The sequence below is a fragment of the Nostoc sp. ChiQUE02 genome (assembly GCF_034531305.2).
In the GTDB taxonomy this organism is placed as follows: Bacteria; Cyanobacteriota; Cyanobacteriia; order Cyanobacteriales; family Nostocaceae; genus Nostoc.
This window is the reverse complement of the sequence record NZ_JAVRBN020000032.1, coordinates 1-57,671: the sequence shown is the minus strand read 5'-3', so window position 1 is coordinate 57,671 and position 57,671 is coordinate 1. Positions and strand designations below refer to the sequence as shown.

Here is a 57,671-nt window from a genome sequence, read left to right as displayed (position 1 = left end):
AGTAGAACTGCAATCACCCATTGCTGGACAGCTAGAAACCTTGGCAGTCAAAGATGGGCAGTGCGTGAAAAAGGGAGAAATGCTGGCTGCTATTGAGCCGATTGAATTGGCTGAACAACTCAAACAACAACGAGCCAAACGCCAGCAACTGGTGGTGCAAGCCGCCAATACCGATTCCTTGCAGCAGCAACGGACTCAACTGGAAGCAGAAGCGATCAAAGCAAGTCGTGTTAGTTTGTTGCAGCGACTAGAAGATAGTAAAACCCTTTCTCCCACCCTGCGAGACCAAACTTTGCTGACAATTCAACAGCAGCGACGTAGCTTAGAGCAACGGTTCAAAGATTCACAGGCAATGATCCCGACACTCAAAGACCGTTGGCAGCGTCGGCAACAATTAGCTGCTGAAGGAGCGTTAGAGCAAGAATCATTAATTACAGCAGAACGTGAATATCGGCAAGAATTACAAAATATTGAGGAGTTGCGAGCTTCTTTACGGCAATTAGAAGTGAATGGGACTGAAGTCAAACAACGCTATTTGCAATCTCTGAATACAATTAACGACACGAAAACGCAATTGGAAGAGTTAGAAACTCGCAGCAAACGCCAAGAGATAGAAAATCTACAAGCCTCTAATGTCCGCAAAAATGACATTGCCGAAGTAGATCGTGCCATTGGTCAACTACAAAAACAAATTAGTGAGCGCAGTTTAATACGTAGTCCCCAAAATGGTTGCATTTTGGAAATGAGTGTCGTCCAGGGGCAAGTTGTCAATTCAGGAACTCGGTTGGGAACATTGCGAATTCAAGGGGAGGGCACACCAGAACTAGTTGGGATTACTTACTTTGATGTGAAAGATGGTAAGCAAATCAAACCAGGGATGAAAGTACAAATTACACCTGATACCGTCAAGCGGGAACGGTTTGGCGGTATTGTCGGCACTGTAAAAACAGTCTCTCCTTATCCTGTTAGCTCTACACGGGCAGCATCAACGATTGGCAACCCAGAACTGGCTGACCAACTGACAGACAAAACCGCCAAAGTCGAGGTGATGGCTGAACTCATACCAGAACTTGAGAATGTCAGTGGTTTCAAATGGTCTTCCTCAAAAGGGCCTAATACGCAGATTACACCGGGTACTCCTGTAAATACACGCGTGACAGTGGAGGAACGGACACCGATTTCCTTCTTGTTACCCTTTTTGCGGGAGTGGAGTGGAGTTCCGTAAAGAGGTAGGGGAGAAAAATTCATGATTTTCCCCTGTTCCCTGGGGAACTCTAAAAAATAAATTATCCAATTTCTGGACTACATTATGACTTTCGCTCCCCCCTGCTCCCAGCCCCCTGCTCCCCATTCCCTGTTCCCTGTTATCAAATAAAAATTCATGTTCAAACTGGGGTTAAAACAACAAACTAAACAACGAGTCAGAACGCCGACACTTTTGCAAATGGAAGAGGTCGAATGCGGTGCAGCGGCGTTGGGGATTATTTTGGGATACTATGGACGCTTTGTACCACTGGCAGAACTGCGGCAAGAATGTGGGGTATCTCGTGATGGCAGTCAACCTGCCAATATTGTCAAAGCTGCGAGAAACTATGGATTAAAGGCAAAAGCGTTTAAGAAAGAAACCGAGCAACTAGCTCAGATGCGGTTGCCTGCGATCGCCTTTTGGAATTTTAGCCACTTATTAGTGGTGGAAGGCATCGACAAAGACCAAGTTTATCTCAATGACCCAGCCACTGGCCCCCGAACTGTTTCCCGGCATGAGTTTGACGAGACATATATCGGAGTTGTCCTGGCAATGGAACCAGGAACAGACTTTAAAAAAGCTGGACGCAAGCCGAGTATTTTGCTTTCGCTGTTAACGAGACTCAAAACTTCTGTTGGAGCCGTTCTCTTGAGCGTTGTGCTGGGCTTTTTGTTGGTGATTCCGGGATTGGCAATACCTGTTTTTACTCAGGTATTCGTAGACCAAATTTTGGTAGAAGACCGGACGGACTGGTTACGTCCCTTGTTGTTGGGAATGCTAGTCACAACCCTCATCCAAGGATTTTTATTTTCCCAACAGCGACGCTTTTTGCGGCAGTTGCAAATTAAATTAGCTGCTAGTATGTCCAGCCGCTTTTTTTGGCATCTGCTCAAGTTACCTGTTGGTTTTTACACTCAGCGTTTTCCGGGGGAAATTGGCGGTCGGGTCAAGCTTAATGACAAAGTGGCTCAGGCAATTTCTGGCCAAATGGCAGAGACAATTATTAATGTCGCTATTACCATTATCTACGTGCTGGTGATGTTTGCCTATAACTGGTTACTAGCAGCGATCGCTCTCGTTTTGGCAATTGTGAATATTATAGTACTGCTGCGTGCCGGACGCTGGTTAGAAGAATGCTATATGCAGGTCGATAAGGACTGGGGCAAGACTGAAGGAGTTGCCATTGCCGGAATTCAAAGTATAGAAACCTTAAAAGCCTCCGCCTTAGAATCGGACTTTTTTGCACGCTGGGCTGGTTATTTTACCAAGACAGTAAATACTTATAGAGAGATGGCAGTGGTATTTGAAATGCTACAAGTACTGCCAGTGTTCCTCACGGCATTGACAACAACCCTAGTACTGGCAGTGGGCGGTTGGCAAGTGATGGCAGGGCAAATGACCATTGGGATGTTGGTAGCTTTTCAAGCGCTTCTGACCAGTTTTCAGACACCAATCAATCAATTGATGGGCTTTGGCACCACCTTACCCACCTTGGCAGGTAATATGATGCGGTTAGATGATGTGTTGGCAAATGCAACAGATTCCCAATTTGAGCAGCATCGTTTAGAAGTTGGGGGTAACAGTAAAAAACTGCAAAATTTAATTCCTACCTCTGATGCTGCCACGATTCGCTTATCAGGACACATTGAACTACGTAACATTGCCTTTGGTTATGCCAAAGTTACTAAACCGCTAATTGAAGACTTTAGCTGTGTTATTCAACCAGGGCAAAGAGTGGCACTGGTGGGGGGTAGTGGCTCCGGGAAATCAACGGTTGCCAAGTTAGTAGCTGGACTCTATGAACCTTGGTCGGGAGAGATTTTGTTTGATGGTAAATCAAGACTTGAGACTCCTCGCTCCGTTTTGGTTAACTCGATTGCTACCGTTGAGCAAGAGGTTTTCTTATTTTCTGGTAGCGTGCGGGATAACTTGACTCTGTGGGATACGACGGTTGCTGATTCGCAAATTCGCCGCGCCTGCATTGATGCCAGAATTCAAGATGTGATTATGGCTATACCAAGTGGCTATAACGGTGAACTGCTGGAAGGTGGTGTCAACTTGAGTGGCGGACAGCGCCAACGGTTGGAAATTGCGCGATCGCTTCTACACAATCCCTCAATTTTGATTTTAGATGAAGCAACAAGTGCTTTGGATGGGGAGACAGAACAGTTAATTTACAACAATCTGCGGCAGCGCGGTTGTACTTGCTTAATTGTCGCTCACCGTCTCAGTTCAATTCAGGATTGCGATGAAATTATTGTGCTGGAACGGGGGGTGGTAGTGCAACGAGGCACCCATGACGAATTAATGCAGATGGGTGGATTCTACGCCGAACTGGTTCATGATGAGGAGGCAGATGATGATCATAAATAACGGAATTGCCCCAAGCCTCACCAAACTGCTGTCCGAAGGTGAAGTATTACTGCTAGATGACCCGCAACAGGTTTGGGCAATACAATCAGGGTCAATAGCAATTTTTGCTAGTCATCTTCAAAATGGCAGTTTGCAAGGCTCTCGACAATACTTGTTTACCGCAGAGATGGGTGAGGTACTGTTTGGATTTCTAACGGATGTCTCTAGTTCAGGACACCTTGAACCCAATCCTTTCTATATTTTTGCAGTTCCAACTACAGATACCGCGCTGCTATGTTTTCAGCGTTCCCAATTTAATGGGGATATTTCCCCTATGACAAATTTCGGGTCTACTCACAGTCTCTTAACTACTTGGTTTGATCGGTTAAGTTCTGCTTTGAACAGTACAGGAATTCCTCTACCAGTACCAGAAATATCCGAGCAAACCCCAAGCCTTACTCAACTGACAATTTTAGATAACTTCCACGAGCAGTTTTTAGGTAGCTTGCAGGAACTAGAACAGCAGGCACAATTAGAAATGCTTGCACAGTTTCAAGCGCGGGAAAGCTTGAACCGGGAGGCAACAGCCGGAGCGATCGCTTCTTTTGTTTCTCTAGTTGAACCCAAAGAAGTCTCAACAACCTTTGTTGGCAACCCGTTGCTGGCGGCTGCTGGGGCGGTGGGACATGCAATGGGGATTCAAATTCAGCCGCCTGCTCAATCAGAAAATATCAAGCGGGTGAAGGAACCGTTAGAAGCAATCGCTCGTGCTTCTCGGATGCGAATTCGGCGGGTGGTGCTAACAGAACGCTGGTGGCGAGATGATTGTGCCCCATTGGTGGGGTATCTCCAAGCTGATAATACTCCTGTTGCTCTGTTGCTAAATGCCAAAAATCACTACGAAATTTATCACCCAATTACTCAAAAGCGCATTCGATTAGGAGAAAAGACTGCAAAGTTATTGTCTCCCACCGCCTATATGTTCTATCCGCCCTTTCCAGAGAAGAAGCTGGATTTACTGACATTGTTTCAGTATTCTCTGCGTGGTAGAGGGCAGGAATTGCGGAATATCATCTTCACGGGTATTGCTGGAACAATAGCTGGGATGGTAGTTCCCCAAGCTACGGGTATCCTCATTGATACTGCCGTTCCTGATGCAGATCGTGGTTTATTACTCCAACTCACTCTGGCTTTATTCGCTGCTAGTTTTGGCTCGGCTCTTTTTCGGCTCACTCAAGGGATCAACCTGGGACGATTTGAAATCTATTCCCTTTTGAACTTGCAAAGTGCAATGTGGGATCGGGTACTTAAGCTGAGACTGGCGTTTTTCCGTAATTATTCCTCTGGAGAAATGCTCTCTCGTGTCAATTCCATCACCCAAATTAGGGATAAGTTGGGTGCTGACAAGCTAGATGTTATTTCTAAAAGCTTTTTTTCTTTATTAAATTTAGGACTTTTATTTGTTTATAGTCCACCTTTAGCAGCCGTTGGGTTGGCAGTTGCAATTTTAACGTCTTTAGTCACAAGTATTGCTGGACACTTTAAACGCCAGCAAACTAGCCAATTGGAAGAATTAGAAGGCATCATCGGCGGACTTACAATTCAACTGATTAGTGGTATCTCCAAACTGCGGACAACAGCAGCCGAAGAACGAGCATTTGCATTTTGGGCGAAGCACTACCAGCAACAGCTGAAACTCATGCAGACCAATCAGTGGATTGAAGATAGCATTGCCACTTTTAATATTTTGCAATCCAACCTTACACCCATCCTCATTTTCTGGATGACGGCTAGTTTGTTGAGTCAGGGTAAAACTAGTGGCTTATCAACCGGTACGTTTCTGGCTTTTAATACTGCATTTGCTAGTTTTAACGTGGGTGTGACAACTCTTAGTAATACGCTGATTGACCTGTTGGAAATTGGCGTTTTGTGGAATTATGCCAAACCAATTGTAGACGAATTACCAGAGGTGGATTTAAATAAGGCAGATCCGGGGCGACTTTCTGGTTACGTCAAGTTAGATCGTATCACTTTCCGCTATCGGCAAGATGGGCCATTAAATTTGGATGACGTGACGATTGAGGCGAAACCAGGGGAGTTTATTGCTTTGGTGGGACCTTCTGGTAGTGGCAAATCCACCACCTTACGAATGCTCTTGGGTTTTGATGTCCCGGAACAGGGGACGGTGTATTTTGATGGGCAAGATTTATCTGGGTTGGATGTTTCGGCGGTGCGTCGTCAATTGGGAGTGGTACTGCAAAATGGGCGGATCAATAGCGATAGTGTGTTTGAGAATACCAGTGGTGGGGCGTTAATTAGTATGGAGGAAGCCTGGGAAGCAGCGCGGATGGCGGGTTTTGACCAAGATATTGAACAGATGCCAATGGGGATGCATACGGTGATTTCGGAAGGGGGTGCAAACCTATCGGGGGGACAACGCCAACGGTTACTAATTGCTAGGGCATTAGTGTTGAAGCCGCGAATTATTGTGTTTGATGAGGCAACTAGTGCCTTGGATAACCATACCCAGGCGATTGTGAGTGCAAGTTTGGAACGGATGAAAGTGACGCGAATTGCGATCGCTCACCGTCTCAGTACTATTCGCAATGCTGATCGCATCTATGTGCTTGAAGCTGGTCGGGTAGTGCAGCAAGGGAGGTTTGAAGAATTGGCTACTCAACAGGGGATGTTTGCTAAGTTGATGGCGAAGCAAAGCAAGCACAAGACCAAGACAGAGACTTGAGTTACCTTCAGTAGAAAGGGCAAGCTTTTGGTCTTCAACTTGTACCCAAATCTCAAGATAAGGAGGAAGCTTCATTTTATCAAACCCTTTCTATATAAGCTTTACGCCAAGTGTTTCTTCAGAGAGGGTTATCTCAAAAAATTCAGAAAGAGACTGCGATAAGCGTCTAAATAGTATAACTCCTATACCAAGGAAAACTAGTCATGCCACTGCCTTCTGAATTTACACATCAAACCCACCCCAATTTGTGTGCGTACTACGCAGCGAAGCATTTTCTTTACGGAAAGTTAAACCAAAAGGACTTTGAAGAAACCGCAACTAAATACTACATAAAAGAAGTACCAGGCATCGAAAAATCATATGCCGAGCAGCTAGTCCAAGATGGAAACGATCCAGCGATTTTTGCAGACGTATTACAGGGAGTGAGAGGGACAAGTACGGAACAACTAAAACCAGACCCTGGTAAAACATATAGTCGCATTCTCCTGTCCCTCAGGAATAGAGATCACTTCATTACGGTGCTGAAGGATGACAAGGGAAGATGGTGGAACTACGACAGTCTACTGGATGCCCCCCAAGAAATTAGCAATATAGACCAGTTCCTAAAAGACAATCCAGCGTCTCAATATTATGTAGTGTAGGAAGAATTAAAACTTAATAACATCTTTAGCGCAGATTGCAAATAGAACTGCGCGGGGGTACAAGCAGGTATATTCTAGCAAAATAAACAAACCTAAAGCTAGAACATTCCTGCTTGTCACAGTGGCAGCGATCGCCTGGTCAAAAATTATGTTTCAAACTCGATTTTCAGCAATATTTCAAGTCCTATTGCTTATTGACAGACGCTATTTGACCTTAACCTCTCACAAATGATTTCGGCTCGACTGGCAACACATAGCCTTCACAATGCAAGTCGGCGGACTGAAAGCCCAACTGTTCTAAACCTTGATAATGCTGCACGCAAGTTTCCACATTCAGTAATCCTACAGTGGGTTTCATATAGTCAAATCGAGTTGAGAGGAGACTGGACAGAACGCACCCCATTATATGTTGGGGATTGGTTGGCACATATTCTTTCCATAAAGCTTCATTCAGGTTATTTTTTATCCATTCGGGCAGATGGATGAGTGTTTCTATCGGGTGAGGTGCTAGAAGAACTCCTCCTTCGGTAAAGAGAATATCTTTCTGTTTCTCAAAGCGCTTAATTGCCTGTTCTGGGGAGAAGCAGTGTGGGCCAGAATCATCGACAATTAAAGTACCAGGTTTCACACGTTCGATGTCGAGGATGTCTGGTACGTTGGTAGCGCCAATTATTAAGGTAGCATCGTATATTTCCGGCGGAAGTTCTGATGTTGATGTTGCTATTTGGATGGAACCTCGAAAACCTAAATCACTGATAAGTTCGCGTTGAATATTTTGAATTGATTCCAGTTTACTGTAAACATCGCATAGGATAATATTCGATGGATGCGGCAAGCATTTTAACATCAAGCGCAGGGTATTAAGACCAATGGAACCTAAACCGATGAATGCTACTTTCTCCTGCTCTAGGGAACGGTTGCTAAAGAGTAAAATTTTCTTAATCGTCAGAACAACAGCAGAGCAGGTTGTAGCGTGTCCTGTAGTAATTGTCGGTAAGTCGGTACGTCCCTCAACAGCTTTGACGATGGTATGACCGTAATCCGTTGCAGAGGGAATCAAACCTGTTAAGGAAACAGTTTTAGCACCGAGTCGCCCTGCCATTTCTAAAGCTTCAACAGTCATTTGTACAAGTTTTTGTGGGTCATTGTATAGTTCATCCTCGAATATAGGGAGGCTTAAGACCGCTATTCGACCCCATTTAGTTTCCATCACAGCATCCCACATCGGCAGGTTGTCAAACCAATTTTGAAGGATTTCATTGCGAGTTAAGCTAGTTCCTTTTAGTAGAGAGAGAGGAAGATAACCCAGAGCGGCTGAGTCAACTGGTGCTATTTTTCCTACAGCAAACAAGGATAATAAGGAGCGCTGTTCTAGTCTGAAAAATGGAGATTGGTCTGTAATTTTGGTTAAAGATGCGGTCATAGTTTCTTCAACTTTCGGCTGGGGTTTTTGTTGATTGAAAGATGGTTCTGGGGCGGACAACTGATTGAGTGCTTCGGCTAATTCAGCTATAGTAGGGTTTTGAAATAAAAGCTTAACTGAAACTTTAACGTTCATCTCTACTGAAAGCTTGGATATTAGTTTCACAGCTTGCAGTGAATGTCCCCCCAGTTCAAAGAAATTATCATTGATGCTCACCCTTTTTAATCCCAGGACTTCTGCCCAAATTGCGGCTAGCATTTCCTCAATAGGGGTGCGAGGTGCGACAGCATAATCGTCCCGTTCCTTATAGGAGCTATCTGGTGTGGGTAAAGCGCGACGGTCTATTTTACCGTTGGGAGTTAGGGGTAGCGCTTTCATCAGCACAAAAGCACTCGGTATCATATAGTCGGGCAGCTTTTGTTTCAGGTAGTCGCGCAGGGAACCGCTCAGTGTGCGCTGCAAAGTTTTCCACAAACCTTGAGTTTCCAACTGATAAGCCACACTTTGTTCAATGAGAAGCTGTTCGTTAGGTGTAAGCTGGAATTTAATTCCCGCCTGTGGGGGACGCGACCAAGCAATTGTTCCTGAAAGCCAACGCGGTTCACTCTCGAATGGCAGTTGCAGGCGCAGGCGGACGTGCCTACTTTCATCAATAGCTGGCATTCTTACCAGACCAACACCGCCAAGGGAAATATCCTCCGTATGGAGGTTCACGGTATTACCGTCTAGCTCTACTTGGCATTCACTGTGATAAGGGACGCGCTCTGGAATGAGGTTAGAGACGACATAAGCCACGAGGCTCTGGTTGTCAGGATTGTCTTCTCGGCAAATAACTACAACTTCTCGCACGTCAGGGTGTTGGGCTAATGCTGCCTCAATTTCGCCTAATTCGATGCGGAAGCCCCGCACTTTAACCTGGTTATCGATGCGACCGAGAAATTCTATGTTGCCGTCTGGTAAATAACGAGCTAAGTCGCCAGTTTTATAAAGACGCTCGGAAGAAGCAGGGGGTAAAGGAGAAGATCCTCCCCTCTGCTCCCCGCCCCCTGCCCCTCTGCCTCTTCTAAAGGGATTAGAAATAAATCTTTGTGCCGTTAATTCTGTCCGGTTGAGATAGCCACGTGCCACGCCTACCCCTCCAATATAAAGTTCGCCGCCAACTCCAATTGGTACGGGTTGTAACTGGCTATTTAAAATATAAATTTGCGTGTTAGCAAATGGTCTGCCAATCGGTAAGTAATTTACGTTTTCTAAAAGATTTCGCTTTTCAAAATAGCAGGAATCAATTGTGGCTTCAGTGACACCAAACGAATTAATCAGTCTGGTTTGAAAACCAGCAATATGTTTGAGTTTGTTATATTCTGTCGCCGACCAACTATCAGACCCACAAACTAGCAAGCGCATAAATTCAAGGCGTTGCCCACTTTCTTCTAGGTACTGAAGCAAGTTTCGTAGAACTGCTGGCACAAATTCCGCACAGTCAATTTTTTGCTGCTGCATCAGTTGATAAAGCATGGAAGCATCTAGCAGCAACTCGCCAGGGCACAGCACCAACTTGCCGCCGGAACACAAAGCGCGAACCATGTCCCCGGTAAAGACATCGAAGGAGAAGCTTGCCATTTGCAGGTAGGAACTTACAAAGGAGCGCAGTTGATAAGCTTCTGACCAGGCAAAATAGACATTGACAAGGCTGCGGTGTTCAATTGTTACTCCCTTGGACTGGCCAGTGGAGCCGGAAGTATAAATTACATAGGCTAAATTGTTGGGTATGACTTGCAGCGTTGGATTTTCTTGGTTTTGGTGTGTAATTATTTCCCATTCACTGTCTAAGCAGATGACACGCGCAGTGTGTGGGGTCAGCTTCTCGACCAGCTTCGACTGAGTGAGCAGCACTGGTACAGAGGAGTCTTCTAACATGAAAGCGATGCGCTCAGTTGGATAAGCGGGGTCGAGGGGAACGTAAGCACCACCCGCTTTAAGAATACCTAACAGTCCTACTATCATCTCAAGAGAACGCTCTATGCAGATACCAACTAGTGTTTCTGGTTTTATCCCTAACGTAAGCAAATGGTGTGCTAATTTGTTAGCTCTGGCATTTAGTTCTCGGTAGGTTAGCTGCTGGTTTTTAAAGATGACTGCTACTGCGTCTGGTGTTTGTTCAACAGTCGCTTCAAATAATTGATGAATACATATATTCTGAGGATAGTCTTGTTGAGTTTGATTCCACTCCACTAATAATTTGTATTGCTCAGTAGCACTTAAAATTGGTAAGTCTGATAGCCTTTGTTCTGGATTAGCTACAATACCTGCTAACAGCGTTTGCCAATGCTCTATCATTCGCGCAATGGTCGTTGCATCAAATAGGTCTGTACTATATTCAAATGCTCCTGTTAAACCCTGCTCGGTTTTCTGCAAAGATAAGCTTAAATCAAACTTAGCGGTATGATTGGCTCCAGCCTGAGATATGTTAATTGTTAAATCTTTGAGGAGAACAGTAGCCGTTGACTCATACTCCAGAGCAAAATCTATTTGAGACAATGGTGTGTAGCTTAAATTACGCTCTGGGTGGAGTGCTTCTACTAGTTTCTCAAAAGGCAAGTTTTGATGCTCGTAGGCGGATAGCACTACAACTCTTACTTGTTTTAATAATTGCAGAAAGGTAGGGTTGTCTGATAAATCAGTGCGTAGCACTAAATTATTCACAAAAAAACCAATCATTTCTTGGATTTGAGAGTGCTGACGGTTAGCAACTGGAGTACCAACAACAATATCTGACTGATTGGTATAGCGATAGAGCAATATTTTAAAAGCCGTGAGAAGCAATATAAAGACCGTGACTCCCTGCTGCTGACTCAAACTCACGAGTGCTTCACTAATGTCTTGCTCAATGGTAAAAACTTGGGTTGCTCCCTGAAAGGATTGTACAGCAGGTCGGGGGCGATCGCTTGGCAATTCTAACAATGCTGGCATGAGAGCTAGTTTTTGCTGCCAGTAAGCTAATTGAGACTCTAGAACTTCTCCCTGTAACCACTGCCTTTGCCACACTGCAAAGTCTACATACTGAAGGGGGATTTCAGGCAGAGTTGGCGCACGATCCTCTACTATTGCCGAGTAAACTGTGGTTAACTCCTTCAGAAAAATATTGACAGACCAACCATCAAAAATAATGTGGTGAATTGTTAGTAATAGAACATTTTTTGTTGGGGTAAGCTGGACTAGCTGTGTCCGCAGTAAAGGTTCTTGAGCGAGATTAAATACATATATTGCTGCCCGATCTGCTAATTTCTGATACTCAATCTCCCGTTCGCTGGCTGGCAGAGTCCGCAAATCTATGACTGACAAAGTAAAATCTCTAGTGGCTGCGATTGCCCCAAGGGGTTCTCCATCTACGGTAATAAAATTAGTGCGTAAGCTTTCATGGCGATCGATCAGTAATTGCAGGCTCGACTCTAAGGCGGTGATATTGAGTTTACCAATAAAATGTAAGCCAAAAGGCATATTATAAAATGTGCTGTTCGGCTGTAGTTGGTTTAGAAACCAAAGTCGCTGTTGAGCAAAGGAAAGAGGAAAGGTGTTGTTTTCTGTTCTGGATATAGGAGCGATCGCTGTGGTATTCGTTTGAATATTAGCTTGGTGCAAAAAGGAGATAATTTCAGCTTTGCGTCCACTAATTTCTGACTTCAGATCGGAGGTGAGAGTGCCTTCAGGAGCGTTGCAACGCAGGCGATCGCCTTCAATAAATAGGTTAATATCCAGCCTGCGGAGGTAATTAACAAACTCAATTGTATTCATTAAAATTCTACCTCTTCTCGCTCATCAGCTTTGATGGAGCTAGTTTCTAGACTTTTGTTTGCCCAAGAAATTGCTTCAATATAGTTAGCAAGACTGGCTACAGTCGGAGCTTCAAATAACTTAGATAAAGGCAAATCAACCCCGCAGCTATCATTCACTTGTGAGAGCAGTTGAGTTGCAAGTATTGAGTGTCCACCTAATTCAAAAAAATTATCATTTATACCCAGTTGTGCTATTCCCAAAACTTTTGCCCAAATGGATGCAAGCAATTCCTCTGTAGGAGTCTGAGGAGCTACAAAATCTGATTTTTGAATCAAACTATTGATATCTGGTGCTGGCAATGATTTGCGGTCTACTTTACCATTGGGTGTTAATGGCAGTGTGGAGAGCATTACAAAAGCACTGGGCATCATGTAATCGGGCAGTTGCGTTTTGAGGAAACGGCGCAACTCGCTGGTGGTGGGAGCTTCAGACTGGGTAGGGACAATGTAGGCAGCCAGGTATTTGCGATCTGGAATATCTTCTCGCGCCACCACTACAGTTTCTTGTACTGTGGGGTGCTGCGCGATCGCAGCTTCAATTTCTCCTAGTTCGATGCGGAAGCCGCGAATCTTCACTTGGTTGTCTATCCGACCGAGGAACTCGATGTTGCCATCACTTAGGTAGCGAACCCGATCGCCAGTCTTATACAGGCGATCACCCAGTTCATTACTATAAGGATTGGGAATAAACTTCTCCTGGGTCAATTCGGGACGGTTGAGATAGCCGCGTGCTAATCCCGCACCACCAATATGCAATTCTCCCGGTACACCAATCGGTACAGGTTGTAAATTTTGGTCTAGCAAATAGATTTGCGTATTAGAAATTGCCCGACCAATGGGGATAGTTGTGGCTGTAGTTGGTAAGTCCTCTACCAAGTACCAAGAAGAAAAAGTGGTATTTTCTGTCGGCCCATAAACATGCAAAAGTTGTTGTGGAGCGCCTTTGTCTAGGACTTGTTGTACCCATTTGGGGTCAACAGCTTCACCACCAAATAGGAGACATCTTAAAGAACTAAATGCTTGTGGGACAAAACTAGCTAACTGATTGAATAAAGCTGTGGTTAAAAATAAGACGCTGATCTGGTGGTAATGTATATTGAAAGCAAATTCTGATGGCGAAAGCAATACAGATTTAGTGATGATGACTAGCTTGGCTCCGGAAAGCAATGCTCCCCAAATTTCAAAGGTCGCAGCATCAAAAGCAATATTTGCAGCTTGAGCAACGCGATCGCTAGGTGTTAACTGTATGTAGTTGGTGTTTTTGACTAGTCGATTTACAGCCTGATGAGTGATGACGACTCCCTTGGGTGTTCCTGTAGAACCGGAGGTGTAAATTACATAAGATAGGTTTTCAGAACTTACTGTGCTGTTAAAATTATTCTGATTTTCGAGGGATATACTTTGCCAGTGAGTGTCTAAGCAGACGACACGCGCCTGATTTGGAATCAGAGACTCTACTAATTTCTCTTGAGTCAACAGCACTTTTAGCTGAGTGTCTGCGAGCATGAAGCTTAAGCGTTCTTGGGGATAATCTGGGTCAAGTGGCACATAAGCCCCACCCGCTTTGAGAATTCCCAATAATCCTACTACCATTTCGAGCGATCGCTCTACACTAATACCCACCAATACCTCTGGCCCTACGCCCAGTGTTTGCAAGTAATGGGCGAGTTGGTTAGCTCTGGCATTCAGTTGTTGATAGGTCAGCTGTTCCCCTTCAAAAACTAGTGCTATGGCATTGGGCGATCGCTCTACCTGCTCCTCAAATAACTGATGGATACATTTATCAAAGGCGTATTCTTTTGTGGTGTTATTCCACTTTACTAATAGCTGGTAGCGCTCTGGCTCTGTTAACAGGGGCAATTCTGAAATCCGCTGTTGAGGGTTAGCAACAATTCCTGCCAGCATTGTCTTGAAATGTTCTATCATTCGTGAGATAGTGGCAGCCTCATACAAATCTGTGTTGTACTCGAAGCGACCGACAATCCCCTCTGGTCTAAAGTCTAGTTCAAGGGTGAGATCGAACTTCGCCGTATCGGTTTGGACATCCAGATAACTCTTAGTCCAATCTGAGTTCAAAGATGGCATTGGAGTTTCCTGAACTAATGCCACTTGAAACAAGGGATTCTGGCTGAAGTTTCGCTCTAGTTGAAGTGTTTGTACCAGTTTCTGGTAGGGTAAATCTTCATGAGTATAAGCTCCTAGAGTTACTTCCCGCACCCGCCTTAGTAGCTGTCGAAAACTAGGGTTGCCTGATAGATTGGTACGCAACGCTAAGGTGTTGAGGAAATATCCAATCAGCCCTTCTATCTCTGGTCTGTTACGCCTCGCGCTAACAGTCCCCACAACCAGGTCTTCGGAGCCGGAGTAGCGATAGAGCAAAGTTTTGAAAGCTGCTAGTAGCGTCATGTAGAGCGTCACCCCCTCGTGCTGCGAGAGAACCTCAAGCGCCTCAGTGAGGTCTTTGGATAGCGCCAGACATTGCCATGCACCCCGGAAAGTCCCAACAGCGGGGCGCGGATGATCGTAAGGTAGTTGTAGTACAGGTAAATCGGCAAGCTGCTGCTTCCAGTAATTAAGCTGGTTTTCCAAAATCTCTTGTGTCAGCCACTGCCGTTGCCAAACAGCAAAGTCAGCGTATTGTATAGGGAGTAGAGCAAGTGGGGAGGGTTTTCCTTTCAAGTAAGCTTCATAGAGTGCCGTAAGTTCTGGAAGGAATACGCTGTGTATAGAAAAATCGTCAATAATAATGTGGTGAAAAGTCAGGAATAACCTGTAGTCAACATCTGCTAGCTGCATCAACGTAGCACGCAGAAGTGGCCCCGTTGTTAGGTCAAACGGCTGTTTAGCATCTATTGTGGCTAACCGCAAAGCTTCGGCTTCCCACTGCTCTTCTTGTGGAAATTCCCTCAGATCCACTACGGCTAAGTTAAAAGTGTGGGGTGGATCTATAACCTGAACTGGCTGTCCATCCACCGTAAGGAAGCGCGTTCTCAAGCTTTCGTGACGCTTGATAATTTCGTTGAGTGCTTTTTCTAAGACATCTACGTTAATCGCACCCTTCAAGCGAATGGTGCAAGGTTCGTTATAGACAGACTCTTCTGGAGTGAGTTGGTGGAGAAACCATAATTGCTCTTGGGAAAAGCTAAGAGGAATAGTTTGGCTTCTCGAAATTGATTGTAAGGGCAACGCGATTGGACGCACCTGATGCTTCCGAGCCTCCTCAACAATATGAGCCAAACCTGCTACCGTAGGAAATTCCAATAGCTGACTGAAAGGCAATTCTACTTCCAGGCTCACGCGCATCCGAGCGATGATTTGGGCGGCTAATAGGGACTGTCCCCCTAATTCAAAGAAATTGTTGTGAATGCCTACAAGCTCAACTCTCAGAATATTAGCCCAGATACTAGCTAACATCTCCTCAATAGGAGTGCGCGGGGCGACAAAGTTGGGTAAATCTGCTGGGCGTATTTCAGGTACTGGCAGGGCGCGACGATCTACCTTACCATTCGGACTCAGTGGCAGTGCTTCTAGTACCACAAAGCTGGATGGTATCATGTAGTCGGGAAGTTGTTGCTGGAGAAACTGGCGCAGCGAGCTGATGGACTTCGACTGCGACTCTTGAGATGAGTAAAGTACTACATAGGCGACTAACCGATTGTCACCAGCTACATCTTCCCGCGCAATAACCGCAACTTGCTTCATGGATGGATGCTGGCTCAACTTCTCTTCAATTTCCCCCAACTCAATGCGGAAGCCGCGAATTTTTACTTGGTTGTCGATGCGACCGAGAATTTCAATTGTTCTATCACTTAGGTAGCGAACCTTATCTCCTGTCCGATAAAGACGTTCCTGTGAGTTTTCCTTAAACGGATTAGGAATAAACTTTTGTGCTGTCAGTTCTGGATGATTGAGATATCCTCTTGCCAGTCCCCATCCGCCGACAAGTAGCTCCCCTGTTTCTCCTACGGGAACGAGTTGCAACTGCTCGTCAACGACATAAATTGAGAGGTTTGGGAACAGGCGACCTTGGGGAAAGCTAGATAACTTTTCCTCGGGTTGGCAAGGCGAGTAGGTAACTATAATATTTTCTGTAGCGCCAAAAAGATCGTAGAGTTGGCAATTAGGTAGCTGGTTAAAAAATTTAGCTTTTAATGCAGAAGTTAAGGGTTCTCCACCTGTAAATACCATTCTGATATTTTTGCAAGTTTTCAGACCCTCCTCGGAGAGAAAAACCTGCAACACAGAAGGGACAAAGACAAGGATACTTATTTTCTCTCGAGCAATAAGTTTGACTAAGTAGGCACTATCTTTTTCACCACCGGGTTGGGCAAGGACTACACAAGCCCCAGTCATCACAGGCCAAAATAACTCCCAAAATGAAAAATCAAAGATTAAAGGCATTTTTTGCAAAATGCGATCTTGCTGCGTGATGGGGAAAATTTCTTGCATCCACAGAAAGCCTTGGCAAATGGCTTGGTGATTTACCATCACGCCTTTTGGCTTTCCTGTAGAACCAGAAGTATAGATTGTGTAAGCTAGATTGTCAGACTGAACGCCACTTTTTAGATTGTTCTTACTTTTAGCAGCAATATTCTCGCACTCAGTATCTAAGCAAACTAAATGACCTTGAGGTACTGAAATTTCTGCTACCAATTTCTTGAGAGTTAGCAATACCTCGACTTTTGTATCTGCTAGAATGAACGCCAAGCGCTCTTGAGGCTGCAATGGATCGAGAGGAACAAATGCAGCACCTGCCTTGAGGACACCCAGCATTCCTACTATCATCTCGATAGAACGCTCAAGACAAATGCCAACCAACATTTCTGGGGCTACATTTAAAGAGTGTAAATAATATGCCAGTTGGTTGGCTCTCTCATTAAGTTCGCGATAGGTTAATTGCTCCCGATCAAATACAAGCGCAATGGCTTCTGGAGTTTTCTCTACTTGTGCTTCAAACACCTCATGCAGAGTAAGACTTTTATCGGAAACGAATTCTGATATTGACATGACAAGCTTCAAAGATATAGGCACTAAATGTTGAAGTTGAAAAGTTTTACCTTTTCAAGGTTTTTTACATAAATGCAGGGGCTGTAAGACAAAAATTGTGTAAATCGCTCTGGTTGTATATGTGGAGATTCAGGAATTTTAAACTTATATCTTTAATGACTAGAACGGGAGGAATACTTTAGTAATGGGAACTTTGTCCAGTTACAAAACTGTGGAATTCTTTCCCTTTTAAAGGAGGAGTAAAGACGCATATTAGTCTCAGAGTAGTCTTAGCTTTTAGATAATGTTTTTCATGTTTATCAAGGGCATACATAGTTCCAGGTTGAATTGGATATACAACACCATCAGCCTCTACTTCCCCTTCTCCTTCAATGCAGTAGCAAGCTTCCCTGTGATTTTTGTACTCTAGGAGCGACTCAGTACCTGCGTCGATAATAGTATCTGTGAGTGAGTAGCCCATTTCATCTTTTTCAATGAGAAACCTACGACTCTGACCATTTCCCCAGGCAACATTTTTTTCACTATTAATGATTTCGTTTAACTTTCTGATTATCATCTTTTCTGAATTGGTAAACCTTCAAAATGAGTAACTAAATTCAAGTTTGTTCAATCGTGAACCTTCAGTTATAATTTTCTTAAATATCTAACCTTTTTATAGGCAGCGATACCTACACAAATCATAAATTTTTCAATATTTTTTGGTTTAAAATGTGTTTACAACCAGCTTGTAATAATTAGTAACAAAATTTTTGAAATTGTACCTTTTCCTTAGCTGTCAAGTAACCACCTTAAATCTGGTAACTTGCTTATTGCCTCAGTATTTTTACTGAAAAGCAAATCTGAACCTGTTAGATTTTAACTTACTTTGTTATGACTTGAAGGAAAAGATGGTTCTTGTCAGATTTTGGTGATGATGAAAGGTTACGCACTTTAAGGCAGAAGGCAGGAGGCAGAAGGTTTTAAAACGTTTTCTTATCCGGGCGTGGGATTTGTGACTTCAAGGGGCGATTGCAAGAAGGCTTTCAAGTGATGCAGATGTTCTATAATCCAAGCAGAGCTTCAATTGTAGGAATTTTTCCTTCCTCTTCCTCTTCCTCTTCCTCTTCCTTCTGCCGTCTGCCCTCTGCCTTCTGCCTTACCCCAACCAAGATCACCAAAAGTTGCCAAGAACCGAAAAGATTGCCGAAAATTAAAGGATAAGATTGACTAACCTATAGCCTGACTGCTTTTGTGGCTGCTGATTGTGAGATTGGTTCTAATTCAAAAAATTCAGAAATTGACTTTGGGAATCGTCTTAAGAATAAGACCTAGAAATGGGTTACTCACAAAAATCAATCAAGGCACATCACAAGGAAATACAATGTCTAACTTAGTTGAAAAGAATGACTACATCAAGTTCGATCCAGCAAGTAAGGAATCAGTAACTATAAAATGGCAACAAAATTTGGCTGATCGCTCAGAACAATTCATAGTTCTTCCTTACACTGTGATTGATAAACCGGCTAGTGGCAGTTTGTTTATTCAGACAAGCCATGCAGATGAGTTTCTGAAGAAATCTGAAGAAGATAATTCAAGCAACCCGCTAGTTAGTGGTGGCAGAAAGATCAAGGTTGACGATGCCTTTCAGTATGGTCAGGACAATGACAAAACGTTGCGGTTCCTGGTCTACCAGAATAAAGCTAACAAGCCATACCAGCATCGTTTCATTGAAACCACTGCCTTTTCCAATATTGGAAAGAAAATACAAAAAGCTGGGAACGATTATGGCGGGCTACTTTGGGGAGGAATCATCAACAAAGGAGCAGATTTGTTGAAAGGTTTCATAGGTGATTACTTGCATAATTTTTAATGGAAGTGTAAGTATCTAGTAATCCATCAAGGCATGATTGATTAGTTGCTTTTTTGAATTTATAAAAAATTATCGAAATAGCAACTTTTCAAAAGCGTCTTGACAGACTAATAGCTCGACGGAGGCATCTGATTTTTTAAGGTGTGTAACATCACCGTGGTAAAACAGTAAAATTGTAGGCTAATACTGAAAGCTTTATTTAATAAGTATCTTAGCCACTTTTTTTTCTACAGCAACGGTGAGTAGCTGTTTACTTACCCTCAATAGATTGGTGCAGAGTAGGATAGTAGTGCATATATGCATTATTTACTTTCAACATTATTTACTTTCAAGAGAAAACTATGACAGACACAAAAGAAGTTTATGTTGGCGCGGTCATTGAAATTAATAAGAAACGAATTAATTTGATTCCCAGTACTCCCATTGACCAAATTAAAGAGCGTGGCTTAAAGATTGCGCTAGACCAGCCTTTGGAACTTGGAACGTTTGGTGAAGCTATGGACTCCATCTGCAAGGACATAGATATAGAAAACCCACTCAGTAAGGAGAAAATTGAAGAAATTGGTTCTCCCTTTTTAAAAAAGGCAGCAACAAAAATTACAAATGCTAACATGAGAATCGAGGCGTTACAGTACGAACAGCCTCCAGAAATAAAGAAAGAGCCAACAAAATATATATTTGTTGCGTCAGTAAATTGGGAAGATGACAATAATAAGACAGATAGTAAAGATAAGGATTTCTTTAAACTAAAAGGTCTGATTTTTGGTGTTTCTAGTGGATTTACTGATAATCAAACAGATGAAAATCCAGAAGTACAAAAAGCTTTTTTATCGGCATTGCAAGCGATGGCTCCTGCTTCTTCCCGTCCAGCCTTATCACCCAGATCAAATACTCAGCCTACAAAGTCTGAATTAGCAATTCAAGATTCTAATGCTGTAGTTTATTCAGAAGATAAATAGTAAGAATAATTTCTGAATATTGTCTTACTGAAAAACCTCTCATAATAAATATATGAGAGGTTTTTTGATTATTTCAGGATTTACGCAAGTGTCACAACAAATAAAAGTTTTTGCTTGTAGTAAGGGCTACCCTACGGGTTCTGCGAAGCTAGTTATATATTTGTGTTTTTATAAAACTTGATTATTTGTATTCTTATAAAGATAGCTTAAAGATGATTTTTGGGCTAGCTTCTACCATTGATAGTGGGAAATTAGAAGCCTTATAAGTATCAGAGCTATTAAGGTTAAGTTGATTTGAAAGCTGGACTATATCCAGTATCTTTCGTGTTTTATTTTTCCAAGATTTATCATTCAATGAAATTTCCTTTTTTGTTTCTCCACGTAGTATCTTTGTAAAATTTTTATCGTTGCGTTCAAACCCAAAGTGTAATATTTCTGCGCCTACACTGATTTCGACCAACCGCACTTGACCTTTAAACAAACAGAGCAAAACTGTATCGGATAAATTATCTATTCTTAAAAGAGAAAGAGGATTTTTATTATCTTCACCAAAACCCTGGATTTTAAGTGCTGGAAATTCTGAAAGTAGAATAGAACGTAAAAAGAATCCTGTTATGATTCGATTTAGATTACCGTTGAGTGCTTTTTTCTGATCATCTACATACTGTAGTGTCTGTGTATTTTGCAGATTAAAGTTATTTCCGAGAGCAAATGCTCCATCACTAAAGCATTTTAACCATTGATTATCAATCCAGAAAAACCGCATTGACTCTTCTGGTAGCATCATAGGGTCAGGCACAAGATAATTGAAGGGAATATTTTTGAGCAGCCAAACATTATTAAACCAAGTTTTTATATCTTCAGGTATAGCAACATTTCCTGAAAATGAAGCAGATGTTTGATCGAACAGTATTGCCAATTCTTGTGATGTTTTATTGCGCTTCAATTCTTGTGATATTTTGTTGCGCTGACTCCGCAATTGCTGCCGCTTCCAGTTGTATAGACTAACGGAAAAGCGTTTATCTTGTAAAGCCAACAATTGACCAAGCCGATAGGCTGCGGCATAAGAAACGTCAAACATATCAATTTCAGTAAAATACCTGAGTAATTGATCTGAGTTATGATCTGAAAAATTCTCGGATGGTATGCTTGCTTGGTTTTGACCTGGAAGTAAAGGGCCTCGATACCAAGAAATCGTTTTTTCGCTATTGCGTAAGTGATGGATAGCTGGAATATATCCCTGACTAAGATATTTTTCAGCATCCTCGTTAGCCCCTTGCTTTGGTCGCCGCAGAGTATTTGCACCTGATTGATCGGGGTTTAAATTTGTCAGTAATTTTTGAAATCTATTTTTAGAATCACCTTCCTTGCATTCAAACTCCCAGCTTTTTAGGGAAACAAAATATTGATACTGCTTGGTAGCCTGAGATTTATCAGACTCTGATTTAAAATAGTTCTCTAAAGAAACTAGATGAACAATATTGCGCCCAGGTTGGGGCAGTCGATCGCCGATGATGACGGCTAGTTCAGTTATTTTTTCCGCCAACTCGATTCTTTGGCTAACTTGCCGAACATGAGCGAGGAGCTTTAGTTCATCTTGAGTGGGAATAATTTCTCGAATCAGGTCGTCAGGAATTTTAATGATAGAGATATTCTCGTCCTGTTCTTGAGCTTCAGGTGGAAAGCGATCGCCTAATTCATACTTTGGCTCATTCCGTGCATCTTTTAAATTAAGCTTTTCTATTTCATCAAGTTTATCTGTTTCATGAAATAAAAGTAAGGCTAACCAAGGAACTTTATTATCACTCCCTACTTTACGTTCCCAAGGAAGCGTACTACGATTCAGCACAATATGGGGCAGCACTGCACTATAGTCCCCAAGGCTACTTTCAGGAGGAAAGACGGAGTGAATGCTTTCTAGTGGTAGCGTGAAACGTTCACTAGCAATATAAAAAGTCTTTATTTGCTGATAGGTTTCTTGTACCTGTGGCTGTTGAATTTTGATATCTTGAGAAATTTCAATTCTATATTTACCTGCCTTTAAATCAGGGAGGTGATTTTCGATGAATTGAATTTGGTAATTATCTTTAGTCATAACAGAAAGAATATATTTATGAGATATATATGGAATAAAATTCCTGAAAACTAAAATAGAGAAATTAGGCTAGGATCGCCGAGTAATTCCTCTGCAAAAGATTTGCTAATTGTAATATCCTTTTGTTGGCAGTTGAAGTTTAAGCTATTTAGCAGGTTTTGACGACGTTTATCGTTTATTTTATGTTCTAATGCTTGCTCTAATTTCATAATGGCTTTAGAACTGACATCATTTTTAGATATTACATCTTTGTTTTCTGAAGATTTTGGCGTATAAATCTGGCTCCAGTAGTACTGACTACCGTTGAAACAATCAGAAAGTAGCTTTTCATAAGCTATTTTTGGAGTTTCCTCTGGTGTGTCTTTTGCTCCGGGTTGAATCTCAAAACCACAGAGTTTTCGTTTCATTAGCTTCTCTTCATTTGGCTCTGGCGGTAGGTAAGGAAGAGAACCAGTAGAAGCTTTCCAAATAGCAGATGGAACATTTTTATAAATTGGTTCATATTTAAATTCTTGATTAACTAATGTGTTCTCTCTAAAAACTGAAATTTTATATGTCGCCTCAAACTCTTGTGCTTTTACTCCCATTGGGCGAATTCCAATCTCTGTATTTGGATGAGAAATATCTGATATTGAGTCTTGTTTAATATCTGCAATTTCTACACATAATGATGGAATAGCTGATTCAGTGACAATAACCAATTCCTTAGCATTAACAATCCAAATTTCTTGTTTTCCTTCTCCTAACTTTTTGATCAGACCTTCAGAGATAGAAATACTACAAACTTTTTCCGGGGCTGGTAGCAAAGATTTCTGAAATTCAGACCAACTTAGTGCTTTTGGCTTAGGATAACTGCCATCACCAAATGCGATTTCGATGCTTATTGGGCCTATTTCAAATTGGGCGCGTCCGGCAAACGGGGGTCCCCAAATTGATAAACTTGCTCTAATATTAAGAGAAATTGTTTTTTCAAAGATAAATTTAATTTTGGCAGAAGCTCTGATTTCAACTGAAATATCAGCTGTATAAAAGAATGGCTGCCATGCAACTAGAAAATTAGCTTCAATCTTGAAGCAAGCCTGAACATTTGCTTTTTGGTAAGAAGCTTCTAAGCCTCCACCTACCATTAAAGCTGATGGAGTGAGGGCAAAGTAAGCAGAGCCTTTGATAAAAAGATACTCATTCACTCGCCAACTCAATTGAACGGGGGGAACGCGAGGATAATGGTCAGGGATTTTGAAGTCAGGATGATATCCGCCGAGAGTGAGTACAAAATCACCTTCATGTTCGCCGGAAAACCAGGTATAGAAAGCAAATCCGCCGCTAAGATGACACTTTCGGGAGAAAATATAAGAACCTTCAGCTAAAACTGCTTCAACTTTGAGGATGCCATCGTCAGGAATAAAAACAGCCCTAATCGCCAGACGTGCTTCTGCTACAGGTTCGATATCGTCAGATACACCCTCAATCATGGGTGGTGCAGTGAGTGTTGCTAGTCCGAGAATATGAATTTCAAATTTTTTACCAAGTTTAATTATCAGTAAGACAAAAGCCTCGACAGTTTTGAACGAGGTGAATTTGACCCCAACAGCAAAGAACATTTCGTCACGCGCTGGGGGAATGTAGGGGCCGAGATCGTTAAGAATACTCAAAAGGTCTGGTTCCCCGGCTTTCTCAGAAGATTTAGAAGGTTTTTCACCCATAGCCAAGCGGACTAGGGGAAAATCTGCAACAGCTTCAACGGTTTCGGGGACTTTAAGGGTTCGATTGTAGCCAAAACCTGCCGCCAGACCTGTGACAAAAAATATAGGCGGGCCACCAAGAGGATAGTCTAGTAGTGCAAAGATAAATAGGGAGGCTTCACCATCAATTTCGGTGTAGGAGCCAATGGCTGTTAGGGTGATTTTTTTGTCTTTAATCTTGGTGCCAATAATAGCTGCACCGCTATATTCTTCGTAGTTTATACCATCTTCGCGGGTGCGTATTTTGCGGAGGAAAGCTCCACCAATTTCAACCGCATTGCTGCCACTGTAATGAATGGAGATGCCATCCAGACGGAATTTAGGTTTAAACTCGCTCAGAGATGAGCCGACACCAAGGTTGTTGCAAGCAAGGGTTAGTCCTGCGATCGAGAGACTAGCATTGAGAAAAAACCAAAGTTCCGACTCTTTTGGTCGATATTGGACACCGATTTTTTGAAAGGCGATCGCTCCAATCGCTTTATTAAGTTCCAACCAGAGTTCGATTTGCTCTGAACCGAAGTTTGTAGATAAGCTGGTGGATTTATTTGGCGCTATTTTGGAATCCGAGGGAACTGGACTTTTTGGGTTTTGAGAGGGCTGTTGTTGAGATTTAGATGGCGTTTTTTTCTGGGGGCGGCTTAGGGGTAATGACAATAACTGAGTCTCACTACCGACTTGGAGTTCAGCGCACAAATTGAGTCCTGATGTGAGGACAATCTGCTCGTCATTGGTAATGTGAGCGATGTTGAGGTTGAGATCGTCGGCGAAGGGCTGAACAGATGCTTTATTAAGAGCTTGTGAAACGTAAGTAAGTTGAAAACTTTTGAGTTTAAAGTCAATCTCCGTCGGAATTTTGTCGCCGATGAGGGGAAGTTCAGCGAGGTTAATATCAAAACCGAGGCGGGTAGAGAGGAGGAGAGTGGAGTTGTCTTTGGATTGACCTGGCTTGTTGGAAGATTTGGTGCTATCTTGCTTTTGGTAAGCGATTATCACTTGTTCAAGATTGACTTTAAGATTGCCAGGTAGCTCATTGACAATGCTAGGAATGAGTTCGCCAAGGAGTTCACTTATATTAAAAGCATCACCTTTGAGGTTTTTGTAACTCGCTTTAAAACCTTCTGAAAGCTGAGAAAACTCAAACCTGCGAGAACCAATTACCAAAAAAACTTTATTGTCTGAACTAATCATCAATAAGAGCGGTATTTGCTCTCCTTTTAAGTCAATTTCGGCTACAGCGCCCACAACAATGCTTTTATTATTACTCGCCATTTTTTATAATTGGTTCATTATTGGTTAGAGCTAAATTTCTTAATAGTTCGTTCAGATTAAATCAGGTTTTTAGTGAATTTATGAATCACGGAAATAGTTTGTAAAAACTACTCACGTGATTTATAAATTATTTAGATTTGTTGACTGTCTGCAAGTAACACTTGATTAACATACTTGGCTATAACACCATGCTACCCGTTGTTTGTGAAGATGGTGCAAGCTAGTATGTTAAATTAGTACGGTTCGGATAACTCACATCTTGCACCAAGAAAAATTGATGTAATTTTATTACTCAGTAAAAACTAAGATCCTTGATTTACCGATAAAAACCCATAAAGATGAGGTAGCTTTATCGCGCATCGTTTTACCTTACCTGGGTTTGTACGTAGAGGTGCAAGATATGAGATAAGAAATTTATTTGTGAAGGCGGGCCAGAGAGCCGGGAAGCAGAGGTCAAGCCTTCTACCCTGCTCTCCCTACATGGCAATTTTGGTTTGCTAAACCATACTTCTCCAGGATGCGACTGCTTGCCTTTAGTCTAAAGTCTTCCCCAACTCTCCCGGCGAAAATATTTTCAAATTCACCTCGGTTTGTAGCATTTCTTTGTGTTCGACTAGCTTGCTGATCGCATCCATTCCCGTTTTATAGGTTGCAGCAAAAGTCCGGCAAGCACTCAATGTTTTGGTTGTTACAGGTTTATCGTAGGCTACGACAGTTCTTCCCATTGCTGGGGGAAAGCTGTTCAGCAAGGCTTGGGCTAGGATCGGTGATGTTTCTGTGTCTGACTGCGGGCTTTTATCAGATATGGTGTCAGTATCATTGTTGATTTCCTTGTTGTCGGTCTTCATGTCTTCACTCGCCCCGTAACAGGTTAACAACCAGATCACTAAAAATGTCTTCCTGTTTTGTATGCCTTCTGTGCCTCCCAGCATTTTAACAATAAATTTTCCAAGCTCGTCGCCTGAGATAAAATGTTGTACGCAAGAAATACCCCGTACTGTCTGATTCTGATTATTTTGGATTGTTCTCCAGGTACTGTGTCCGTAGAGAAACAAATGAGAGATATTTTCCCCGATTTGAGGGTATGTACTTGAGTCGTTAACTTCCCATTCGTGCTTCTTCTCCTCTAGAGTTTTTTGATTGAATTTCTTGCCCAGGGCAGCACAAAATATGTTTTCTTGTTTTATTTTTAGGTCTTTTGGTTGTATGCGGTGTTTATTTTTACCTATAAGCTCTGGCGGATTCTTATCAAATTGTTCTTGGTTCCATAATAGTAAAAATTGATTCTGAGCCTGTTTGTAGTCAACATTTGGCAATTCTTGAGTTTGCATTTTTTGTTTCCTGTAAATCTCAATGTTTTGTTCTGCACTTGTCTTATAGACGCGGATTTCTCACAAAATCCTATTTTGGCCTAATCTGAGACTTTTACCATCTCATCTATTAAATAGACGATTTGAGAACATAAATTCTGAATTTTGTGAATTATTCAGTGGTTCGGTAGTGGGTTGCGCTTCATAACCTCAAAGATGAATGGCGCTAAGAAAAGCCAGAACGATGATTTACTAAGCACTCTACAATTGCTGACGTTTTGTCTGGACTTTGGACTAAATGACAAGAGGAAAGCAGCCAGTAGAGACACTGACTGCTGTATAGTCAATGAGTGTAAACTCAAATCATCAATGTGATGATTTTGACAGAACTAAAAAAATTCCGCCAAGCAGTTTACGATTGTTTGGGTAAGGCTAAAGATGGCGTGTTTGAATTGATGGATGTAATACTGACAAGTCGAAGTATCCCAGCAATTTTTCCCTTTAAGTCACATTAAAGTTTCATAATGAAGAACAAAGCAATATAGGGAGGTAAAATACTAAATGCTTCTCCGTTTCCTTGCCAGTCTGTTTCAAAGTCATGCTGGTGTTCACCATCTTCACCTGTTCTACTCCATTCTCTTTTCCAATCATAAAAATCATTATCATCATCAACTCTCTTACCATTTTCCATTGTGTCGTTATAGCCGTGAGTATGTTTACCATTACTGCTTGTTTTACCACTATGTTTGTGGCGAGGCATATTATCCACTGTTAAGGTGACAGATGAACTTCCACCTGTGCCTTTCCATTCTTTATTTCCTGCTCCAATAATAAATTTATCTGTGAAGTCAGGAGTACCATTTTTTCCATTACAAATAGCCCATCCATCAGGGACTTTATCTGACTCGCCATACCAAATCACAATCATCCCTTTCACTACAGCACCATTACCAATAAAGGATTCTGCGATAACCTTTCCTTGGACTTCAGCACTTGCACCGACAAAAGAACCGGCAGAAATTATTCCTTTAACATTTAAATCTTTCGTTGCAGATATAGTTCCTTTAACATCTAGTTCTGTCTCTGGGTATTTGCCAATCCCTATACCAATCCGTTTTTCTTCTTTGGACTCAATGATTCGCTCAATCAAATGAGTTTTATAAAGATTGAGAACGATATAACCATCTGCATATCCGGGAAGATTTTTGTAGTAAACACGAATTTGTCCTTGTCCAGAAGCAAGTGATGACTTGACATTAGATATTGTAATAATTAAATCCTCTTGTGGGGGAAAAGAATATTCTTCTGTCAGGTTATTTGTACTTTTAGAGCTTTCGTTTTCCTCGGTTTTTGCTTGACTAATAGCCTTTTTAACTGTGTATGTGTCACCAACTTGTCTAGAAAGATTTTTAATTGTATATCTTGGCTCTTCTGAATTTTTATCGGCAGTAATTTCAGCATTCCAATACCAAGATTTTTTATCACTCTTTGGCAAATTATTTTTATCGACCAAAATGGTAGCATCACAATTAGAAGCTTCATCTTTTTTGGCTACAGCCCAAGGTTCTTTCCTATCCTCTGCTTGAGCATCAATCTCAATGATAAATTCTGAATCCTGAGCCAATGCAATGGCTTCAATACTAATATTACTAATTTGTAGTTGGATGTCATTAGTAGCCTCACCATTATTCAAAATGGTGTTGTGTGTTGCAAAGCCAATTGATAAAGGTGCATTACGCTTACCCCGATGATTCAAAATTGTCAGGTTTAGCAGCTTTGTGCCTGAGATGGGAGTGTTATCGTTATCTTGTTTGAAACCGTTGTAGTTAATAGTTACATTAGTATTCCGCGCACCACCGGCACTATTTGCAGCAAAACCGCGTAAAGTGAGTGATTCTTTATTTTTATCGGATGAAGGGTCTTTATCCAAAGCTAATTGGTCTTTGCATCGTAAGAAATATAAAGAAAATTCCTTATTGTCGTGAAAGACTGGTCGGCTCATTATCCATCGTTCTTTACTAGATTCAGCTAGGTCTATTTGTACGAGTGATGATGATGATAATGTTCCAGGTCTAAATCTTAGCTCAATATGATAATTGCTTGATGAAACGATTTTTGTTGCATCATCTAGGTTTTCTTGATTATTTAATTTTACACAATCCAAGGCGAGATTTACTCCTGATTTATTACTAATCTCCAATTTCATGGAAATAGTAGATGGCTGTTCCTCATTAATATAAAGAAGATTGACATTATCTTGGTCGTAAAGGTCATAGAAACGAAAATCTAAGTTGTTTTGCAAATCGGCTTCAGTCATCACTAGTGTCCTTTTTTTATGATTAATCTTGTGAAAAATGCTGTAGCTTTAGCCAACCTTCACGAATTAATTGCGGTGAAAATGTGGCATCGGTTGTGGTCGATCGCACTTTATATGCCAGGCTATCTAGTAGAATCTCAATGTGTTTTTGAAAGTTGCTGTAAGGTTGCGATAATTTTTGGCATTTTCGCTTATTTTGCGGAACGATAAAGTATTGTATCTCGTTACTTTTGTTCAGCCAGCCAATCTCTTCTTTCAGCAAATACTCCAAAACATCAGAGCCTTGAATTTCTGATTTGATTTGATTAAAGTGTTGAATAAACTGGTCGCGCTCAAGCCAACCACGAGATGAAACCTCTAACCACTGGTTTAAATTTTGTTGCTCTAGCCATGACCAATTGCAATCTAATGCATCTGCTAAAGGTATGGAGATTGTATTTGCAGAAAGTATCGGAGCAGCTAAAAATGTGATGGAAATATTGTTAATAATATTGGCATAAAATTCTGAGGGTATCTGGATAGATTTAGTGGGTAAAATACCTGAAACTGCTTGTATGCTGGCACGGGGATCGATTAAGGCGGTGATGAATTGAGGTGGTGATTGAATAGTTTGATATAAAGGTTGGCGGCACTTGACAATCTTTTCAGTTTTCTGTTTGTCGTTGTTTGTATCAACATTCTCTAATGGGATGTAGACTACTTCACTGAGGACAATATTTTGATTGTTATGGGTTTCTTGCCAATATCCTACTAAGCCATCGCTGAAGCTTTGGTGGTTTCCGAGATATATGGGAAATTCCACATTTGTAAAACCATTAGTTTGACGTTCAGATGTCTCGCTCCCATACTTCCGAAAACTTTCTAATTCGCGCTTGAAAATAGCCCAATCTTGATTGATAGCAGGTAGACCTTGTAACTGCAAGTTTAGGGAGGCTCGGACAACCGCTATTGGCTGACCCATCAACAATGCTAAAGAAGGATCGCAATCGCTACTTTCTAGGTCGATTTGCTCACAAGCTTGGATGAGTGATTGTACAAAATTTTCTAAAAACTGATCTTCACTTGCGTTGAGATAACTAACAACTCGCTTCAGGTGGGGATTGGGAATATCATCAACTGACTTCACCGCCAACTCACTACCTGGAGCCGATCGCCACCTTTGAGAACCAGCTTGATGAATTTCTAGCTCCCCGAGAGAGTATCCCTCAGTGTTGTATACTTCTAGAGTTTGATCTATGCGATCGGGCAATAACCAACCGCAAATCGGATTAAGGCTGGGATGTGATGATGCTTCTTCGTTGATATGATCGGGATTGCCTGAGAGCCAACGGAAATGAAGTCGAGCAGGTTGAACAATACGAGGTGGTAAATTCGCTGCATTTTCTAAACTTAGGCTCGTCTTGAGATGCTCTGGGATAATTGTTTGATCGCATTTCAAATCGCGGACTCGACCAAATGTATCAACTAAACGTAAACGTAAAATTTTCAGCAAACCCGAACGAATAGGATTAAAAAAATTCAGTGGTTGTGGAGCGCTAATAATACTGTCTTGGACAGCTTGACGGACTGATTCAACAAATTGTTGATTACCTTCAAATCCAATCGGGTCGTCAATGGGTAGCTGTAGAGTTTGCTTGCGACCGAGTAAAGCTTGATTAAAACCATTAAGAGCTTGGGATAGACATTGTATATCTTTAAAGCTTTCATTTATCTCTAACAAACGATTGAAAAACTGTTCTTGTGGTTTCAGTACTTCTGATTGAGCAATCCATTCTTTTAAATCCTCGATATGTTTATCTAACCATCCGCGATTAGGCTCAATTGATTTATCTTTGCAGAATTGCGAAAAGAAACTCTTCTGGGTGAAAAATGCTTCAATTTGCTGCTTGTGTTGGTCAGCTGCATACTGGGTCAAAATACTGCGACCGCTATACGCATCTTTTTGAGTATTTGAATCTTGTGTGATGCCAAATTTAAGCTGAAAATCAATCACAGCATCATTGGTTTGATAATACTGTTTTATGAAGTCGGCGAAATAATTTCTTTGGTTTTGAACGCCAGTAATTTGAATTTCCCATTCCAATAAAAAAGGTTTCCAAGGTTGCGATCGCCACACGCGGGTAAATTGATGTTTGCGCTTTGGTCGCTTTTGAATACTTTCCATGAGGTGCGTTGCTAAAGTTTCATAAAATAGAGATTTCTCGATTTTTTCATCTTCTATATGTAAAATGAAACACTCTACAAAATCTTGAATTACACTCTCTCTCGTCTCAGCATTTTTCTCTTTTTCCAATTTGAAAACCGCCATAATAACAGGTTCATTAGGCTGCCAGTATCGAGGAGCAGGAACTGATTTGAGTTGATATTCTTGAGGTTTCGCGTCTGATTTATTTTCGGCGAACGATTTTTTGTTCAACTGGTCTAAGTCATGCTTTAAATTGGTGAGACATTTTTCCAAGTCAGGTTTAAGACTATCAAACTCAGCTTGCTGATGTTTTAATTTGCCGATTTCGGAATTGGAAATAAAATTTTTAACCAGTTGAGGGGAGGGATAGCGATTAAAATCATCTACAAAGGGATAAAGACAAATCAAATATTTATACCAGTCTGCAAAAATTTGTTGTCTTTGTGATTCGAGTTGGTATTGTATTGTGTTATAATTTTCTTGGAGTTGATTCAAGTGTTTTAACTTGTCTGCAATCTCTGAGGGTAGGTCTAAAAGGAAATTTTTTGAATTCTCACTTGGTAAATAATCGTTCTGCTGGGCTTTAATCTTTTCGATATTCCAAACAATTCCTGATGAGTGGGCAACAAATTCTTTTTCGTGACGCGCTTGTTGGAGCTTGTTATCTAAGTTATCTGCTTCTTCTTTCAGGGATGTTAAGAGTTGGATTGCCTCTAATTGATTTTCAATATCAAATTTTGACAGATTGTTATCTTTTTGAGCTATTTGGTGAGCAATATAGCTAGATAGAGCTTCTGTCCCACTATTTGCCAAAATCACACTATCTAACTCAGGCTTATTTTCTTGGGCTTGCTCAGAATTATGCGGCTGAAATTCGAGACAGCCATAATAGAGTGTTTGCAGGCTGGTTTGAATTTTTTCTATGTCTTGGTCTAGTTTCCACTTAATTTTGTCTTGAATAAATTGATTTAGCGAACGCTCAGATTTAGACAAATATTCTGAAATCAGCGATCGCATATAGTCATACTCTATCTGACTATGCCAACCAATAACCTCATAACTGAGGTTGGAATTGAGGTCGCCAGGTTCACTATCGTGACACCCAAAAACGCTATAACAGTTGGGGTAAAATGCAGCAAAGGCAGGTTCGCCATACCCAATCGCCGTTAAATGTCTACCCCAGTATTCATCAGCTTGCCTATCATGTTTCAACCAATCTGCTAGCGATAATTGTCTGCCAAGATATCGAAATGGCTGATATTTTCCTTGTTGGGGATTAGCAGGGTAGGGAATACAAACACTGGTAGAAGTATTTTCTCTGTTTTGGGTGTCACAAAGATAATCACTTTCGACAATCCATTTAGCCTCAATGGTTTCTCCACGTTTGCGAATCACCAACCAGCAATTCGGAGTTGTAGGAAAGCTTAAGCTTTGGTCTTTATGCTCTCCCGTTCTCAGGGCTTTCGGTAACTCCCAGTGTAAGTGAATACCTGGGGATAACAAGAAGTTTCGATTTTGAAACGGTTGTGAGACAATGTTTTCACTAATATAAGGGGTTCCCGAAAGCACATCTCGGCCGATGGCGTTAGGATTATTTTTTTGGAAGTCAGGGGTGGAATTATAATTGCGATCGCAATAAGGAAGGTTGCGAAAATTCGCCATTGGCTCAACACAGAGATAGCCACTTTTACCCTGTATGTGCAGTGCCTCAATACCAATCGGAGCCACAAGAAAATAACTTGACATATAAATACGAGTAAGCTTTTTTACCTACAATAAACTTTTGGACATTCTATTGATTTCGCTGTGTCTGACGCGGTAACGTTTCTACACACTAGTTAAAGCTTGGAATGTAATTTGCCTTGCACTCATCTTGATATGCTCCTTTAAGGTGGGATGGCGAGTCGCATTAGGGAATACGCTCGCCCTTGGTGGACATGGGTTGGGAGTGGTGTACAGTGATAAATTAAATGACGTTGAGACAAATTCGTGCGATCAAGCGAAACTTTACCCGCTTTAGACTTGCAACAATTTCTGTTGTTACAGCCTATCAGTTCCCTGTATGGCTTCTGAGTTGAAGGCTAGAGAGTTCAGACTTCACAACCTCGATGATATTAAGTTGGTATGGCGACAAGTAAAAAGTCACTGTATATTTGTTATTTAATTAAACTATTTTTTTAGTTTTTGTAGCTCCTCATAATCTTTATTTATTGCTGCAATTTCGGTAGAAATATCATTACTATTACTTGAGATTAAACTCTTGGTTTTCTGCTGATCTTTTATTCCAATATTTGTTGTGAACCATTTGCTGTCTATCGTAACCAAAGATTCTGGATTTGAATTTATTTGTGTTCGATTTAGAAAAGCTATCCACATTTTCTCCTTGTTTTTATTATTCGGATTTTCGCTCCATATTTTATAGATTACTTTTCCATACTCTAACCACAGCTGAGATAGACTTTTATCCCAGGTGGCAGGTCGCGGGATATTGTACTTGTTATAAAAAGATTGAACATCATTGAAAGTTTCCAAGATATATGCATCTTCTCCCACAAATGCTGCTAGATTGTTGTCCATTTTCATGACCGCAAAGACAAATGTTTCTCTCTTTTGTACTGCATATGTCCAGTAATCTCGGTGCGCTCCATGCCTGATTAACGCATACGGATTTTCCCATGTTTCTTTTTCTGTCCACACCTTAGGATCGATCTGCGGGACGTTTATGTTCGGTATTTTTACGGTAGGGTCGATATAGAATTGTTGGTTTTCTGAAAAATTCTGTGCAGCAGTATTTCTAGACTGATCTTTAGCCCATATTTGTTGATTGAGGATGTTTCGCACTACTTTCGACTTGATATCTATCAAAGAACCAGCACCAGCCGCACCTGCTGGTTGAACAATATCGTGTAAATCGTAGTCACCAGTAAAAATCAACTTCAATTCTTCTGTCCCAATTTCATTGAATTGTAGATCAACAATTCTATCAACAACGCTACTAGGAACTCCTAATGCTTTTACACCAATGGGTTTAGGTGGCTCTTCCGTATTCCACACCCCCACGTATCCAAAGTATTTAGTGTATTTTTTTATTTCTTGTTCGCTCAATTTTTCTAAACTTTTCTCCTTGATAGTTTTTTCTAAAATGTCGTGTCCTTTACACGGATTTCCCTCTTTTATTTTTGCCAAACTATGTGTACCAGTGTTACGAAGTGTAATGATTAAGTTAAGTTTCTGACAAACATCTGAGATTGCTTTTGCGTGGTCTTCCAAAACGTGACCATAACTTGGTAACTGATTAAAATTCTTATTTTTGACTGTAATGATAGCCATCTTCTTCTGCTCCTTGTGAAGATAAATTGATTTTTGACAAATTACTCGTGTTGATCAGAACATGAATTTTTGTACAGTGACAAATTAAATGACGTTAGTCATCAAGCGAAACTTTACCGACTTTAGACTTGAACAATTTCTGTTATTACAGCCTATAAATTTTCTGTACTGCTTTTATCTAAGCTAAACGCTAGAGAGTTCAGGCTTCAAAGTCTCGACGACATTAATTTTGTATAGAAACAAATAAAAAGTCACTGTATATTTCTACTTTGACCTATGGATAATTCCAGTAAGTGCGACCGCCTGGACGAGCATCAATATGTACGAAACCTTTATGCATTCCTGAGCCTAAGCCGACTACGCTTGGAATCGCTTTGCACACATCATACAATCGCTTTAAGTTTTTATCCGTAGGATAGATATCAAGAGCATTTCCAGTAATGTGTTGACTTGCTCTTGCTCCTCCAATTTGGCGATTAATTGCTGGTGGACGATAGCCGCTAGTTACGCCAATGGTTGAGCCGTATTTATCACGAACTTCTGCAAAAACACGAGCAATTTTTTCAATATTATCAACAACTTGTTTATTTTCAGGAACCCTAGTACATTTGGCTGTGACTTCGCCCCATGTCAAAGGGATTGTGTCAATAATGCGCTCGTCAGAATAGACAATTTTCCCTGAAGGCAACTTCATTGATGGCCCTGTCTTATTACTTTGCGACCCACTGCTTGACTGCGGTTGATCGGTACTTCCGTGATGCTCTTCTAAAATCTCAAGCAGCGATGATGCAGTGGTTACCCCCAGTGTATCAGGATACTCTAGCCAATGTTCTTTTTTGTATTTTGCAAAAGCATCTAATGTTCCATTGCCTACAATGCCATCTGCTTCTCCGGTATAGTATTTACTAATTTTTAGCAGATTCTGGATTGCTTGAACCAAATCTTTATCAGCCGCTGCCAGCTTTTTTTCTGCCTTACTATTCGCAAAATTTTTCAGCGCTTCAACGTTTATATCTGCCATTTTTCTCCTTGCGTAAATTCGAGATAAAAGTAACTGTTTTCAGGCGATATACAGCTACATTGAATATCTTTTAGAACAGGTGATGACGGAGTAATTATCTTGAAATTCCTGCTCAACAATCGCCATTTGCATTTCTATTAATCAAGCCATCTCCTAGCTAAATAAATTGTCAACGAATTGCTAGAGAGATTGAACGAGATACATCGGTCAGAGAGCGTCTGGTTGTCTCCCTGACTGATGTTTACTACTTACCTACACTAATTGCCTTGGCAGTTATGCCGGGAAAGTTTTGGTTGACATTACCATCGACATCGCGCCAGTGGACACTGCCATCTGGATTAATGAAGTAAGAAGCACTCGGTACAGAGGGGTCAGCAGCTATTTCCGAGACTTTTTCACTGAAGATATCCCAGCGACTATGCTCTGGTGCCCAACGTGCCCAAACGCCATTTTCTTGGATAGCCCAAAGCCGATTATTTCCTCCGACACTGATTGCCTTAGCAGTTATGCCAGGAAAGCCCTCGTTGGTAGGAGCGTACTTTGCAAAGCCCCCCTTGTTGGCATTACCATCAACATCGCGCCAGTGGACGCTACCATCTGAGTTGATGAAGTAACAAGCACTCGGCGTGGAGGGATCAGCAACTATTTCCGAGACATTTTCACTGAAGATATCCCACCGACTATACTCTGGTGCCCAACGTGCCCAAACTCCATTTTCTTGGATAGCCCAAAGTCTTCCTGATGGCGAGTTGCTCATATTGAATCATCCTCTGTTGTAAGTAAGATTGATTAGAACTGGTGTCTCCGTTCTATACCTTTAAGACGATTCCAGAGTTAGATTTCTGAATTTTTTGAGTAAGAGTCTTTTGTCTCTAACTCGCTCCCCATAAAAGCAGCATCAAGAACCAGAACCCTTTTACGCTTTAGCTGATAACCGTTTTAAAGCCTTTTCAACCTCACCACGAGCAGGATAGAGCAACTGCTGACTCAAAGCACTTCGATAAGCCTCGATCGCACCGCTCACATCCTCTAATCCCTCCAAGGCTCTCCCTTGCCAGTAACAAGCCATAGCCGGATCTAACTCCATCAATTCCTTTGTTAACTGACAAGCCTCTTGCCACCACTGCCGACTCGCCGCATCATTTCCCAGCACCCGATAACTCTCCCCCAGCCACACCGCCGCAGATACAGATGGCAGATAACTCCCCGCTTCCGGCAACAACTGGCATCCTCGTGACAAGGCCTCCACGGCTTCCTGGTGTTTCCCCGCCAGTGCCAATACCCGCCCATGACGAAACCAACTATCCGCCAAATTGGGCTGAAGTTGTGTCCCCTTTGCAGAGACACTACACCCCCGCTCAATTTCCTGAAAACCTTCCACCAGAACTCGCCCCGCCGTTGCCCAAACACTCCAGTGTTCGGCAAAACGCTCAAGCATTTCCTCCACTACCGAAGCAAGAGTGGTATTTTCCCCCTCTCCTCCCAGAAAAGGGTCTGGGGGAAAGGTCATCTCTACAGCCAGCAAAATCTCGCACAACGCCCGATAAATTTCACGATCCTTGGGGTACAGATGATAAACTTTCAGCATCGCCTGAGCCGCTTGCTGGTATTCACCCGTGTGGAACAAGCATCGCCCATAGTAATACCAGCCGCTAGGATTATTTGGGTGTTCCTGAGTAAACTTTGCCAACACCCTTACACCTTTGGCCCACTCGCCCCGGAAAAGGTGATAATATGCCAGCAGTTCATGAATAGCTGCCGCACCAGGAGCTAGCCGCAAAGCATAACTAATCATCTGTTTAGTCTGCTTGCCCTCGTCATCGAATACTAATCTCATCCGGCAACGATTATCTATCTGTCGTTTGAGTAGTCGGAAATCATCTGGAGCTAACTCTCCTACTTTACTTAAGCGCCGCCCAGCTTCCCGAACGTTACCCACCGCCATCAGCGCGTCATAGCTGTTAATTAGCGCTATAATATCGTCTGAGTCGAGTGACAAAACCGCATCAAAGGCTCGCAAAGCCGCGATGGCATCCTCTTTTGCGATGTGTATCTGCCCCAATGCCAGCCAGTGAGCTGTGTTATCTGGTTCAAGGGCTGCCGCAGACTCAAAAGCCGCGATCGCCCCCTGACTGTCACCAATACATACTGCGATCGCTCCACGAATATGTTGCCGAGTTGGCTCATTTTGTGCTAGAGGCAAGGCACTCTCATAAACCGCTATTGCCTCAGAATCTTGTCCAATTAGCTGCAAGATTTTCCCCAATTTCAACCGCACCTCAATCAATAGAGGTTGCCGCTTAATGACTTGGCGATACTCCTCAACCGCCCGTTCCCACTGACCTATTGCGTACAGCAGATTAGCCAATTCCAGCCGTTTCTTCCATCCAGAAGGATATTGCTGCACGTACTGATTTAATGTTTTCAGCTTCTGTTCTTGTCGCGTTGGCTTTTGGTCTAAGACTAGGTAAAAATTTAACTCCACACCAAAGGACTGGGTGAGTGATACCAAGTATGAGACAATGTTTTTAGACATGTTGCTGTTATCTCATAATTAATTCTCTCACTAATGCTCTCCATAGTCTTGACTATTTGAGAGTCGGATATCATCGTTTGATAAAATAAGCATCTCTCCACCAGAGGTTTTTCCCTTTTGCCCGAAGGTTTGGAGGAATCTAACAAAGAATCATCTAACCCTGACAAATACCTTCTCAAATGCTTTTGCAGAATATTTCGTGCTTGTTGGATTCGCTTATAAACGTTATTTAGGGAGAGCCTGAGATGTTGAGCAATGTCTTGATACGATTTGTTCTGAACAAAGTGCAGAACAAATGGCTCGCGCAGTCTGGGTTGTAAGTCATCAATGGCACGGCAGATGAACGCCCTCAACTCTTTACGCATCAGCCCTGCATCGGGAGTCTCGAACATTGAGACTGGTGAAAAGTTTTCTCCCACAGTCATCGCTTCCAGACTCTCAACTTTCTTTGCACCCCTATTACGTTCTCGATGTATATCTATGCAGAGGTTATGAGTCAGCCGAGTTAACCAAGCTCTAAAGTTGGTGATGACACCAGTACATTCTCGTACCTTCTCCCAGGCTTTGAGCATCGCTCGACTGAGCAAGTCTTCGGCATCAGTATGATTACCACCCATCCATCGCAAACAGCAACGGTAAAGATAGTCTTGATTCAGCTCCCATTGCTGCCAAAAAGCTGAACTTATATTTCCACTGCAACTATGCACTTCCAAGATTGCAAATGCTTGAGTACCCATGATAATTCTTTTGACAAAATGTTAATCTATGTGTGTTGTTGTACGTAAACCAAAAGGGTTGCAATAGACCAATAAACCAGGCACAGCTTGATTTTTAGCCTTTTCATTGCATGAAAAGCTCTCGTCAGACAAGATGTCCGATCGGAGAATATAGTCAGCAAGCTTTGAGTTATTAAAAATAGAGTTGTCACCTGATAAGAATCTACAATCTAAAACCCTTAATTTGTAGAGGTTTAAGCTTAAGAGAAGATTAGTAAGTGACAAATCTAATATTCATAACAACATTGGTCTCAAACCCTTGTACATATTTGGTTACGAATTTCCCGACTGGTTTGGTAGAAGTATCGGTAAGATAACACCCGTAAGAAGTATTAGTTGACAACACCCTGATTCCGTATGCCCCTATTTGCTGAAATCGAACTCAGACAATAGCTTGGGACAATTGGTGCTAAACTGATACGCGTTTAAATTGTATATTTTGACGTTAAGACTGTACTTTGTCATTGGTCATTTGTTCTTGAAAATACAAATGACTAATAACGAATGACAACCTTTTCCTGACGGACATGCTGCGTAAACACGAGTAAATATACAGTCTGTGACGCGTAACAACTTATTTTCAAATTCTTGTCAACACCACTATTTTTCACAAAATTAGTTTAAATGAAGCAACTTGCCAGTTCCTACAGTATATATACTGAAATCCAAGTAATTTTCTCGGACATTTTTGGCATTTAGGTATTGACAAATTAGGCAAACAATGAAACAAGATAAATCAGTAAAAACAGGCGATCGCTTTATTAACTGTATTGTTAGGCTGCAAAAGAGTTCTTGTTCTTGAGGCTTGTTTCATGGCGTGCATCGAGTTAGGAAAAAAAACTTCTAACTCAAAAGATTCAGAAATTGCTCTCTGGAATCGTCTTAAAGATGTAGAGACACAAGGTTAATAAACATAAGAGTATGACTGAATGTCTCGCTCTTCAATCAAAGCTTTATACTATCAAAAATTATACACCTGATGAGCAATCGCTGGCTCATACCAAATCTTATCAACCAAATGTCTAATGGGACTTAAACAAAAATAGAGGAAAAAGCAGACGTGAATAACAGCAGGAAGTTTGCTTACAGCAAGCCTGGATTGTTCCGAGCATTGGGAACTATAATCCCGATCGCTATAGTATCGATATTGACCAGCAATGCTTGCCTCGCACAAATTATACCTGATACCACATTGGGAAATCAAAACTCCCGCGTGATGAGTGGTGTCAACATTAAAGGAAATGGGGCTGACTTAATTGAAGGTGGTGTTCAAAGCGGAACCAACCTTTTTCATAGTTTTGCAGAATTTAATGTCAACAATGGGCAGAGGGTATATTTTGCTAACCCTACAGGTATTGCTAATATTTTGAGCCGAGTTACTGGCAATAACCCTTCTAATATTTTGGGAACTCTGGGCGTAAATGGTGCAGCTAATTTATTTTTACTCAATCCCAAGGGTATTATTTTTGGACCAAATGCCCAGCTAGATATTCAAGGTTCATTCCTGGCTACCACAGGTAACAGTTTTCAGTTTCCTGATGGTAGTGAATTTAGTGCTACTAATCCGCAAGCGCCGCCACTGTTAACAATGAGTGTACCTGTGGGTGTGCAGTTTGGTTCACAGCCAACTGCAAGTATTACTAATGAAGGGAATTTGGTAACAGGAAAAGATTTGACGCTGAATGCAGGAAATTTGGATTTACAAGGACAACTCCAAGCTGGTGGTAATTTAACATTACAAGCGCAGGAAACTTTAAAAATTAGAGATAGCGCAACTAATCCTTTCATTGCGGCTGCGAGTGGGAATTTGCTGGCGCAAGGTAATCAGAAAGTAGATATTTCTGCCTTAAATCACCCAGATAGTGGCTTTTACTCTGGTGGCGATATGGTGTTGCAGTCTGAAAATACCATTGGCGGCGATGCACATTACTGGGCTGGGGGTAATTTTAGGATAGAAAAGTTAAACGGCGATTTAGGTAATCTGTTTAGTCCTGACGATCTGGTAATTCGCGCTAGTGGGGATGTGAGTTTTGATAGCTACGAAGGTGCATCTTTGCACATTCTGGCGGGTGGGAGCGTCAATATTGACGGTGACGTTTACATTACTAAGGCAGACAGCACAAGCAATTCTCTTCAAGAAACCGTCACGCTATCGGATGGAACAACAAAGATAGATATTGATGGTAGTCAAACACCAACTCTAGACATTAGAGCAGGGGTAGATTCTAATTATATTGGGACTCCGCAATTTACACCCAATCCGCTCATTGGATTCAATGTACAAAATCCTAATACGAGCAACGAACCAACAAATGCAAATATTAACATTGAAGGTACTATTTATAATTTTTCAGGCTCTCAATCTAACAGTGGACAGATACTTGTAACTAATCAATACAATCCCAATAAATTGCCTGGTAATATAACAACAGGAATAATCTCTACTTATGGTGATGTCACTGTTGATTCGCGTGATAATATTACAAATAATGGCAAAATTGATACTACTAATGGCAATAATAATGGTGGTGATATTACACTTATTGCTAATGAAAGCCTTACAAATGATGGGCAATTATTATCTAGCACAACATGGGGTAAAGGAAATGGAGGCAATATTAGCCTTTTGAGTAGACATAGCGAAGTTAATACTAAAGGTGGGAGTATAACCTCTAAAAGTAATGATGATTCTGATGGTCAAGGTATTGGTGGAGATGTCACTATTGAAGCTGATAGTGATATTTATATTTCTAATATAGAAGCTTCTAGCTATCAGAATAATAATGATTATGATGGTAATTATGCTTTAAATGATAAAAATTTTAGTACTATCAAAATTACCTCTAATGGAGGTTCAGTCTATTTAAATAATTCTAAAGTAGATACCACTAATAATAGTTCTGGCTATGCAGGAAATATCGTAATTAATGCTAAAAATCAAGTATCTATTCTCAATGGCAGCAAAATATCCAGCGAGGGAAATAATGGAACGATATCTCTTGGCAGTGATGATAAAGCAAATCCGCCTAAAAGCGTTACTATTGATAATTCTTGGCTGAGTGTAGATAATTATTCACCTGGTGGTAATACAGGAAATATAAATATTTACGGTTTTGAAAATGTTTGGATTAAAAATAGTAACGTATACAGTGGTAAAGGTACTAGTGAAACTAATGACAATAGTAAGGCAAATGGTGGCACTGTAAATATTGAATCGCAAGGCTTGGTAAGTTTAGACCATTCACAAATATTAAGTGATGTCTTTTCTTCAGACCAAAATGGTAATGGAGGTAAAATTAATATCTTAGCACGCTCACTAATTATCAAGAATGGGTCTAATTTAGTTACTTCCACACTTGGTACAGGAAATGCAGGCGATGTGAATATTAAGGCTTCAGATTACGTTTTGTTAGAAAATAGTAAAATTTCCAGTAGTCTTAGCGGCATCGCAACAGGCAAAGCTGGAAATATTAATATTACAACTAATTTTTTGACTGTTGATAAAGGAAACATAGAAGCTCAAAGTCCAGGTAAAGGAGATGGTGGCGATATCCACATCACAACAAATAATTTGCTACTCCGTCGCCAAAGCAAAATTTCCACTACAGCCGGCAAAGAAGGATTCGGTGGTAATGGTGGTAGCATCACGATTAATGCCAAGGATGGATTTGTTGTAGCAGTGCCATCAGAAGATAGTGATATTATTGCTAATGCCTTTGGCGGTAAGGGTGGCAGGATTGAGATTAATGCTAACCGCATTCTAGGATTTCAAAACCGGGGAAAGTTGAGTTCAGCAGAACTGACGAATCTTGACAACAATGGCATCAGCGACATTAGTGCCAGTTCCGATGTAGGTGAAAATGGAGAAGTATCGCTTAATACTCTCAGTATTGACCCCAGTCAGGGACTTGTCGCATTGCCGACAAATCTAGTAGACCCGTCTAGATTAATTGCCCAAGGTTGCGATCGCAACAGTAACGTTGCTAAAGGACAAAGTGAGTTTGTGATTACTGGACGTGGCGGATTACCACCCAGTCCTGATGATACTCTCAAGCCTGGGGTAGTTTCACCAGAATGGGTAGTAAATAATACGGTTAATAATAATAAGAATTCTGTAAATATGACTGAGAGTAATTTAAGGCAATTATCATCAAATACTTCCGCTCCCTTAGTAGAAGCAGTAGGTATGATACGCAGTGCAAATGGAGATATTGTTTTGACTGCTCAATCAACAACAGCTACTTTGTTGCAGTCGGGGTTATCTACTCAAGCCTGTAATGTTACTCAAGGGAATGTTCGATGATGAACGACTGGCTGGGTAGGCGATCGCCATATCTATATCAATACTATTCAGATCGGGTCACAAACCAACCACAAAACCTGGCCCAGACTGGCAATGCATCCATCATCTCTAAGAAAACAAAATCTATCAGTCGGATTCTTTTGACAAATTGGGGCTATGTATTCCTTCTATGCACAGGGTTAAATATCAGCATTTATCCACAACGGTTAGCGGCTCAAGAGGCTCCCATTGAGGTAAAACCGCCTTCCATACAACCACTACCACAGCCACAACCTCTACCAGAACTACCGCCTCCAGAACAACTATTACCCACTGCACCCCAGTCACCAACTCAACCAGATGTTAATCCGCAGACATTAGCACAAACGTTGGTTGTAGAAAGGTTTGAGTTTGTGGGGAATACAGTTTTTAGCACCCAAGAACTGGCGAAGTTGACGGCTCCTTACCTCAAACACCCAATTACTTTTAATGATTTACTCAAGCTACGTTTAGAACTGACGAAATTATATATAGATAGAGGCTATATTACCTCTGGAGTAATTATTCCTCCCCAAACTGTGAAAGCAGGGGTAGTGGTAATGCAGGCGGTAGAAGGAAGTATAGAAAAGATAAATGTTACAGGTACGCGCCGCCTCAACCCCAGCTATATCCGCGATCGCCTAGCTATTGCTGCTGGTAAACCATTATCCCGCGATCGCCTACTCGCAGGATTGCAACTATTACAACTCGATCCTTTAATTAAAAGTATATCTACTGACTTACAAGCCGGCATACGTCCGAGTACGAATATTTTAGAAGTTAAAGTGACTGAGGCCAATTCTTTTAGTACTCAGTTAGTGCTAGATAACCAACGCAGTCCGAGTGTGGGAAGTTTTCGCAGGCGCATCAATCTTACGGAAGCCAATTTGTTAGGGCTAGGAGATGGTTTAAGTGTCGGTTACACCAATACAGATGGTAGTAATGGCTTTGATGTTAGCTATAGCCTACCAGTCAACCCACGCAACGGTAAGCTGATTTTTACCTATGGCAATACTGATAGTAATGTTATAGAACGTCCTTTTAACTCCTTGGATATTAATTCTCAGTCTAGTTACTACGAATTAACCTTCCGTCAACCCCTGTTACAAACTCCCAGCCAAGAGTTTACTTTAGGAATTACCGCCAGTCACCAAGCAAGTCAAACATTTCTAGGTTATAACGACATCGGGGCATTTCCGCTAGCGGTTGGTGCTGATGACCAAGGAAGGACGAGGGTTTCTGCTATCCGATTTTTTCAAGAATGGACTCAACGTAGTAGCCAACAAGTAATAGCAGCGCGATCGCAATTTAGTTTAGGCTTGGGTATTTTAGGAGCCACAATCAATCAGGATGAACCCGATAGCCGTTTTTTTAGTTGGCGTGGACAAGCACAATGGCTGCGCCAACTAGCGCCTGATACCTTAGTGCTGCTGCAAGCTGATATGCAATTAGCAGATAGAAAACTGTTAGGACTGGAACAATTTGGTATCGGTGGACAAACAACTGTGCGCGGATACCGTCAGGATCAACTCTTAACAGATAATGGTGTGCAAGCAACCGCAGAAATTCGCTTACCGATTCTGCAAGTTCCTCAAGGAGTATTGCAACTCACGCCTTTTGCAGATATAGGTACTGGCTGGAATAATGGCGGCTCAAATCCCCGTAATAACACTTTAATCGGTACTGGAATAGGCTTGCTGTGGCGACAGGGTAATAATTTTACTGCACGTTTTGATTGGGGTATCCCGCTAATATCAGTTAATTCTCAGGGTGATAAAACATGGCAAGAAAACGGTTTGTATTTCTCTGTTATCTATACACCTTTTTAAATCGGGGATTGATGCTAATACCAATTCTGTATAAAGATGCGCCAAACTATATGAGGAACGAACCGCAAAGGACGCAAAGGGCACAAAGAAAGAAGGAAGGAAGGAAGTCAAGAGAATTTGGTGCAGCCTCACAAAGAAATGGTATGAGAGTGAAAAATTTTTCTGAGAAACAACGCCAAAAATTCTGGTATGGACTTTTGGCTTGTCTGACAACTTTACTATGTATATTTGGTTCGCCTGTGGTGGCTCGTGATGTGGTAAGTCTTGGGTTGACTGCATCTATGGTTGCTTCTTCCTCTCAAGAGGAAGTAGCTAAAAATCTCTATATGTCAGGACGATTTGCAGAAGCAGTCAAGCTATTACAGCAAGCCTATCAAGCAAGTGGGAATCAAGTAGAAAAGGCGGTGATTCTGAGTAATTTAGCTCTCAACTTGCACCAATTAGGGCGCATTGATGAAGCAAGTGGGGTAATTGAAGAAGCGATCGCTATCTTACAAAATACTGCCAATTCACCACCAGTTTGGGCGCAAGTTTGGGATATCAAAGGTAATCTGGAACTAGCACAGGGTAAAGCTCAAGCCGCTTTGTCATCTTGGGAAACAGCCGTATCGCTCTACCAAAAATTAAAAGATAGCAATAGAGCTATCCTCACTCAAATTAACCAAGCACAAGCATTGCAGACTTTAGGACTCTATCGGCGAGAGATTTCTCTACTCCAGAGTTTGACAACGGATCTGCAAAAACAACCAGACTCTCTGGCTAAGGCGGCTAGTTTTCGCAACTTGGGTGAGGCGCTGGCGTTGGCTGGCGATATCGATCGGGCAAAAAAACATTTACAACAAAGTCTGGAGATTGCCCAAAAACTACAATCAGCAGAAAATATTGCTACAGCTTACCTGAGTTTGGGTAATCTTGCTTATATTCCTGGTAGCAGTATAGAACAAAAACATACTGCTCTGGCTTATTACGAAAAAGCAGTTGTTTCATCAACTACTGCAACTAGCAAAATCCCATCTCAACTTAACTGTTTACGCCTGTTGATTGAGTTGGAACAATGGCCAGCCGCTCAAGCATTATATCCCGAAATTCAAAGTCAAATTGCTAACCTGCCGCTTGGTCGTTCGGCGATTTACGCTCAGGTAAATTTGGCTCAACGCCTTTTAGAAATGAGGCAGAAATTCCCTGAACCCAACCCAGAAACAATTGCTAAAATCCTGGCTGTGGCACGTCAGCAGGCGCAACAATTGCAAGATGTACGCTCAGAGTCTTTTGTATTAGGTAATCTTGGACACCTATATGAATTATCTCAACAATGGTCTATAGCCCAGGATTTGACCACACAGGCGCTGAATTTGTCACAGTCAATTCAAGCGTCAGATATCGCCTATCGTTGGCAGTGGCAACTGGGACGTATTCTTTGCCAAGGTAAACCGCAGTGCGATCGGACAGAAGTCATCGCTGCCTATCAACAAGCATTTAATACTTTACAAAATATCCGTAGCGATTTGATTGCTACGAATAAAAATGTGCAGTTTTCTTTTCGGGAAACGGTAGAACCTGTATATCGCCGTTTAGTAGATTTGTTACTTCAATCATCAGCACCAAGTCAAGAAAATTTAACACAGGCTCGTAATGTAATTGAAGCGCTGCAAGTGGCGAAATTACAAAACTATTTGCGGCAAGCTTGTGAAGATACGAAATTAGCACTCGATAAGGTGATTGACTCCCAAGACCAAACATCTGCTGTTATTTATGCAATTATTTTGGATGATCGTTTAGAAGTTATTCTCAAGCGGCCTAATCAAGAACTTAGCCATTATGCTACCCCGCCTCAACAGAAAATTGAGGAAGTTGTCAGCCGACTATATGAAAATCTGCAAGAAGATGGTAGTTATGAAGAAGTACAACAGGATGGTCAAAAAGTTTATAACTGGCTGATTCAACCAATAGAAAAAGAGTTAAAGGATAGCAAAATTAAAAATTTGATTTTTGTTTTGGATGGGGTTTTAAGAAAAATTCCGATGGCTAGTCTCTATAATGGACAACAGTATCTAGTAGAAAAATATGCTGTCTCCTTAGCTTTAGGGTTACAAGTACGCGAACCCATTGCCTTAGATAGAGCGAAAATCAAAATTTTGGCTGCCAGTTTAACTCAACCACCAAGTAACAAAGAACTTTCTGGTTTTTCTCGATTAGAAAATGTTGAGCAAGAAATCAAGGAGATTAAAAAGACGGGATTAGCCGTTAACTGGATCGCCGATCAAGAATTTACTACAAAAAACTTTAACAAAAAACTAAATTCTACTAATTTTGACGTAGTACATTTAGCAACCCACGGTCTATTTAGTGCAAATCGAGAAAATACTTTTGTGGTGACAGCAGATGGAAAGTTGAAGATAGATGAATTCGATCGATTGTTTCTTAACCAAGGGCAAAAGCACGATAGCTTCGCTCGCCGCAGGCATCGCCGCCGAATTGAGTTACTGGTTCTTAGTGCTTGCCAGACAGCTACAGGTAACGACCAAGAAGTGATGGGTATTGCTGGAACTACAGTTCAAGCTGGGGCTAGTAGTGCGATCGCCAGTTTGTGGGATCTAGACGATGAAGCCAGCGTTCCATTCATTAAAGAATTTTATACACATCTAGGGCAACCCAACATCAGCAGAGCCGAAGCACTTCGTCTCGCACAACAAGCTCTACTGAAAAACCCCAAATATGACCACCCTCGTTATTGGGCCCCTTATGTCTTAGTTGGTAGTTGGCTTTGATGTCAACAAGAAGGGTGTAGGGAATTTTGGCAGTGGGGGCTTGTACCCTATCAGTTCCAGGGCGCGGTGTACACAAATACCAAGTTTTTTCTTCTTGACACGCAACCCCACACCCCTAAACCTGCAACCCTAGTTTTGGTCAAAAAGCTCCTAAATCTAAAAATTCAGTAATTCTTGTTTTACATCGTCTTTAAATTAGACCTGCCTTGAAAATAGGGACTGGGGACTGGGAAAACCAAGATATTTTCATTGTTCCTTGTGAGCGCCGCTCATGGAGTCTCTTGCATAAATAATTTTTTGTCTCACGCAAAGGCGCAAAGAATAAGGGGAAAATAAGGACTTTTGCAAGAGACTCCATGAACACAATTCACAATGAAGGAATGAAAATATTTTTTTCCTAGTCCCCAGTCCCCAGTCCCCAGTCCCTATTTTCAAGGCAGGTCTATTGTAAATGACCCAAATCCGACAAGGTAAAAGCAGATGAGTACAGTAATGTCAAACAATTTCTAAAAACGAGCATTAATACTTAATATGAATAGCTTTAAAGATGCATTTATTTCTTATGGAAGAGCAGATAGCAAAGATTTTGCAACTAAGCTGCATCAGCGACTTGTAGAAGCAGACTTGAAAATTTGGTTTGACCAAAATGATATTCCTTTGGGTGTTGATTTCCAAAATCAAATAGATGATGGGATTGATAAATCAGACAATTTTCTCTTTATTATTGCGCCTCACTCAATCAATTCCATTTATTGTGGTAAAGAAATAGACTTAGCACTCCGCCGGAATAAACGCATTATTCCCCTACTCCATGTAGAGCAAATTACTCAAGAAATTTGGCAACAACGCAATCCTAGAGGTGAAGCGAGTCACTGGGAAGAATATAAAGCCAAGGGATCGCATTCCAGTTTTCCCAATATGCACCCAGCTATTGGCAAGATTAACTGGGTATACTTCCGTGAAGGTATAGATGACTTTGAGAAATCCTTTGCCGGACTCCTAGAGCTATTTTCCCGTCATCGAGAGTATGTGCGTCAACATACCTACTTTTTAGCCAGAGCCATAGAGTGGGAACAAAAACAACAAAAGTCAGAATACCTGTTAGTTGGTGAAGAACGGATACAGGCTGAAAACTGGCTGAAAATTCGGTTTAAACACGAGCAACCGCCCTGTGAACCAACGGATTTACACTGTGCTTTGATTTGTCAGAGTATCAAAAATGCTAACAACCTGATGACTCAGGTGTTCCTCTCCTACTCAGAAAAAGAGAGGTCATTTATGGAGAAAATTGCCAAAATCTTGATGCGAGAAAGCTTCACGGTTTGGACAAACAAAACAGATATTCAGTCTGGGTCAGATTTTGCCCTGTCAATTTATCGAGGCATTGAGGAAGCAGACAATCTGGTTTTTCTGATGTCTGCGGCCTCTTTGCAATCAGAATACTGTCAAATGGAACTGTCTCATGCTTTCTCTCTGAAAAAGCGGGTCATTCCTTTGTTGATTGAACAAGTAGACCTAGAGCTAATTCCTGTCGAATTACGTACCTTGCACTTCATTGACTTTACAGAGCAACAACCGCAGGGAAAAGACTCTGCCAATATTGACCAGCTAATTAATATACTGTTTCAAGATACAGCTTATTACGAACAGCATAAAATTTTATTAGTCAAAGCTCTCAAGTGGGAACGGCAAAAACGCAATTCTAGTATTTTGTTGCGGGGTCACAATCTCCGTAATGCTGAAGCTTGGTTAAAGGTAGCTAAACAAAAAACGCAACATCTGCCCATACCTTTGCAAGTAGAGTTCATCACTGAAAGCCTCAAGCAGCCCCCAGAGGCGGCGCTGGACGTATTTATTTCTTACTCTCGTGCTGATTCTGACTTTGCACGCAAGCTTAACGATACATTGCAAATTCAAAACAAGACTACTTGGTTCGATCAGGAAAGTATCGCCTCTGGTAGTGACTTTGAGCAAGAAATTTACCGAGGGATAGAAAGCGCCAACAACTTCTTATTTATTATTTCACCCAACTCTATCAGTTCACCCTACTGCAAGGCTGAGGTAGAGTACGCGATGAATTTGCATAAGCGAATCGTTACCGTTTTGTATCGGGAAATTAACATTGCAGATATTCACCCAGGGTTAGCAAAAGTACAATGGATTGATTTTTGCAAGCATGGAGCAGATTTTCTAACCAAATTTGGGGAATTAACTAGAACACTAGATGCAGATCCAGATTACGTGCGATCGCACACGCGTATTTTTTTAAAAGCGAAGGAGTGGGACGATCGCAAACGTGATGATAGTTTCTTGTTGCGGGGTAAAGATTTAGTTGCTTCTGAGGAATGGTTGAAGCAGTCTGTTGACAAACAACCAGCCCCCACCAATCTCCAACTAGAATATCTTGCAGCTAGTCGCGCTCTCCCCTATCGGAAAATCAAGCTCCGCACTGTGCTGCTGACTAGCTTAGTTGTGACAACGGTAATATTCATTGCTAGATTTCTCGGATTCACCCAGCCTTTAGAACTAGCAGCTTATGACCAGATAATGTCCTTACGTCCTGATGAACCAAAAGACGAAAGATTTTTAATGGTCGATGTCGATCCCGAAAGTCTTGAGAAGCTGAATGAAAGCAGGAGATATCCGGGTGGTAAAGGTTCTATTCCTGATGCGGCTCTAGACGATTTACTCAAAAATCTTTCCCAATATCAACCTAGTATGATTGGGCTGGATTTTATCCGTGATTTTCCGGCTGAAGGTAGCCTAAAACAACGTTTACAGCAAACAAAAAACTTCATTTCGGTCTGTAAAAACAGTTATGAAAATAGGCGGGGTGAAAAAATTCTAGGCTTTAAACACGCACCAGAAGTCCCTTTAGAGCAAGCAGGCTTTAGTGACTTAGTTGATGATGATGCTAAAGGTGGTCGTTTTGTGCGCCGACAATACTTGATGCAAAAGCCAGACCCTAAATATTGCAATACACCGGAAGCTTTGAGTCTAGTAATTGCTCGTCGTTATCTAGAAGCCCAAGGTCAGTCTTTCACCTCTCCTCTAAATCTCCAGAGCAAACAATATGATCAGCCTATGCAGTTTGGTAAAACCGTGATTCCCCAACTACTAGGACTGGGAGGTGGCTATCAAAACATGGATAATCAGCTTCAAGGTTATCAAACGATGCTCAAATATCGTACTTTTGGAGGCGACCCCAATGAATTTGCGCCTAGAGTCAATATTTTGGCAGTTTTGGACAATAAAGTTTCTGCTGAACAAATTAGAAATCGGATTGTACTGATTGGCTTTACTGACAGGCAAAACAGACAAGCTGATTACTGGAGTACACCCTATGGTGACGTTGCCGGAGTAACATTGCATGGGCAAACCATCAGCCAAATCTTGAGTGCGACCTTAGATAATCGCTCCCTCATCTGGTGGTGGCCTTTTGGTTATGAAACAGTGTGGATGTTTAGTTGGGCTTTGGTAGGTGCTGTTGTCTGTTGGCGATTTAACCGCAATCTTTATATAGGTATAGCTGTAGGACTTTCTACTGGAAGTTTATACATTATATGCTCCGTAATTTTGGTGAGTCAAAGCGGCTGGATACCTTTTATTCCAGCATTTTTGACATTAGTATTCACTGGATTAGCAGTATTATACTTAACTAATAGACTCCGTAAAAGTTAAGTCAACAAATCAGCAGACTAAGAGGAAATTGCAAAATGCTTCGTCCACAATTATCGATTCGGCGGTCAACTATTTTGATCTGCACTCTGACAACTGTTTTTTATTTTAATTTTTTGTCTCCTATTTTTGTTCGCAAAGCCCAAGCACAGAATTTGTTTGAGCGTATTGGCCAGATGTTTAATGGTTCTAGAGCCGAGGGAAATGCGTCTGGGCGATCGCGAGGAGGAGCAACGCGATCGCAATGCTCTCAAATAAATGGCAACAACCTCATTGCCTTAGTTTCTAATAACAATGGAGGCTTGACTACTCAGGATTATCCCCAGTTCTGGTTTTATTTACCCTTTGGAGGAAATTCCCAGTCACCTCCAGCTAAATTTAGATTATTAGATGAACAGAAAAAGTCTGTTTTGACAAAGCCCCTGCTGTTCTCTTTATCAGAAAAAAAAGGCATTGTCAGCATTAGTCTTCCCTCTACCGAAAAACCATTATTGATTGGAAAAAAATATCATTGGTACTTCAAAATTGCTTGTGTCAATACTCAGGGATCTAACACAAATATTAGCGTGAATGGTTGGATTCAACGAGTGGGAGAGAGTCCTAAGCTAGTAGCACAAATTAAGCAAACAGCATATCAACACCAGTACATTTCTTATGCAGAAAACAACATTTGGTATGAAACTGTTAGCCAACTTGCTCAGAACCGGGTTGCTAATCAGCAGGACTGGGCTAATTTACTATCATTTTTTCAACTTGAAGAATTTGTTAATTCACCTGTTTCTGAACTCAAAATACAAAAGTAGTAAGTAAAATCAATGGAAAAATTTTTCAGCTTGAGTTTCAATGAAGGGCACACAGCAACAGCTGCTACAATATCCGAGTCCGGAGAATTGCCTGATGCGCTTGAGCAAATGGGGCTGGTTGGTTCCCATCCAATTTTAGTCATCGTTGGTGGTGCAAGTCAGATGAGCGAAGCGGACTTTGTGCGTATCCAAAGCTTGTTTGTCGAAGTATTAGCCCCAATAGCGCAACGTTTAGGAGCATATATTGTCGATGGTGGTACAGATGCGGGAGTCATGCAATTGATAGGTAACGCTCGTCATCAAATCAATGCTCAATTTCCGTTGATTGGGGTAGTGCCTACAGAAAAAGTCATTCTACCCAATCAGACTGAATCTAGTGATGATGCTGCACTTTTAGAACCGCATCATACTCATTTTATCCTAGTCCCTGGCAATAATTGGGGTGATGAATCTGCTTGGATTGTACAAGTAGCAACCATGCTAGCTGGTGGCGCACCTTCGGTAACAATGCTGATAAATGGTGGAGAAATTACCTTTCTTGACGCTGCTAACAGCGTCATCGCCGGACGCTTGGTGATGGTAATAGCAGGTAGTGGTAGAACAGCCGATAAACTTGTCTGTGCATTAAATGGAGAAGCTACAGATGAACGTGCTGAAAAATTAGCTGCTTCTGGTAAGTTGCAAACCATTGATTTAGAAGCGAATTGGGAAAAGTTAACTCATACAATTACACATTTACTTTCTACTTAACAAAATACCTCTGCCAAAAAAAGAGTACCAAGAGGTAGGGCTGTTGTAGTAGAGTTATTGTCTTCCCAAACGACAACTCAAAAACTATGAGTTAGCCCTGGTCATTGGAAACCAAGAGAACTAGCGGACGAAATCATGAATTATTGAAAGTATAGATGATTTGAAAAATCGAATCCTCAAGTTTGTCGACTACTTTAATCAAACAATGGCTAAACCTTTTAAGTGGATTTATAAGGGTAAAGTTTTGGCTATTTAATGGTCTGTTTATTTCCGCCGAACTGTACTAGAAACTTTTGAGAAATTTAAACCTATGGCTAAGAAACAAGACTATAGTCAATACCTTAGACAGATATTCTCTGGACTAATTGACCAACTTGACCTGTCAGACTTGCGAAAAGACTTTCTGAAAAATCGCTGGCTCGACCAAGTTATGTGGCTGGAGGGAAAAGCCACTAAAGAACGCAATGCTCATCACAACCTCAGAATGATTACCATCATTGGCGGGGTAATTGTCCCAGCACTAATTGGTTTTCAGAAGGGGAACCAGAAGTGGCAGGAAATTGTTGGCTGGTCGGCTTTCGGTTTAAGTCAGGTAGTAGCCGTTTCTGCTGCGGTTGAAGAGTTTTTTGGTCATGGTGAAAAGTACCGCAGCTATCGTAATACTGCCGAAGGCTTGAAAATTGAGGGGTGGCAGTTTTTCCAAATGGCTGGCCCCTATCGTCAATTTAATGCCCACTCTGATGCCTACACCATTTTTGCTGAACGCGTCGAACAGTATATTCAGCAAGACTTACAGGGCTTTATTTCCCAGTTAACAGAACGACAAGAGACAGGCAATAAGCAGGCACAAGAAACAGTCACAAAGAATGCTGAACTTGCCCTAGAAAAGCTTAACGAGCAGTTGCAGTTACGGGCACAGTATGAAGCCCAACTTAAGGAACTAGAAACCGAGAAGCAGCGCGTTCAAGCCGAAAAGCAGCAGTTGGAACAAGAGCGCTCTGCTCCACAAGAGAGCGATGACGGAAAACCAGCACTTCTGGCAGCCCAAGTGGACTCAGATAAGCAACCTGACTTAAGTGCTGTTGGTAATTTATTGCAAGAGGATGAAGAAGACCGTGACAGTACCAGCCTAAACGCTGATTCAGTACAGTATCTCAGTGCTAACGAGATTCTGGCTAAGATTAAGAGCAATCCTATAAGCAGGAACGCTACAGCAGCAAACCAGATCACCGAAGCTAAACAAGTCTCCACAAGTCTACCTATGTGTGGAGTTGAGCTAATTAAAAAGTTTGAAGGTTGCTATCTTAATGCATACAAAGATCCTTTAAGTGGAGGGCTACCAATCACAATTGGCTGGGGTACGACCAGGAAACGTGACGGTAGTCCGTGGTATATGGGAGAGAGTATTTCCCAACAACAAGCGGATGATCTGTTGATTTATCAGTTGGAAACAAGCTACTTACCCGATTTAATGAAAATACCTTGCTGGGGCGAACTCAACCCTCACCAACAAGGTGCCTTACTCAGCTTTGGCTACAACTTGGGGAGTAAATTTTACGGCGCCTCTAATTTCGAGTCAATGACTAGAGTCTTAAAGAATAAGGATTGGGCTAATATCCGCGAAACTTTCATCAAGTATCGCAATCCTGGATCAAATGTTGAGCAAGGACTTAGGAGACGAAGGGAAGCTGAAGCTGAACTATTCCTGAAACCCTTACCCCTAAAAGTTTAGCATTTAAAGTTTGAGGAATTAAGTTAGCGTAAGCAGCAGTAGAGAATCACAATTAATCTGCTTCAGTAGATAGAATTTGAAGGCACTCACCGCAAAACACAATTATGATTTGTAACAGCAAAAAGTATTCGATCAACGTAGACAAAATGGGGCAAGATGTTGCGATTAGCATTTCTTTGGAAATAGAAATGAGTCCTGAGCTAATCGATCTAGTGTTGCGTGACTTAAGAAGCGATGCCAGAGACTTTAATGAAGCCCGCATCCTGACTGAAATCATCCGCGACCCTATAATCATCTCTAGCCTCTGCCAACACATAGAAGAGGTTAAAAATCAAGACAATAGATATCAAGAAACCCAGCATGAAGACATGAGCAATCAACATTTAACAAATCCAAACTGGAGCTTGAACACACCAAGCTAGACTTCAAACAACTCATGGCTGGACTTTCTAAAAGCGGATGGAACTGTTGCGTATTCAAGCTTTTGACGGTTATTGACAAGTAAAGCTCCAAGCGTTTTTTACTATAACAAAATTTTGCCGTTCCTTGCTTATCTATGAACAGTTACAAGTAAATATCAAACAAATGGCTAATATTGTATCTATTGAAGAAAAATATACAGAACTATGGCTTGGCTGCAAGGTGCAATCAAATCTCTTGCCAGAGTTAGAAAAAATTGCTGAGAAGCTGTATTACGATCGCGGCTTTTACGAGAAAATCGAGTGGTACTATCCCAACTTACCTTGGTATTGGGCAGGAATCTTACACGCTAAGGGGGATTTTGAGGGTTCTACGCAATTCTTCGAGCAAATAACGCACAAGCTGAGTAAAATTAAGGGCGAACAGATACCAGCAAAGCTCTCAGCTCGCTTATTGGCCTTCGATGCGTGCAACGACTTCCAGGGCAAGGATAGCCAGGGAATTACGCCGTTTGTTTGGGCTGGGACTAATCACACCAAGACTATTGATTCGGCTGCTGGTTGTGCGGCAATTTTGTACTTTCTGCAAGCAATAGGACTCAAAGATGACCAGACTGAGCAGGGGCGGTTTAATCTCAAAGTGACTTCTGACTCGGTGTTTAAAAGCTGCTCATTGCCCTCCAACAAGCTCGAAGCATCGGAAAAAACTAGTGTCAAAGCAGGGAAAGAGTTGGAAATTACCGAGGTGGCGATCGCAGATGCTCACCATCTCCGAGTTATGCTCAAGGTTCCAGTCCTGAATCGGCACATTTGGTTTATCTATGGTGGGCATATCCAGATTGACGGCAGCAAAATCGCAACAGTCCCGACTAAGCCTAAAACTCTAGAAGAGAAAATCGTTGCCTATTGCCAGAAGAAGGGCTACAAAATTTACAAAGAACCTGGATACAAGAATATTATCTACATCGAAGGCATGAATCCCGACGGAACGCTCAATGACAACGCCCTCAATGTCTGGAACGACCTCCGCATCGTAATTGAGTTTAAAGACGGCAAGCCTAAAATGATTGGCTGTTGGGAAGCTACAACAAACCCAGGTAAGTACTATACGTATAATCCTTTGAACTCCAAAGGTGCGGCGATTATCGCCTTCGGGCAATACACCGCATGGCAGGTAGGAACCCACGGACAGGCTTCTCCCCATGAAGCTCTTGTGCAAACTGGTGGTTCGGTCACTGTCCATCGTGATGCAAATCGGTCAGGCACGCGCGATGCAGGTGACTCCATTGACTCAGGTCATTTTGGCATTAACCAACATTGGGGAGGTGATAATCCTAAGTCCGACGTAGGAAGATGGAGCGCTGGCTGTCAAGTAGGTAGGACAAAACAGGGACATCGCGAGTTCATGGCTATCGTTAAGTCAGACCCACGCTACCAAGCTAACCGTAGTTTCACCTTCACTAGTACCATTATTGACGGCAAAGACCTCCTAGCACAGTTCCCTGCATGAATTACGCAAGCAATTGCAAACCGCTTAACCCAATCGGACTCCAGGAAGAGGAGGCTAAAGATATAGCCCTCGCCTCAAATACTACAACGCCAGTAGATTCTCGCTCCAAAGTCAACGCCAGGGGTGATTACAAATTCATCAAGCAGTATTTAGCCCAGTTAGAACAGAAAGAAAATAGAAAATTTAGAATAGCCTATTACCAAAACCAAACCAAAGTTATCTCAATCAGCATTTGGTGAAAATTGTCAATTCCGCCAAGCGTGAAGAATTAACGCTCACACAAGGCTAAAATCTCCACTAAATAATTACAGCAGATTTCAAGTCAGGTGAACTACACCAAGTGTTCTGCTGCGGGGACACCCGATGCTTTCAAGCATAGAAGCAAGTTGCTCCCTATCTTTCTTAATTTCATTTGAAATCCCCACCCGCAATTGATTTACCCTTTCCTGGAGGGTATGCACTTCCGTTTTGGTCGCAGAGGGAATACTCACTTTCTCTGACAGGGTGGCGATTTGAGCTTTCAAAGCTTCAATTTCGGCAGCAGTTGCACTATCTGCACTATCGGGACTCTCTTCTACAAGTGCGTTTCTAATACAATCCAGCACAAACTCTTTAAAAGTTAAGCGCAAATCCTCAGCACGCTGCTTGGCCTGCTTCACCAACTCCCGGTCTTCTTCTGACAGAAGTTTTATATTTATCTGCGGATATTCCACCAGTCCCTCGCGCTTTTGTTGTGGAGAAGTGAGAAGTGAGAAGAGTAGGGGAAGTGGGGGAAGTAGCGGGAGTAGGGGGAGTAGTGGAAGGAAATGCTCTTTCTCCCCCAGCTTCAAAAGCGATGAAATAGTTATTTACTTGCAAGTCTCTTAGTGCTTCATCAACCAAGATTCTGAATGATTAATCATATTGACTAATCCACTCAAAATCTGGTTATAGGTTCCGTAGAGTTCTCGACCAATCTCAACATCCAAGTAACCACATTTAACACTAAACTCTATCCAGGTTTGAGTTTCGGCTGCTTCTGATTCACAATCATTCAATTTAGCGACGAAAGCTGCCTCATATCGACGCTTCCTCCATGCCTCGGCTAAATTCGCACATACGGAACGGGATGAGCGACGAATTTGATCGGTAAGCGAATACCTTTCCTCCACACTGGACGTTCGCTCATTTTGACCTAGTAAGTGAGAATTATGTCTTACAGGGCTTAAGTTCTAGCTCATAAATGGA

The 57,671-nt window shown here is 41.7% G+C and carries 31 protein-coding genes and 1 pseudogene (1 of these 32 running past the window's edge); 17 read left to right on the top strand and 15 right to left on the bottom strand.

Translation table 11 applies throughout. From position 1 onward, the window contains the following. From RM347_RS26060 to RM347_RS26045, 4 genes are all read left to right on the top strand, one after another. Positions 1-1,225: the 3' portion of an NHLP bacteriocin system secretion protein gene (locus RM347_RS26060; protein WP_322717328.1), read on the top strand. 221 nt of this gene lie to the left of the window's left edge; 1,225 of the gene's 1,446 nt are visible here — the last part of the coding sequence; its start codon lies off the left edge, out of view; its stop codon occupies positions 1,223-1,225. 156 nt (positions 1,226-1,381) lie between these two features. Next, a complete protein-coding gene (locus RM347_RS26055) occupies positions 1,382-3,619 on the top strand; it encodes an NHLP family bacteriocin export ABC transporter peptidase/permease/ATPase subunit (protein ID WP_322717329.1) in 2,238 nt (745 codons plus the stop codon). Beyond that, on the top strand, positions 3,603-6,341 hold the full coding sequence (locus RM347_RS26050; RefSeq protein WP_322717330.1) for an NHLP bacteriocin export ABC transporter permease/ATPase subunit: 2,739 nt from the start codon (positions 3,603-3,605) through the stop codon (positions 6,339-6,341). The genes RM347_RS26055 and RM347_RS26050 overlap by 17 nt, the downstream gene beginning before the upstream one ends. A 203-nt stretch (positions 6,342-6,544) precedes the next feature. Continuing rightward, positions 6,545-6,982 carry a hypothetical protein gene (locus RM347_RS26045; protein WP_322717331.1) on the top strand — a complete coding sequence of 146 codons (438 nt, stop codon included), beginning with the start codon at positions 6,545-6,547 and terminating at the stop codon, positions 6,980-6,982. 214 nt (positions 6,983-7,196) lie between these two features. On the opposite strand, the gene RM347_RS26040 is transcribed toward RM347_RS26045, so the two are convergent. The 3 genes from RM347_RS26040 to RM347_RS26030 form a co-directional block, all read right to left on the bottom strand. After that, complete coding sequence (locus RM347_RS26040; RefSeq protein WP_322717332.1) at positions 7,197-12,197, bottom strand: non-ribosomal peptide synthetase; 5,001 nt, start codon at positions 12,195-12,197, stop codon at positions 7,197-7,199. Continuing rightward, a complete protein-coding gene (locus RM347_RS26035) occupies positions 12,197-17,245 on the bottom strand; it encodes a non-ribosomal peptide synthetase (protein ID WP_322717333.1) in 5,049 nt (1,682 codons plus the stop codon). The genes RM347_RS26040 and RM347_RS26035 overlap by 1 nt, the downstream gene beginning before the upstream one ends. A gap of 178 nt (positions 17,246-17,423) precedes the next feature. After that, on the bottom strand, positions 17,424-17,801 hold the full coding sequence (locus RM347_RS26030; RefSeq protein WP_322717334.1) for an ectoine synthase: 378 nt from the start codon (positions 17,799-17,801) through the stop codon (positions 17,424-17,426). Positions 17,802-18,605: 804 nt separating this feature from the next. Here RM347_RS26030 and RM347_RS26025 point away from each other — a divergent pair. After that, on the top strand, positions 18,606-19,094 hold the full coding sequence (locus RM347_RS26025) for a hypothetical protein (RefSeq protein ID WP_322717335.1): 489 nt from the start codon (positions 18,606-18,608) through the stop codon (positions 19,092-19,094). Between the two features lie 341 nt (positions 19,095-19,435). After that, positions 19,436-20,053: a hypothetical protein gene (locus RM347_RS26020; RefSeq protein ID WP_322717336.1), complete on the top strand. Its 618-nt coding sequence runs from the start codon at positions 19,436-19,438 to the stop codon at positions 20,051-20,053. Between the two features lie 193 nt (positions 20,054-20,246). Here the strand turns inward: RM347_RS26020 and RM347_RS26015 are convergent, their stop codons facing one another. From RM347_RS26015 to RM347_RS26005, 3 genes are all read right to left on the bottom strand, one after another. Then, positions 20,247-22,148, bottom strand: a complete 1,902-nt coding sequence (locus RM347_RS26015) for a hypothetical protein (RefSeq protein WP_322717337.1) — start codon at positions 22,146-22,148, stop codon at positions 20,247-20,249. A 50-nt stretch (positions 22,149-22,198) separates the two neighbouring features. Further along, entirely contained in the window at positions 22,199-25,159 is a 2,961-nt protein-coding gene (locus RM347_RS26010; RefSeq protein ID WP_322717338.1) for a DUF6603 domain-containing protein, read from the bottom strand. A 533-nt stretch (positions 25,160-25,692) separates the two neighbouring features. Continuing rightward, a complete protein-coding gene (locus RM347_RS26005; RefSeq protein WP_322717339.1) occupies positions 25,693-26,490 on the bottom strand; it encodes a hypothetical protein in 798 nt (265 codons plus the stop codon). A 353-nt stretch (positions 26,491-26,843) separates the two neighbouring features. Here RM347_RS26005 and RM347_RS26000 point away from each other — a divergent pair, with 353 nt between their 5' ends. Continuing rightward, the gene (locus RM347_RS26000) at positions 26,844-26,984 is read left to right on the top strand and encodes a hypothetical protein (protein WP_322717340.1); all 141 of its coding nucleotides are present in this window, start codon (positions 26,844-26,846) and stop codon (positions 26,982-26,984) included. On the opposite strand, the gene RM347_RS25995 is transcribed toward RM347_RS26000, so the two are convergent. The 7 genes from RM347_RS25995 to RM347_RS25965 form a co-directional block, all read right to left on the bottom strand. Next, positions 26,981-28,786 (bottom strand): hypothetical protein, encoded by a 1,806-nt coding sequence (locus tag RM347_RS25995; RefSeq protein ID WP_322717341.1) that lies wholly within the window; start codon positions 28,784-28,786, stop codon positions 26,981-26,983. The genes RM347_RS26000 and RM347_RS25995 overlap by 4 nt on opposite strands. 22 nt (positions 28,787-28,808) lie before the next feature. Further along, positions 28,809-32,717: a hypothetical protein gene (locus tag RM347_RS25990; RefSeq protein ID WP_322717342.1), complete on the bottom strand. Its 3,909-nt coding sequence runs from the start codon at positions 32,715-32,717 to the stop codon at positions 28,809-28,811. A 423-nt stretch (positions 32,718-33,140) separates the two neighbouring features. Then, a complete protein-coding gene (locus tag RM347_RS25985) occupies positions 33,141-34,301 on the bottom strand; it encodes a hypothetical protein (protein WP_322717343.1) in 1,161 nt (386 codons plus the stop codon). 274 nt (positions 34,302-34,575) lie between these two features. Next, the gene (locus tag RM347_RS25980) at positions 34,576-35,322 is read right to left on the bottom strand and encodes a D-Ala-D-Ala carboxypeptidase family metallohydrolase (RefSeq protein WP_322717344.1); all 747 of its coding nucleotides are present in this window, start codon (positions 35,320-35,322) and stop codon (positions 34,576-34,578) included. Between the two features lie 244 nt (positions 35,323-35,566). Then, positions 35,567-36,079 (bottom strand): hypothetical protein, encoded by a 513-nt coding sequence (locus RM347_RS25975; RefSeq protein WP_322717345.1) that lies wholly within the window; start codon positions 36,077-36,079, stop codon positions 35,567-35,569. A 159-nt stretch (positions 36,080-36,238) separates the two neighbouring features. Next, on the bottom strand, positions 36,239-37,858 hold the full coding sequence (locus tag RM347_RS25970; RefSeq protein WP_322717346.1) for a tetratricopeptide repeat protein: 1,620 nt from the start codon (positions 37,856-37,858) through the stop codon (positions 36,239-36,241). Continuing rightward, positions 37,798-38,595: an RNA polymerase sigma factor gene (locus RM347_RS25965; RefSeq protein WP_322717347.1), complete on the bottom strand. Its 798-nt coding sequence runs from the start codon at positions 38,593-38,595 to the stop codon at positions 37,798-37,800. Before RM347_RS25965 ends, RM347_RS25970 begins: the two co-directional genes overlap by 61 nt. A 1,099-nt stretch (positions 38,596-39,694) precedes the next feature. Here RM347_RS25965 and RM347_RS25960 point away from each other — a divergent pair. The 10 genes and pseudogenes from RM347_RS25960 to RM347_RS25915 form a co-directional block, all read left to right on the top strand. Further along, a complete protein-coding gene (locus RM347_RS25960) occupies positions 39,695-42,937 on the top strand; it encodes a filamentous hemagglutinin N-terminal domain-containing protein (protein ID WP_322717348.1) in 3,243 nt (1,080 codons plus the stop codon). Continuing rightward, positions 42,934-44,784, top strand: coding sequence for a ShlB/FhaC/HecB family hemolysin secretion/activation protein (locus RM347_RS25955; RefSeq protein WP_322717349.1), 1,851 nt, complete (start codon positions 42,934-42,936; stop codon positions 44,782-44,784). The genes RM347_RS25960 and RM347_RS25955 overlap by 4 nt, the downstream gene beginning before the upstream one ends. After that, positions 44,736-47,552 carry a CHAT domain-containing protein gene (locus tag RM347_RS25950; protein WP_322717350.1) on the top strand — a complete coding sequence of 939 codons (2,817 nt, stop codon included), beginning with the start codon at positions 44,736-44,738 and terminating at the stop codon, positions 47,550-47,552. The genes RM347_RS25955 and RM347_RS25950 overlap by 49 nt, the downstream gene beginning before the upstream one ends. A 531-nt stretch (positions 47,553-48,083) precedes the next feature. Beyond that, a complete protein-coding gene (locus RM347_RS25945) occupies positions 48,084-51,233 on the top strand; it encodes a TIR domain-containing protein (protein WP_322717351.1) in 3,150 nt (1,049 codons plus the stop codon). 35 nt (positions 51,234-51,268) lie between these two features. Then, complete coding sequence (locus RM347_RS25940; RefSeq protein WP_322717352.1) at positions 51,269-52,033, top strand: DUF928 domain-containing protein; 765 nt, start codon at positions 51,269-51,271, stop codon at positions 52,031-52,033. Positions 52,034-52,045: 12 nt separating this feature from the next. Next, positions 52,046-52,783, top strand: a complete 738-nt coding sequence (locus RM347_RS25935; RefSeq protein ID WP_322717353.1) for a hypothetical protein — start codon at positions 52,046-52,048, stop codon at positions 52,781-52,783. Between the two features lie 310 nt (positions 52,784-53,093). Then, positions 53,094-54,515: a DUF4231 domain-containing protein gene (locus tag RM347_RS25930; RefSeq protein WP_322717354.1), complete on the top strand. Its 1,422-nt coding sequence runs from the start codon at positions 53,094-53,096 to the stop codon at positions 54,513-54,515. 188 nt (positions 54,516-54,703) lie between these two features. Further along, complete coding sequence (locus tag RM347_RS25925) at positions 54,704-54,937, top strand: hypothetical protein (protein WP_322717355.1); 234 nt, start codon at positions 54,704-54,706, stop codon at positions 54,935-54,937. 163 nt (positions 54,938-55,100) lie between these two features. Then, positions 55,101-56,444 (top strand): hypothetical protein, encoded by a 1,344-nt coding sequence (locus RM347_RS25920; RefSeq protein ID WP_322717356.1) that lies wholly within the window; start codon positions 55,101-55,103, stop codon positions 56,442-56,444. A 32-nt stretch (positions 56,445-56,476) separates the two neighbouring features. Then, positions 56,477-56,656, top strand: a pseudogene (locus RM347_RS25915) (AIPR family protein); the annotation flags it as partial. 105 nt (positions 56,657-56,761) lie between these two features. Here RM347_RS25915 and RM347_RS25910 read toward each other — a convergent pair. Then, positions 56,762-57,157 carry a hypothetical protein gene (locus RM347_RS25910; RefSeq protein ID WP_322717357.1) on the bottom strand — a complete coding sequence of 132 codons (396 nt, stop codon included), beginning with the start codon at positions 57,155-57,157 and terminating at the stop codon, positions 56,762-56,764. A gap of 150 nt (positions 57,158-57,307) precedes the next feature. Next, positions 57,308-57,595, bottom strand: a complete 288-nt coding sequence (locus tag RM347_RS25905) for a four helix bundle protein (protein ID WP_322717358.1) — start codon at positions 57,593-57,595, stop codon at positions 57,308-57,310. Positions 57,596-57,671: the final 76 nt, after the last annotated feature.

Excerpts from the sequence above, each read along its gene's own strand:
- RM347_RS26030 (WP_322717334.1), bottom strand. The coding sequence starts at position 17,801 with ATGATAATCAGAAAGTTAAACGAAATCATTAATAGTGAAAAAAATGTT.
- RM347_RS25940 (WP_322717352.1), top strand. The coding sequence starts at position 51,269 with ATGCTTCGTCCACAATTATCGATTCGGCGGTCAACTATTTTGATCTGC.
- RM347_RS26045 (WP_322717331.1), top strand. The coding sequence starts at position 6,545 with ATGCCACTGCCTTCTGAATTTACACATCAAACCCACCCCAATTTGTGT.
- RM347_RS25930 (WP_322717354.1), top strand. The coding sequence starts at position 53,094 with ATGGCTAAGAAACAAGACTATAGTCAATACCTTAGACAGATATTCTCT.
- RM347_RS25945 (WP_322717351.1), top strand. The coding sequence starts at position 48,084 with ATGAATAGCTTTAAAGATGCATTTATTTCTTATGGAAGAGCAGATAGC.
- RM347_RS25995 (WP_322717341.1), bottom strand. The coding sequence starts at position 28,786 with ATGACTGAAGCCGATTTGCAAAACAACTTAGATTTTCGTTTCTATGAC.
- RM347_RS25950 (WP_322717350.1), top strand. The coding sequence starts at position 44,736 with ATGGCAAGAAAACGGTTTGTATTTCTCTGTTATCTATACACCTTTTTA.
- RM347_RS25985 (WP_322717343.1), bottom strand. The coding sequence starts at position 34,301 with ATGGCTATCATTACAGTCAAAAATAAGAATTTTAATCAGTTACCAAGT.
- RM347_RS26005 (WP_322717339.1), bottom strand. The coding sequence starts at position 26,490 with ATGCAAACTCAAGAATTGCCAAATGTTGACTACAAACAGGCTCAGAAT.
- RM347_RS26015 (WP_322717337.1), bottom strand. The coding sequence starts at position 22,148 with ATGACTAAAGATAATTACCAAATTCAATTCATCGAAAATCACCTCCCT.
- RM347_RS25990 (WP_322717342.1), bottom strand. The coding sequence starts at position 32,717 with ATGTCAAGTTATTTTCTTGTGGCTCCGATTGGTATTGAGGCACTGCAC.
- RM347_RS26000 (WP_322717340.1), top strand. The coding sequence starts at position 26,844 with ATGATTTTGACAGAACTAAAAAAATTCCGCCAAGCAGTTTACGATTGT.
- RM347_RS25935 (WP_322717353.1), top strand. The coding sequence starts at position 52,046 with ATGGAAAAATTTTTCAGCTTGAGTTTCAATGAAGGGCACACAGCAACA.
- RM347_RS26055 (WP_322717329.1), top strand. The coding sequence starts at position 1,382 with ATGTTCAAACTGGGGTTAAAACAACAAACTAAACAACGAGTCAGAACG.
- RM347_RS26050 (WP_322717330.1), top strand. The coding sequence starts at position 3,603 with ATGATGATCATAAATAACGGAATTGCCCCAAGCCTCACCAAACTGCTG.
- RM347_RS26020 (WP_322717336.1), top strand. The coding sequence starts at position 19,436 with ATGACAGACACAAAAGAAGTTTATGTTGGCGCGGTCATTGAAATTAAT.
- RM347_RS25970 (WP_322717346.1), bottom strand. The coding sequence starts at position 37,858 with ATGTCTAAAAACATTGTCTCATACTTGGTATCACTCACCCAGTCCTTT.
- RM347_RS25955 (WP_322717349.1), top strand. The coding sequence starts at position 42,934 with ATGATGAACGACTGGCTGGGTAGGCGATCGCCATATCTATATCAATAC.
- RM347_RS25980 (WP_322717344.1), bottom strand. The coding sequence starts at position 35,322 with ATGGCAGATATAAACGTTGAAGCGCTGAAAAATTTTGCGAATAGTAAG.
- RM347_RS25920 (WP_322717356.1), top strand. The coding sequence starts at position 55,101 with ATGGCTAATATTGTATCTATTGAAGAAAAATATACAGAACTATGGCTT.
- RM347_RS25925 (WP_322717355.1), top strand. The coding sequence starts at position 54,704 with ATGAGTCCTGAGCTAATCGATCTAGTGTTGCGTGACTTAAGAAGCGAT.
- RM347_RS26035 (WP_322717333.1), bottom strand. The coding sequence starts at position 17,245 with ATGTCAATATCAGAATTCGTTTCCGATAAAAGTCTTACTCTGCATGAG.
- RM347_RS25975 (WP_322717345.1), bottom strand. The coding sequence starts at position 36,079 with ATGAGCAACTCGCCATCAGGAAGACTTTGGGCTATCCAAGAAAATGGA.
- RM347_RS25965 (WP_322717347.1), bottom strand. The coding sequence starts at position 38,595 with ATGGGTACTCAAGCATTTGCAATCTTGGAAGTGCATAGTTGCAGTGGA.
- RM347_RS26040 (WP_322717332.1), bottom strand. The coding sequence starts at position 12,197 with ATGAATACAATTGAGTTTGTTAATTACCTCCGCAGGCTGGATATTAAC.
- RM347_RS26025 (WP_322717335.1), top strand. The coding sequence starts at position 18,606 with ATGTCTAACTTAGTTGAAAAGAATGACTACATCAAGTTCGATCCAGCA.
- RM347_RS26010 (WP_322717338.1), bottom strand. The coding sequence starts at position 25,159 with ATGGCGAGTAATAATAAAAGCATTGTTGTGGGCGCTGTAGCCGAAATT.